Annotated in this window: 61 protein-coding genes, 1 tRNA gene and 2 pseudogenes (2 of these 64 cut by a window edge); 7 read left to right on the forward strand and 57 right to left on the reverse strand. The window is 41.8% G+C overall.

Annotation, left to right across the window (positions count from 1 at the left end; genetic code table 11):
- The 24 genes from map to rpsJ all read right to left on the reverse strand — a co-directional run.
- On the reverse strand, positions 1–312 hold the 5' end (the start) of the coding sequence (gene map, locus PGY05_RS11550; RefSeq protein WP_173685588.1) for a type I methionyl aminopeptidase. The gene continues 453 nt to the left of window position 1, outside the view; only the first 312 of its 765 coding nucleotides appear in the window; its start codon is at positions 310–312; its stop codon lies beyond the left edge, outside the window.
- Between the two features lie 3 nt (positions 313–315).
- Complete coding sequence (locus tag PGY05_RS11555) at positions 316–960, reverse strand: adenylate kinase (protein ID WP_022220188.1); 645 nt, start codon at positions 958–960, stop codon at positions 316–318.
- A gap of 86 nt (positions 961–1,046) precedes the next feature.
- Positions 1,047–2,399: a preprotein translocase subunit SecY gene (gene secY, locus PGY05_RS11560; RefSeq protein WP_022220189.1), complete on the reverse strand. Its 1,353-nt coding sequence runs from the start codon at positions 2,397–2,399 to the stop codon at positions 1,047–1,049.
- Positions 2,399–2,839, reverse strand: a complete 441-nt coding sequence (gene rplO, locus PGY05_RS11565) for a 50S ribosomal protein L15 (RefSeq protein WP_008372558.1) — start codon at positions 2,837–2,839, stop codon at positions 2,399–2,401. Before rplO ends, secY begins: the two co-directional genes overlap by 1 nt.
- A 22-nt stretch (positions 2,840–2,861) precedes the next feature.
- A complete protein-coding gene (rpmD, locus tag PGY05_RS11570) occupies positions 2,862–3,044 on the reverse strand; it encodes a 50S ribosomal protein L30 (RefSeq protein WP_008372557.1) in 183 nt (60 codons plus the stop codon).
- Between the two features lie 13 nt (positions 3,045–3,057).
- Complete coding sequence (rpsE, locus tag PGY05_RS11575) at positions 3,058–3,567, reverse strand: 30S ribosomal protein S5 (protein ID WP_008372554.1); 510 nt, start codon at positions 3,565–3,567, stop codon at positions 3,058–3,060.
- 15 nt (positions 3,568–3,582) lie between these two features.
- Positions 3,583–3,951, reverse strand: a complete 369-nt coding sequence (gene rplR / locus PGY05_RS11580) for a 50S ribosomal protein L18 (RefSeq protein WP_008372552.1) — start codon at positions 3,949–3,951, stop codon at positions 3,583–3,585.
- 19 nt (positions 3,952–3,970) lie between these two features.
- The gene (gene rplF / locus PGY05_RS11585) at positions 3,971–4,513 is read right to left on the reverse strand and encodes a 50S ribosomal protein L6 (protein ID WP_008372550.1); all 543 of its coding nucleotides are present in this window, start codon (positions 4,511–4,513) and stop codon (positions 3,971–3,973) included.
- A 133-nt stretch (positions 4,514–4,646) separates the two neighbouring features.
- On the reverse strand, positions 4,647–5,048 hold the full coding sequence (gene rpsH, locus PGY05_RS11590) for a 30S ribosomal protein S8 (RefSeq protein ID WP_008372548.1): 402 nt from the start codon (positions 5,046–5,048) through the stop codon (positions 4,647–4,649).
- Between the two features lie 19 nt (positions 5,049–5,067).
- Entirely contained in the window at positions 5,068–5,253 is a 186-nt protein-coding gene (locus PGY05_RS11595; protein ID WP_008372546.1) for a type Z 30S ribosomal protein S14, read from the reverse strand.
- Between the two features lie 13 nt (positions 5,254–5,266).
- The gene (gene rplE / locus PGY05_RS11600; RefSeq protein ID WP_008372545.1) at positions 5,267–5,806 is read right to left on the reverse strand and encodes a 50S ribosomal protein L5; all 540 of its coding nucleotides are present in this window, start codon (positions 5,804–5,806) and stop codon (positions 5,267–5,269) included.
- A 23-nt stretch (positions 5,807–5,829) separates the two neighbouring features.
- Complete coding sequence (gene rplX / locus PGY05_RS11605) at positions 5,830–6,141, reverse strand: 50S ribosomal protein L24 (RefSeq protein ID WP_022220190.1); 312 nt, start codon at positions 6,139–6,141, stop codon at positions 5,830–5,832.
- A 12-nt stretch (positions 6,142–6,153) separates the two neighbouring features.
- Complete coding sequence (rplN, locus tag PGY05_RS11610; protein WP_008372541.1) at positions 6,154–6,522, reverse strand: 50S ribosomal protein L14; 369 nt, start codon at positions 6,520–6,522, stop codon at positions 6,154–6,156.
- A 36-nt stretch (positions 6,523–6,558) separates the two neighbouring features.
- Positions 6,559–6,813: a 30S ribosomal protein S17 gene (rpsQ, locus tag PGY05_RS11615; protein ID WP_022220191.1), complete on the reverse strand. Its 255-nt coding sequence runs from the start codon at positions 6,811–6,813 to the stop codon at positions 6,559–6,561.
- Positions 6,814–6,842: 29 nt separating this feature from the next.
- The gene (gene rpmC / locus PGY05_RS11620) at positions 6,843–7,049 is read right to left on the reverse strand and encodes a 50S ribosomal protein L29 (protein WP_008372537.1); all 207 of its coding nucleotides are present in this window, start codon (positions 7,047–7,049) and stop codon (positions 6,843–6,845) included.
- Positions 7,039–7,476 (reverse strand): 50S ribosomal protein L16, encoded by a 438-nt coding sequence (rplP, locus tag PGY05_RS11625; RefSeq protein WP_008372535.1) that lies wholly within the window; start codon positions 7,474–7,476, stop codon positions 7,039–7,041. The genes rpmC and rplP overlap by 11 nt, the downstream gene beginning before the upstream one ends.
- The gene (rpsC, locus tag PGY05_RS11630) at positions 7,476–8,132 is read right to left on the reverse strand and encodes a 30S ribosomal protein S3 (protein WP_008372532.1); all 657 of its coding nucleotides are present in this window, start codon (positions 8,130–8,132) and stop codon (positions 7,476–7,478) included. Before rpsC ends, rplP begins: the two co-directional genes overlap by 1 nt.
- An 11-nt stretch (positions 8,133–8,143) precedes the next feature.
- On the reverse strand, positions 8,144–8,530 hold the full coding sequence (gene rplV, locus PGY05_RS11635; RefSeq protein ID WP_008372530.1) for a 50S ribosomal protein L22: 387 nt from the start codon (positions 8,528–8,530) through the stop codon (positions 8,144–8,146).
- 31 nt (positions 8,531–8,561) lie between these two features.
- Positions 8,562–8,843 carry a 30S ribosomal protein S19 gene (rpsS, locus tag PGY05_RS11640; protein WP_008372528.1) on the reverse strand — a complete coding sequence of 94 codons (282 nt, stop codon included), beginning with the start codon at positions 8,841–8,843 and terminating at the stop codon, positions 8,562–8,564.
- 25 nt (positions 8,844–8,868) lie between these two features.
- A complete protein-coding gene (gene rplB / locus PGY05_RS11645) occupies positions 8,869–9,711 on the reverse strand; it encodes a 50S ribosomal protein L2 (RefSeq protein WP_055157800.1) in 843 nt (280 codons plus the stop codon).
- Between the two features lie 69 nt (positions 9,712–9,780).
- Positions 9,781–10,086 carry a 50S ribosomal protein L23 gene (gene rplW, locus PGY05_RS11650; RefSeq protein WP_008372525.1) on the reverse strand — a complete coding sequence of 102 codons (306 nt, stop codon included), beginning with the start codon at positions 10,084–10,086 and terminating at the stop codon, positions 9,781–9,783.
- Positions 10,086–10,706 (reverse strand): 50S ribosomal protein L4, encoded by a 621-nt coding sequence (gene rplD, locus PGY05_RS11655; protein WP_008372524.1) that lies wholly within the window; start codon positions 10,704–10,706, stop codon positions 10,086–10,088. The genes rplW and rplD overlap by 1 nt, the downstream gene beginning before the upstream one ends.
- Positions 10,707–10,736: 30 nt before the next feature.
- Positions 10,737–11,417 carry a 50S ribosomal protein L3 gene (gene rplC / locus PGY05_RS11660; protein ID WP_055297549.1) on the reverse strand — a complete coding sequence of 227 codons (681 nt, stop codon included), beginning with the start codon at positions 11,415–11,417 and terminating at the stop codon, positions 10,737–10,739.
- A 90-nt stretch (positions 11,418–11,507) separates the two neighbouring features.
- Positions 11,508–11,825, reverse strand: coding sequence for a 30S ribosomal protein S10 (rpsJ, locus tag PGY05_RS11665; protein ID WP_008372521.1), 318 nt, complete (start codon positions 11,823–11,825; stop codon positions 11,508–11,510).
- Positions 11,826–12,296: 471 nt separating this feature from the next.
- Between rpsJ and PGY05_RS11670 the strand changes: the two genes are divergently transcribed.
- Together PGY05_RS11670 and PGY05_RS11675 are read left to right on the forward strand one after the other, a co-directional pair.
- On the forward strand, positions 12,297–12,839 hold the full coding sequence (locus PGY05_RS11670; RefSeq protein ID WP_270475960.1) for a nitroreductase family protein: 543 nt from the start codon (positions 12,297–12,299) through the stop codon (positions 12,837–12,839).
- Between the two features lie 425 nt (positions 12,840–13,264).
- Positions 13,265–13,456, forward strand: a complete 192-nt coding sequence (locus tag PGY05_RS11675) for a hypothetical protein (RefSeq protein ID WP_008372514.1) — start codon at positions 13,265–13,267, stop codon at positions 13,454–13,456.
- A 76-nt stretch (positions 13,457–13,532) separates the two neighbouring features.
- On the opposite strand, the gene PGY05_RS11680 is transcribed toward PGY05_RS11675, so the two are convergent.
- Entirely contained in the window at positions 13,533–15,794 is a 2,262-nt protein-coding gene (locus PGY05_RS11680) for a hypothetical protein (protein ID WP_195478956.1), read from the reverse strand.
- Positions 15,795–15,991: 197 nt separating this feature from the next.
- Between PGY05_RS11680 and PGY05_RS11685 the strand changes: the two genes are divergently transcribed.
- Positions 15,992–16,612, forward strand: a complete 621-nt coding sequence (locus PGY05_RS11685) for a TetR/AcrR family transcriptional regulator (protein WP_270475962.1) — start codon at positions 15,992–15,994, stop codon at positions 16,610–16,612.
- A 115-nt stretch (positions 16,613–16,727) separates the two neighbouring features.
- On the opposite strand, the gene PGY05_RS11690 is transcribed toward PGY05_RS11685, so the two are convergent.
- The 7 genes from PGY05_RS11690 to PGY05_RS11720 form a co-directional block, all read right to left on the reverse strand.
- Complete coding sequence (locus PGY05_RS11690; protein WP_195478954.1) at positions 16,728–17,201, reverse strand: glycine/sarcosine/betaine reductase component B subunit; 474 nt, start codon at positions 17,199–17,201, stop codon at positions 16,728–16,730.
- A gap of 11 nt (positions 17,202–17,212) precedes the next feature.
- Positions 17,213–17,977, reverse strand: a complete 765-nt coding sequence (gene prdD, locus PGY05_RS11695; RefSeq protein WP_117558506.1) for a proline reductase cluster protein PrdD — start codon at positions 17,975–17,977, stop codon at positions 17,213–17,215.
- A gap of 177 nt (positions 17,978–18,154) precedes the next feature.
- A complete protein-coding gene (prdB, locus tag PGY05_RS11700; RefSeq protein WP_082421153.1) occupies positions 18,155–18,880 on the reverse strand; it encodes a D-proline reductase (dithiol) protein PrdB in 726 nt (241 codons plus the stop codon).
- Positions 18,881–18,901: 21 nt separating this feature from the next.
- Positions 18,902–19,183 (reverse strand): CBO2463/CBO2479 domain-containing protein, encoded by a 282-nt coding sequence (locus PGY05_RS11705; RefSeq protein WP_022220196.1) that lies wholly within the window; start codon positions 19,181–19,183, stop codon positions 18,902–18,904.
- An 11-nt stretch (positions 19,184–19,194) separates the two neighbouring features.
- Positions 19,195–21,066, reverse strand: a complete 1,872-nt coding sequence (prdA, locus tag PGY05_RS11710) for a D-proline reductase (dithiol) proprotein PrdA (protein ID WP_270475963.1) — start codon at positions 21,064–21,066, stop codon at positions 19,195–19,197.
- Between the two features lie 77 nt (positions 21,067–21,143).
- Entirely contained in the window at positions 21,144–22,472 is a 1,329-nt protein-coding gene (gene prdC / locus PGY05_RS11715; protein WP_008372495.1) for a proline reductase-associated electron transfer protein PrdC, read from the reverse strand.
- Positions 22,473–22,893: 421 nt separating this feature from the next.
- Positions 22,894–22,991: transfer RNA gene (locus tag PGY05_RS11720), tRNA-Sec, on the reverse strand.
- A gap of 145 nt (positions 22,992–23,136) precedes the next feature.
- Between PGY05_RS11720 and PGY05_RS11725 the strand changes: the two genes are divergently transcribed.
- Entirely contained in the window at positions 23,137–24,168 is a 1,032-nt protein-coding gene (locus PGY05_RS11725) for a proline racemase family protein (protein ID WP_008372492.1), read from the forward strand.
- 136 nt (positions 24,169–24,304) lie between these two features.
- Positions 24,305–24,892 carry a TetR/AcrR family transcriptional regulator gene (locus PGY05_RS11730; protein WP_022220199.1) on the forward strand — a complete coding sequence of 196 codons (588 nt, stop codon included), beginning with the start codon at positions 24,305–24,307 and terminating at the stop codon, positions 24,890–24,892.
- Between the two features lie 273 nt (positions 24,893–25,165).
- On the opposite strand, the gene PGY05_RS11735 is transcribed toward PGY05_RS11730, so the two are convergent.
- The 19 genes from PGY05_RS11735 to yedF form a co-directional block, all read right to left on the reverse strand.
- Positions 25,166–26,368 (reverse strand): Wadjet anti-phage system protein JetD domain-containing protein, encoded by a 1,203-nt coding sequence (locus PGY05_RS11735; RefSeq protein ID WP_055158019.1) that lies wholly within the window; start codon positions 26,366–26,368, stop codon positions 25,166–25,168.
- A 6-nt stretch (positions 26,369–26,374) separates the two neighbouring features.
- On the reverse strand, positions 26,375–29,743 hold the full coding sequence (locus PGY05_RS11740) for an SbcC/MukB-like Walker B domain-containing protein (protein WP_330673006.1): 3,369 nt from the start codon (positions 29,741–29,743) through the stop codon (positions 26,375–26,377).
- Positions 29,727–30,353 (reverse strand): DUF4194 domain-containing protein, encoded by a 627-nt coding sequence (locus tag PGY05_RS11745; RefSeq protein WP_173687094.1) that lies wholly within the window; start codon positions 30,351–30,353, stop codon positions 29,727–29,729. Before PGY05_RS11745 ends, PGY05_RS11740 begins: the two co-directional genes overlap by 17 nt.
- A 28-nt stretch (positions 30,354–30,381) precedes the next feature.
- On the reverse strand, positions 30,382–31,740 hold the full coding sequence (locus PGY05_RS11750; RefSeq protein WP_270475964.1) for a Wadjet anti-phage system protein JetA family protein: 1,359 nt from the start codon (positions 31,738–31,740) through the stop codon (positions 30,382–30,384).
- A gap of 226 nt (positions 31,741–31,966) precedes the next feature.
- A complete protein-coding gene (ttdB, locus tag PGY05_RS11755) occupies positions 31,967–32,593 on the reverse strand; it encodes a L(+)-tartrate dehydratase subunit beta (RefSeq protein ID WP_008372475.1) in 627 nt (208 codons plus the stop codon).
- Entirely contained in the window at positions 32,593–33,492 is a 900-nt protein-coding gene (gene ttdA / locus PGY05_RS11760) for a L(+)-tartrate dehydratase subunit alpha (RefSeq protein WP_022220205.1), read from the reverse strand. The genes ttdB and ttdA overlap by 1 nt, the downstream gene beginning before the upstream one ends.
- Positions 33,493–33,548: 56 nt before the next feature.
- A complete protein-coding gene (locus PGY05_RS11765; protein ID WP_008372472.1) occupies positions 33,549–34,817 on the reverse strand; it encodes an SLC13 family permease in 1,269 nt (422 codons plus the stop codon).
- 312 nt (positions 34,818–35,129) lie between these two features.
- A complete protein-coding gene (locus PGY05_RS11770; protein WP_022220206.1) occupies positions 35,130–35,774 on the reverse strand; it encodes a GntR family transcriptional regulator in 645 nt (214 codons plus the stop codon).
- Positions 35,771–36,388, reverse strand: coding sequence for a GntR family transcriptional regulator (locus tag PGY05_RS11775; RefSeq protein ID WP_270475965.1), 618 nt, complete (start codon positions 36,386–36,388; stop codon positions 35,771–35,773). Before PGY05_RS11775 ends, PGY05_RS11770 begins: the two co-directional genes overlap by 4 nt.
- Positions 36,389–36,599: 211 nt before the next feature.
- Positions 36,600–36,836: a DUF3343 domain-containing protein gene (locus PGY05_RS11780; protein WP_008372464.1), complete on the reverse strand. Its 237-nt coding sequence runs from the start codon at positions 36,834–36,836 to the stop codon at positions 36,600–36,602.
- A complete protein-coding gene (locus tag PGY05_RS11785) occupies positions 36,836–37,039 on the reverse strand; it encodes a sulfurtransferase TusA family protein (RefSeq protein WP_022220208.1) in 204 nt (67 codons plus the stop codon). Before PGY05_RS11785 ends, PGY05_RS11780 begins: the two co-directional genes overlap by 1 nt.
- Positions 37,040–37,108: 69 nt before the next feature.
- Positions 37,109–38,206: a YedE family putative selenium transporter gene (gene yedE, locus PGY05_RS11790; protein WP_195367870.1), complete on the reverse strand. Its 1,098-nt coding sequence runs from the start codon at positions 38,204–38,206 to the stop codon at positions 37,109–37,111.
- 182 nt (positions 38,207–38,388) lie between these two features.
- On the reverse strand, positions 38,389–39,528 hold the full coding sequence (locus tag PGY05_RS11795; RefSeq protein WP_156330664.1) for an aminotransferase class V-fold PLP-dependent enzyme: 1,140 nt from the start codon (positions 39,526–39,528) through the stop codon (positions 38,389–38,391).
- A gap of 13 nt (positions 39,529–39,541) precedes the next feature.
- Positions 39,542–40,459 carry a selenium metabolism-associated LysR family transcriptional regulator gene (locus PGY05_RS11800; RefSeq protein WP_022220210.1) on the reverse strand — a complete coding sequence of 306 codons (918 nt, stop codon included), beginning with the start codon at positions 40,457–40,459 and terminating at the stop codon, positions 39,542–39,544.
- The gene (selB, locus tag PGY05_RS11805) at positions 40,456–42,372 is read right to left on the reverse strand and encodes a selenocysteine-specific translation elongation factor (protein ID WP_270475966.1); all 1,917 of its coding nucleotides are present in this window, start codon (positions 42,370–42,372) and stop codon (positions 40,456–40,458) included. Before selB ends, PGY05_RS11800 begins: the two co-directional genes overlap by 4 nt.
- Positions 42,369–43,763: an L-seryl-tRNA(Sec) selenium transferase gene (selA, locus tag PGY05_RS11810; protein ID WP_270475967.1), complete on the reverse strand. Its 1,395-nt coding sequence runs from the start codon at positions 43,761–43,763 to the stop codon at positions 42,369–42,371. Before selA ends, selB begins: the two co-directional genes overlap by 4 nt.
- Positions 43,764–43,787: 24 nt before the next feature.
- Complete coding sequence (gene selD, locus PGY05_RS11815; protein ID WP_082421154.1) at positions 43,788–44,831, reverse strand: selenide, water dikinase SelD; 1,044 nt, start codon at positions 44,829–44,831, stop codon at positions 43,788–43,790.
- An 86-nt stretch (positions 44,832–44,917) separates the two neighbouring features.
- Positions 44,918–45,838 (reverse strand): selenium metabolism-associated LysR family transcriptional regulator, encoded by a 921-nt coding sequence (locus tag PGY05_RS11820; RefSeq protein WP_270475968.1) that lies wholly within the window; start codon positions 45,836–45,838, stop codon positions 44,918–44,920.
- Between the two features lie 357 nt (positions 45,839–46,195).
- Positions 46,196–46,795 (reverse strand): sulfurtransferase-like selenium metabolism protein YedF, encoded by a 600-nt coding sequence (gene yedF, locus PGY05_RS11825; RefSeq protein ID WP_055261633.1) that lies wholly within the window; start codon positions 46,793–46,795, stop codon positions 46,196–46,198.
- 289 nt (positions 46,796–47,084) lie between these two features.
- Here yedF and PGY05_RS11830 point away from each other — a divergent pair, with 289 nt between their 5' ends.
- Positions 47,085–47,942, forward strand: a complete 858-nt coding sequence (locus PGY05_RS11830; protein WP_270475969.1) for a class I SAM-dependent methyltransferase — start codon at positions 47,085–47,087, stop codon at positions 47,940–47,942.
- Positions 47,943–48,175: 233 nt separating this feature from the next.
- Here PGY05_RS11830 and PGY05_RS11835 read toward each other — a convergent pair whose 3' ends face one another.
- Positions 48,176–48,637, reverse strand: coding sequence for a low molecular weight protein-tyrosine-phosphatase (locus PGY05_RS11835; RefSeq protein ID WP_055248925.1), 462 nt, complete (start codon positions 48,635–48,637; stop codon positions 48,176–48,178).
- Between the two features lie 58 nt (positions 48,638–48,695).
- Entirely contained in the window at positions 48,696–49,949 is a 1,254-nt protein-coding gene (locus PGY05_RS11840; protein ID WP_270475970.1) for an ATP-binding protein, read from the reverse strand.
- 503 nt (positions 49,950–50,452) lie between these two features.
- Here PGY05_RS11840 and PGY05_RS11845 point away from each other — a divergent pair.
- A pseudogene (locus tag PGY05_RS11845) lies at positions 50,453–51,942 on the forward strand (transposase); the annotation flags it as partial.
- A 91-nt stretch (positions 51,943–52,033) separates the two neighbouring features.
- Here PGY05_RS11845 and ltrA read toward each other — a convergent pair.
- The 4 genes and pseudogenes from ltrA to PGY05_RS11865 form a co-directional block, all read right to left on the reverse strand.
- Positions 52,034–53,329, reverse strand: coding sequence for a group II intron reverse transcriptase/maturase (gene ltrA, locus PGY05_RS11850; RefSeq protein WP_155177828.1), 1,296 nt, complete (start codon positions 53,327–53,329; stop codon positions 52,034–52,036).
- Positions 53,330–54,230: 901 nt separating this feature from the next.
- Positions 54,231–54,530, reverse strand: a pseudogene (gene mraW, locus PGY05_RS16695) (16S rRNA (cytosine(1402)-N(4))-methyltransferase); the annotation flags it as partial.
- A gap of 75 nt (positions 54,531–54,605) precedes the next feature.
- On the reverse strand, positions 54,606–55,595 hold the full coding sequence (locus PGY05_RS11860; RefSeq protein ID WP_172676508.1) for a LacI family DNA-binding transcriptional regulator: 990 nt from the start codon (positions 55,593–55,595) through the stop codon (positions 54,606–54,608).
- Positions 55,592–57,671, reverse strand: partial view of an alpha-L-rhamnosidase-related protein gene (locus PGY05_RS11865; protein WP_055248919.1) — the 3' portion only. 419 nt of this gene lie beyond the right edge of the window; the window shows 2,080 of its 2,499 coding nt (coding positions 420–2,499); its start codon lies beyond the right edge, outside the window; its stop codon occupies positions 55,592–55,594. The genes PGY05_RS11860 and PGY05_RS11865 overlap by 4 nt, the downstream gene beginning before the upstream one ends.

The raw sequence follows: 57,671 nt of genomic DNA on the forward strand, positions 1-57,671 counted from the left end.
ATAACCTTTGTAGATCACTCCTGCGTCCAGGCTCACAATATCACCTTCTTTTATGAGGTGCTTTGCTGACGGAATCCCATGAACGATTTCATCATTTACAGAAACACAGATAGACGCCGGATATCCATTGTAATTCAGAAAAGAAGGTTCGCAGCCATAGCTGCGAATAACTTCTTCACCTAATGCATCGATATCCAGTGTACTCATTCCTGGTTTTAATGCCTTCTCCAGTTCCTTATGTACGATCCCCAGAATCCTTCCGGCTTCTGTCATCAGTTCAATTTCTCTTTCTGATTTAATCGTAATCGGCATCTGTTACTCTCCTAATATAGAAACAATGGCTCCGAATACATCTTCCATATCCACTGTTCCATCAACGCTTTTCAGAATTCCCGCTTTTGTATAATAATCGATCAGCGGCTGTGTCTGATCATGATATACATGCAGCCTCTTTTCAACTGTCTCCGGTTTGTCATCATCACGAAGGATCAGCTCTCCTCCGCAGACATCACAGATTCCGTCTTTCTTCGGTGCAGCATATACAAGATGGTAAGTTGCGCCACATCCTACGCATGCGCGTCTTCCACCCATACGCTTTACAATATTCTCGTCCGGAACATCTACATCGATTGCATAGTCCATCTTCTGTCCCTTCGCTTCCAGTGCCTTATCAAGCGCCTCAGCCTGTGGAATTGTACGTGGGAAACCGTCCAGTACATATCCCTTCGTACAGTCATCCTGACTCACACGATCTACTACAAGATCTACGACCAATTCATCCGGAACAAGAAGTCCCTGATCCATATAAGTCTTCGCTTTCTTTCCAAGTTCAGTTCCGTTCTTAATATTTGCGCGGAAAATATCTCCTGTTGAAATATGAGGAATTCCGTACTTAGCGGCAATTTTTTTTGCCTGTGTACCTTTTCCTGCACCAGGAGCACCTAACATAATGATTTTCATTTTACTATTCCTCCTTCAAATGTCATAATGGCAAAAGAGCCCGTTGTCTTTGATTATACTCTAAAAGACAACGGGCTACAATTGTTTTAATATCCAAGAAAACTATTTTTCATAGATTTTCCTTTGACATTCAAAAATCCTGTGTAATTACGAACGAGCATCTGAGACTCAATCTGTTTGAGTGTCTCAAGAACAACACCGATGATAATGATCAGAGAAGTTCCACCGAATGATACATTCGCTCCAAACACACCATTGAACACAAACGGAATTACCTGTACAATTACAAGTCCGCATGCACCAATAAAGATAATATAATTTAATATCTTATTTAAGTAGTCCACAGTAGGTTTTCCAGGTCTGATACCTGGGATAAATCCACCGCTTTTTTTCATATTATTTGCAATTTCCAACGGGTTAAAAGTAATGCTCGTATAGAAATATGCAAAGAAAATCGTAAGTACGATATATACTATAAGTCCCCAGGAATAGTAAATCTTATTCGGATTACACCAGTTTCCTGAACTTAAGCCTCTGAGGATTTCACTTCCGATGCCTTTTCCGTTGCCCTTGCCCATAAATGAAGCAATTACAACCGGGAACTGCATAATAGATGAAGCGAAAATAACCGGAATTACTCCGGCGGTATTAACCTTCAGCGGAATGTTCGTTGACTGTCCACCTACTGATTTTCTCCCCTGTACTTTCTGCGAATACTGAACCGGAATTCGTCTCTCCGCATCCTGAAGTATTACCGTAAATACTACAAGTACGAGAATGATTGCAATGATGATGATTGCTGCAAGTCCTCCACTGGCAAGACCTTTGCCGCTGATGAACTTCTCATACAGTGAGGTCATATCACTTGGAATGCGTGATAAAATGTTAATGAGCAGGACAATAGAAATACCATTTCCCACTCCTTTTTCTGTAATTCGTTCCCCGATCCACATAAGGAATGCAGATCCTGCAGTTAATGTAAGAACTACAATTGTAGCATTTACAAAATTGAACTTTTCCAGAAGTCCCTGACGTCCAAATCCAACAGCCATAGCTGTAGATTCAATCAGAGCAAGCACAACTGTCACATAACGAGTTAATGCGGTAAGCTTCTTTCTTCCATCTTCCCCTTCTTTCTGCATTTCCTCAAGCTTTGGAATTGCAATTGTAAGAAGCTGGATGATAATGGAAGATGTGATATACGGGGTAATACTCAATGCAAAGATGGACATCGTCTCAAACGAACCGCCGGTGAAAGCGTTAAAAAAGTTAAACGAATCACCGGTCTGGTTCGCAAAGAAATTCTGAATATAGGTCGGATCAACTCCCGGTGTCGGAAGCTGAGATCCGAGTCTTACTACAAACAGCATTGCAAGGGTATACAATATTTTTCTCCGTATGTCTTCAATCTGAAATGCTTTACGGAATGTTTGTAGCATTAGATCACCTCTGCTTTTCCACCAACAGCTTCAATCTTTTCTACAGCACCTGCGCTGAATGCATTTGCCTGAACAGTAAGCTTTTTGGTTAACTCTCCATTTCCAAGAATTTTAACACCATCTCTGGCATGTTTTACGATTCCTGCTTCAATCAGAGTTTCAACAGAAACTACTGCATCGTTGTCAAATACTTCAAGAGCACTGACATTGATTCCAACGATTTCCTTAGAGTTTCTGCAAGTGAAACCTCTCTTAGGAATACGTCTGTATAATGGCATCTGTCCACCTTCGAAACCTGGTCTCGGAGCTCCAGAACGAGCTTTCTGACCTTTGTGTCCCTTACCAGCAGTCTTACCATTTCCTGAGCCGTGTCCACGACCTCTTCTGAAATTATCGCTATGTTTTGATCCGTCAGCCGGTCTTAAATTAGATAAGTCCATTGTGACACCTCCTATCTAAGATTTATGCTTCTTCTTCTACTTTTACCAGATGTCTTACCTGCTGAACCATTCCTCTGGTTGCAGCGTTATCCGGAAGGACAACTGTCTTATTAACCTTCTTAAGGCCTAATGCTTCTACTGTTCTTCTGTGTTTCGGAACAGCACCGATTGTTGATTTTACTAATGTGATTTTTAAATTTGCCATTGTAATCTCCTCCCTAGCCTAAGATCTCTTCTACAGTTTTACCGCGAAGTTTAGCTACGTCTTCTGGAGCTTTCAGCTGACTTAAACCTTCGATAGTAGCAAGTACTACGTTCTGTTTGTTGTTAGATCCGAGAGATTTTGTACGGATGTTCTTGATACCTGCAAGTTCGATTACGGCACGAGCCGGTCCACCTGCGATAACACCAGTACCTTCCGGAGCTTTTTTCAGAAGTACAGAAGCACTTCCGAATTTTCCAATATAATCATGTGTAATACTGTCGTTTTCATCTAAAGTAACTTTGATAAGTTTCTTCATAGCATCTTCTTTTCCTTTGCGGATTGCTTCCGGAATTTCAGCTGCTTTTCCTAAACCTGCACCAACATGGCCGTTTCCGTCGCCAACAACTACTAAAGCTGTGAATCTCATGTTACGACCACCCTTAACAACTTTGGTAACACGTTTGATTGATACTACTTTTTCGGTAAGTTCTAACTGATTAGCATCAATACGTTCCTGTTTCATGTGTCCGTCCTCCTTCTAGAAATTCAAACCAGCTTCTCTTGCTGCGTCTGCTAATGCTTTGATTTTTCCGTGATAGATAAATCCTCCTCTGTCAAATACAACAGAAGTGATACCTTTCTCGATTGCTTTTTTTGCAATTACTGTTCCAAGGTATGCTGCTGCTTCAACGTTGTTGGTTTTTTCCAGTTCTGCTTTCACATCTTTCTGAAGAGTGGAAGCGGAAACCAGAGTGTTTCCAACTGTATCGTCAATAATCTGAGCATACATATGATTATTACTTCTAAACACAGCGAGACGCGGTCTTTCAGCTGTACCACTGAAACGGTTACGCAGTTTTCTATGTTTATTTACACGAACTTCGCTTCTTGATTTCTTACTAACCATTTGTTCACACTCTCCTTACTTATTTTTTACCAGTTTTACCAACTTTACGTCTGATAACTTCATCAGCATATTTGATTCCCTTGCCCTTATAAGGTTCCGGTCTTCTCTTATCTCTGATTTCAGCTGCGTACTGGCCAACTTTTTCTTTACTGATTCCCTTAACGATGATTTTGTTCTGTCCGTCAAGAACAGTTTCGATTCCTTCCGGATCTTCCATCTCAACCGGGTGAGAGTATCCCAAATTCAATGTTAATTTGTTTCCTGATTTGGAAGCTCTGTAACCTACACCGTTTACTTCAAGAACTTTTTCATATCCTTCAGTAACACCGATTACCATGTTGTTGATCAGTGTTCTTGTAAGACCATGAAGAGATTTCATCTTCTTGAGATCGTTCGGTCTTGTTACGATAACTTCTTCGCCTTCTTTTTTGATTTCCATTTCAACTGGAAGTTCTCTTACGAGAGTTCCCTTAGGACCTTTAACAGTCACTACATTCTTCTCTGCGATTTCAACAGTTACGCCTGCCGGGATCGCTACTGGATGTCTTCCGATACGTGACATACCTTTTACCTCCTACACTTACATTTTCGGAACAGCACCTTATGGCTGCTCTGTTTTCAGTTGCAATTTATTGAGTATCGAATGAAATCACAGGAAATATGATTTCATTCGTTTTCTCCATTTTATCTGGTTATTACCATACGAAGCAAAGAACTTCTCCGCCTACGCCGAGCTTTCTGGCTTCTTTGTCTGTAATCACGCCCTGGTTTGTAGAGATGATTGCAGTTCCAAGTCCTCCAAGTACTCTCGGAAGTTCGTCTTTACCAGCGTAAACACGAAGACCTGGTTTAGAAATCTTTTTGATTCCAGAAATAACTTTTTCGTTCTTATCTGCACCATATTTTAATGTGATGCGGATTGTGTTGAAGTTTCCTTCTTCTACGATGTCATATTTTGTGATGTATCCTTCGTTAACGAGAATGTCAGCGATAGCGATCTTCATCTTTGAAGCCGGAACATCTACTGTATCATGTTTTGCAGTGTTTGCGTTACGGATTCTTGTAAGCATATCTGCAATTGGATCACTCATAGTCATTGTGGATTATCCTCCTTTTCTACCAACTTGCTTTCTTTACGCCCGGAATTTCACCTTTGTATGCCAGTTCACGGAAGCATACACGGCAGATTCCATATTTTCTTAAATATGCATGTGGACGTCCACAGATTCTGCAACGATTATATTCTCTTGTAGAGAATTTCTGTTTGCGCTGCTGTTTCAGTTTCATTGCTGTCTTTGCCATGAAAATTTCCTCCTTATTTTGTGAATGGCATGTTGAACTGTGTTAACAATTCACGTGCTTCTTCGTCTGTATTAGCAGTTGTTACGAAGATAACATCCATACCTCTAACCTTATCTACTTTATCATATTCGATTTCTGGGAAGATAAGCTGCTCCTTGATACCAAGAGCGTAGTTACCTCTTCCGTCGAATGCGTTCGGATTAACTCCTCTAAAGTCACGTACACGAGGCAGTGCAAGGTTGATGAGACGATCAACGAACTCATACATCTTTTCTCCTCTTAAAGTAACTTTGCATCCGATAGCCATTCCTTCACGGATTTTGAAGTTAGCTACTGAATTTTTAGCTCTGGTCAGAACTGCTTTCTGTCCAGTGATCTTTTCCATATCAGCTACAGCTGAGTCTAATGCTTTTGCATTGTCTTTTGCTTCGCCAACGCCCATGTTGATAACAACCTTGTCGAGCTTCGGCACTTCCATAATATTCTTATAACCAAATTTTTTGATCATTGCGTCAATGATCTCGTTCTGGTACTGTTCTTTAAGTCTACTCAAAGCCTTTGACCTCCTTCCTAGAACTAATCAATTACTTCGCCTGTTGATTTTGCAACACGTACTTTTTTGTCTCCATCAAGTTTGAAGCCTACTCTTGTAGCTTTTCCCTTGTGAACATACATTACGTTAGATGCATCGATCGGTCCTTCCTGATGAAGGATTCCGCCTTCCGGATTAGAAGCGCTTGGTTTAGCATGTTTTGTTCTCATGTTAACGCCTTCTACCAGGACTGTACCGTTTTTCTGATCTACTGCGATTACTTTGCCTTCTTTGTCTTTATCTTTTCCAGCGATAACTTTAACGGTATCGCCTTTTTTGATCTTCATTGTTGACATACTCGAACCTCCTTACAGTACTTCCGGAGCCAGTGAAACAATTTTCATAAACTGTTTCTCACGAAGTTCTCTGGCTACAGGTCCAAAAATACGAGTTCCTTTTGGGTTTTTGTCATCTTTAATAATAACAGCAGCATTTTCATCGAATCTGATGTATGATCCATCTTTACGACGAGTGCTGTTTACAGTACGAACAACTACAGCTTTAACGACATCACCTTTTTTAACAACGCCGCCTGGTGTTGCATCTTTAACCGAAGCAACGATTACATCACCGATAGCTGCATATCTTCTTGTAGAACCGCCTAATACACGGATACAGAGTAATTCTTTAGCACCTGTATTATCTGCTACTTTTAATCTGCTTTCTTGCTGTATCATGCAGGTAAACCTCCTTATACTTTTATCAAAGTCAAACTATTTAACTTTTTCTACGATTTCAACAAGTCTCCATCTCTTATCTTTAGATAACGGTCTTGTCTCCATAACTTTTACTCTATCACCAATATTGCATTCATTATTTTCATCATGCGCTTTCAGTTTGTAAGTTCTTTTTACGATCTTATTGTAAAGCGGATGTTTTACATGGTCTTCTACTGCAACGACGATTGTCTTGTCCATCTTGTTGCTTACAACCTTACCAACTCTCGTTTTTCTCAGGTTTCTTTCCACGGTTATACTCCTTTCTGAATATCACCTAATTAAGCATTCTGGCTTTTTTCTGTGATCACTGTCTGGATTCTTGCGATATTCTTTCTTACTTCTTTGATTCTGCTTGTATTATCTAACTGATTTGTTGCGTTCTGGAATCTCAGATTGAAGAGTTCCTTTTTAGCAGCTACTAATTCTTCATTTAATTCTGCAACAGATTTTGCTTTTAAATCTTCTACAAATGTCTTAATTTTCACTGTTATCACCGCCTTCTAAGTCTGCACGAGAAACGATTTTACATTTACATGGTAATTTGTGCATAGCAAGACGTAATGCTTCTTTCGCAACTTCTTCAGGTACTCCTGCAAGTTCGAACATTACACGTCCTGGCTTAACTACAGCTACCCAGTATTCAAGAGTTCCTTTTCCAGAACCCATACGTGTCTCAGCCGGTTTCGTTGTTACTGGTTTATCAGGGAAGATCTTGATCCAAACCTTACCACCACGTTTGATGTAACGTGTCATAGCGATACGGGCAGCTTCAATCTGGTTAGATCTGATCCAACATGGTTCCATTGCTACAAGACCATATTCACCGTTCGTGATCTTGTTTCCTCTTAATGCTTTACCTTTCATGGAGCCACGGAACTGTTTTCTACGTTTTACTCTTTTTGGCATTAACATTATTTATCGCTCCCTTCCTTACCTGCCTTTGTTGGAAGTACTTCGCCTTTGTAAATCCATACCTTAACACCAACTTTTCCGTAAGTTGTGTCTGCTTCAGCGAAGCCATAGTCAATGTCTGCTCTCAGTGTCTGAAGCGGAATAGTTCCTTCGCTGTAGAACTCTGTACGAGCCATATCAGCTCCGCCGAGACGTCCGGATACGGATGTCTTAACACCAAGTGCTCCTGATTTCATAGTTCTTGACATGCAAGATTTCATTGCACGACGGAAGGAAATACGATTTTCCAGCTGCTGTGCGATGTTTTCAGCAACGAGCTGAGCATCTTTGTCAGGTCTTTTTACTTCTTTGATGTCAACGATAACTTTCTTATCTGTCATTTTCTGAAGTTCAGCTTTTACTTTTTCGATCTCAGAACCGCCTTTACCGATTACAACACCCGGTTTAGCAGTATAAACGATGATCTTAACACGATCAGAAGCTCTTTCGATTTCAATCTTAGAAACTCCTGCGCTGTATAATTTATTCTTCAGAAATTTTCTGATTTTATGATCTTCTACTAAATAGTCAGCAAAATCTTTTTCTGCATACCATTTAGAGTCCCAGTCTTTGATAACACCGACTCTTAAGCCATGAGGATTAACTTTCTGTCCCATTATTGCCCTCCTTATCTTTCATTAAGCACAAGTGTAATATGACTCATTCTCTTTTCGATTCTGTAAGCTCTGCCCTGTGCTCTCGGTCTGATTCTCTTCATTGTTGGTCCTTTATTTGCGTAGCATTCCTCAATATAAAGGTTTTCAACACTCATACCGTTGTTATTCTCAGCATTTGCGATAGCTGATTCCAATAATTTCTTTATAATGCTTGAAGCGTATCTTGGATTGTATGTTAAAATACCAAGCGCTGTTGTTACATCCTTACCTCTGATGGCATCTAATACGAAGCATGCTTTCTGAACAGAAACTCTGGCGTAAGATAACTTAGCTGAAGGTCTGGTGTCCTTGTTTGCATTTCTTTCTCTCTTAATTTGACTTCTATGTCCTTTTGCCATGGGATGAAACCTCCTTTCAATACGTTAAATATTATCTAACTTTCGATTTCTTTTCGTCTTTTCCATGTCCTCTGTATGTTCTGGTTGCTACGAACTCTCCGAGTTTATGTCCAACCATATCTTCTGTTACATATACCGGAACATGTTTTCTTCCATCATGAACTGCGATTGTATGTCCAACCATAATCGGGAAGATTGTAGAACGACGAGACCATGTTTTGATAACACCCTTGTCTCCTGATGCGTTCATTGCTTCCACTTTCTTAAGCAGGCTTGCGTCTGCGAATGGTCCTTTTTTAAGTGAACGAGCCATAGGTTCTAACCTCCTTGAAAATTAACTATTTGATTCCTCTACCGTCTTTTCTTCTGATGATCAGCTTGTTAGACTGTTTGTTTTTCTTACGAGTCTTAAGACCAAGTGCCGGTTTACCCCAAGGAGTGCACGGACCCGGACGACCGATTCCAGTCTTACCTTCACCACCACCATGCGGATGATCATTCGGGTTCATAACGGAACCACGAACTGTAGGTCTGATACCCATGTGACGTTTACGTCCTGCTTTACCAATGTTTACAAGGTTGTGATCGCCATTTCCAACAACACCAACTGATGCGCGGCATTCGATCGGAACCATTCTCATTTCTCCTGAAGGAAGACGAAGTGTTGCATACTTTCCTTCTTTAGCCATGAGCTGTGCGCTGTTTCCTGCTGAACGAACCATCTGTCCGCCCTTTCCAGGATGAAGCTCAATGTTATGAACCTGTGTACCAACCGGGATAGCTGAAAGCGGCAGGCAGTTTCCTACTCTTACTTCTGCTTCTGGTCCGTTCATAACTTTCATTCCGTCTGTAAGTCCTTCTGGTGCGATGATGTAAGCTTTTTCTCCATCAGCGTAGCAGATAAGTGCGATGTTAGCACTTCTGTTCGGATCGTATTCGATTCCGATTACAGTTGCCGGAATTCCGTCTTTTTTACGTTTGAAGTCGATTACTCTATATTTTCTCTTAACTCCGCCTCCGCGGTGTCTAACAGTGATTTTACCCTGATTGTTACGTCCGGCAGTCTTGCTCAGAGAAACTACTAAAGATTTCTCCGGTGCTGTTTTTGTGATTTCTGAGAAATCAGAGCCGGTCATATGTCTTCTGGAAGGTGTATATGGGCGGTATGTTTTAATTCCCATTACTCTATCTCCTTTCGCATTTTGCTAGTTATTTTTGTCACGGATTTGCACCGTTTAGGTTCCAGTTTCTTACAGTCCCTGGAAGATTTCGATCTCTGCTGATTCTTCTGTCAGCTGAACGATTGCTTTCTTTGTCTTAGCTGTTTTTCCGAATGTCATGGTTCCGCGAACTCGTTTGTTCTTTCCGTCCATGTTGATTGTGTTAACGCCAGCAACTTTTGTTCCTGGGAACATTTTTTCTACAGCTTCTTTGATCTGAGTCTTATTAGCTTCTGTGTGTACAAGGAATGTGTATTTCTTGTCAGCCATAAGAGCCATTGTCTTTTCGGTTACTACCGGTTTAAGGATTACATCATAATACTGAATGTTTGCCATTATGCGTACACCTCCTCGATTGCCTGTACAGCAGCCTTAGTTGCGATTACTGTATTGTATTTCAGGATGTCATACACATTGATTGTGTTTGTCTTAGCAGTTTTAACATCAGCAATGTTTCTAGCTGAAAGTTCTGCATTCTTGTTTCCGTCTTCCAGAACTACGAGAGCTTTGGATACTGACAGGTTATTAAGAACATCCTGGAATTTCTTTGTCTTGATTTCATCAAAGTTGATTTCATCAACAACGATGAATTTCTTTTCTTCTACTCTTGATGTCAGAGCGGATTTGAGAGCTGCTCTTCTTTCTTTCTTGTTAAGTTTGAAAGAGTAATCTCTCGGTGTCGGAGCGAATACTACTCCACCGCCTGTCCACTGTGGAGCTCTTGTAGATCCCTGTCTTGCATGACCGGTGCCTTTCTGTCTCCATGGTTTTCTTCCGCCGCCGGAAACTTCTGAACGAGTTTTCGCTTTCTGTGTTCCCTGACGTTTATTTGCAAGCTGGCTTACAACTGCCATGTGTACAAGGTGTTCGTTTACTTCCACACCGAATACAGCATCATTTAAGTCGATTGTTCCAACTTCTTTACCTTCGATATTGTAAACAGATACGTTTGCCATCTGTATGTTCCTCCTTTCCTAGTGCCAATCTTAGATAGATTTTACAGATTCTTTAATCGTTACAAGAGATTTCTTTGGTCCCGGAACTGCGCCCTTAACCAGAAGAAGGTTGTTTTCAACGTCTACTCTTACGATTTCAAGGTTCTGAATTGTAATCTTCTTTGCTCCCATGTGTCCTGGCATCTTTTTGCCCTTAAATACTTTACTCGGGTCAGATGCAGCACCGTTGGAACCAGCATGACGATGGAACTTAGAACCGTGAGCCATAGGTCCTCTGTGCTGGTTGTGTCTCTTGATAGCACCCTGGAATCCTTTACCTTTGGAAATTGCTGTTGCGTCTACTTTGTCGCCAGCTTCAAAGATATCTGCTTTAATTTCCTGAGCTAACTGATATTCATCAGCGTTCTCGAATTTGAATTCTCTTACAAATCTCTTTCCTGTTACTCCAGCTTTATCAAAGTGTCCTTTTTCAGCCTTTGTAACACCGTGTCTGTGCACGATTTCTTTCTTTCCGTTCTTGTCAACGTTAACAATTTTGTCTTTCTTGTCAACGAATCCAACCTGAACTGCGCTGTATCCGTCATTTTCAACGGTTTTGATCTGTGTTACAACACATGGTCCAGCCTGAAGAACAGTTACCGGAGTAAGCACTCCATCTTCGTTGAAGATTTGAGTCATTCCGACTTTGGTAGCTAAGATAGCTTTCTTCATTTTATTTTACCTCCTGTGATTTACAGCGGAACGCCCTTATGGGTGTTCATCCTAAATATTAGGAACTACTGTGTTTTAATTTATTAGAACTTATTTGTTCTTCATTTTGATATCGATGTATACACCAGCTGGCATTTCCAGTCTTGACAGAGCATCTACAGTCTTCTGTGTCGGTGCAATGATATCGATCAGTCTCTTATGAGTTCTCTGTTCGAACTGTTCTCTGGAATCTTTGTATTTGTGAACCGCTCTTAAGATTGTTACAACTTCCTTCTTTGTCGGAAGCGGTACCGGTCCGCTAACCTTTGCTCCATTTTTCTTTACAGTTTCGATAATTTTCTTGGCAGATGCATCTACAAGCTGATGATCATATGCCTTCAATGTGATTCTCATTACTTGACTTGCCATAAAAAAAGTCGCCTCCTTTTCGTACTTAAACCTCAGTACGACAAGCGGTGACTGTACACTTCCCCGTGTGTGTCGTGAGAAACTCACACGTTGTTACTGCATCTCAGCAGCTGTTATGATTTCGTACAGTGACTTGTCGCCAGTTTCCTAACTTGACATTCGCTCCACGGAAAACCTGCCATTCTTCTCGGCAGCAACCTCGCGCTTCTTTGCTATCATGTCACAGCTTTTTTAGTATACCCGATGTTTCTGCATTTTGCAAGCATTTTATTTTATTTTTTGTACTTTTTTTCATACAAAATTTTCTTGAAAAATCTTCTCCTTTTGTGCTATTTTTCTTATTCCCTTTTTGCGGTATAATATTCTCATATTCAGCGGGGTACCAGATCCATAGGCTTCTTCGCTAAATGCAGCCTGTCTTTCGATCTTTTCCCACATCATCTTATATAAAATAGAAGGAGGACGCATATTATGCAGACATTAGATGCAATCAAAACAAGAAGAACGATCCGCAAATTTACAGAGGATCCTGTCTCACATGAAGTGATTGAGAAAATCGTAGGAGCAAGTGCCTACGCTCCATCCTGGAAGAATACGCAGACAGCAAGATACATTATAATAGAAGAAACAGCTCTCAAAGACAGGATTGCCAGAGAAGCTGTTATGGGATTTGAATGGAATACAGGCATCATTCTTGGTGCACCGGTACTGGTTGTTCTCGCTTCCGTTCCGGGGAAAAGCGGTTACGAAAAGGACGGAGCTTATTCCACCTCAAAAAAGGATAAATGGGAAATGTTTGATGCCGGTATCGCTGCGCAGACCTTCCAGCTCGCTGCTCATGAATGCGGAATCGGTTCGGTTGTCATGGGTATTTTCGATGAGGTAAAGGTAAAAGAACTACTTGGTCTTGACGATACTCTGAATGTATCTGCCCTGATTGCGATCGGTCATCCAGCCATCCAACCGACCGCACCAGCACGTAAACCTGTCCAGGAACTGATCCAGTACCGCTAATCTACAGTAGACTTACGCTTGACCGCTTTGTACAGATTTTAGTGCATAATTTATTCATAAATTTACCATTTTCTTGTTGACACTACCGTGATAAAGTGATATAGTGTAACCAACTTAATCAGAGAGCTAAACCAAGGGCGGTTTCCAACACAAGGATACCGCTTTTTAATAAAGACTTGATTAAGCTACAACATTGGTTGTTATTGCAGTTATATTGTTGCCGGTCGTTTCCCCCAAGAATGATCTTGCAATGATAAAACTCCAATTTATATATACATCCTCTTTGTAGGAGCATTCCCCAGCTTTGTATATAAGGCAAACTGCAATGCAACGAGGAAAAACCTCTCAATGACATACCAAAAAGAAAAGACATGACCTCGAGGGGTCATGTTTTTTCTTTCCAAAAGTAAAGGAGACGTGAAAATATGAGTAGTTCAAGACCGATAGATAACCCGAAAGATCCCCGTACAGACGAGAAACCCGTATTTTCAAAAGAGCTGGTGCAGGAAGATCTGAAAGATGAATTCAAAGCAGGCTCCAACTCCGAATGGGCCGCTGATTCCCAGGATGAACTCGAAGACTGGATTGAGGAGCAGGGGATTCAACTGAGATATTAATTCCATTCACAGGAATATTTTCAAAGAGCGGCTGGAAAATCGATTATATGATTTCCCAGCCGCTCTTTATTATACTTTATTTTTCACTCACGAAAATAAACTTCACGCTTCCATCCATTCCATCTGCAATTCCAGAGAAGTTCTTATATTCTTTAGATGCATCAAGAAGTTCATTTGCTTTATTAAGAAGTTCATCAATATCGCCATCAAATACGCTTACAAGCTTTTTAATTCCTTCTTCATTAAACTGAATCATACCACTGTTTAATTCGGCTGCGCCAGAATCAAGTTTCTCAACACCGGAAATCAATGGTGCTATGTTGCTCTGAAGAGTGTTAAGACCTGTCGAAAGTGCGGCAGCTCCGCTGTCAAGTTTAAGTGCACCTGCTGCAAGCTGACCAGATCCATTTGCAACAGTCTGTGCTCCGGCATTTGCTGTCTTCATATTCGTATTTAAAGTAGCACTTCCCGCACTTACTTGTGAAGCTCCGGCACTTAATGTTCCGAGTCCCGAATTCAGATCTTGTGTTCCTGCAAGTAAATTTCCACTTCCATCTAAGAGCTGTTTTGTTCCAGCTGTAAGCTGAGTCTTCATACTTCCAACACCGCCTTGAAGCTCTGTTGCTCCAGCTCCCAGAAGTTCCAGTGCCTCTTCTAACGAGCCGGCTCCTCCTTGTATATTTTGTAATCCTGCAGCAACCTGACTTGCTCCGGATCCGATGCTTTTGAGGTTATCAGATAAATTTTTCGCACCTGCTGCAAGTTCATTCGCACCTGCTGATGCCTGGGTAATTCCGCTGTTCACAGCTTGCTGCTGTGTTTGAAGTCCACTTATAACATTATTCAGTACAGCCTGCTGCTCCGGTGTTGCTGACTCAAGAAGACTTGTCAGTGCTGCAATCATTGCTGAATTATCATTCCCTGCCGCAATCTGATCAAGTGAACTTTTAAGATTTGCCGCTCCGTCCGCAAGTCCGCTGGCTCCTGTCTGTGCCTGTGTAATTCCACCACTTACACTTTGCGCACCTTCTGCAGCACTTGCAGCTCCATTTTTCAGATTTTCTGCTCCGGCTTTAGCCTGTTTAATTCCACCATTCAGTTGTTCTGCACCACTGCTCAAAGAATCCACACCTGCACCAACCTGGTTTTGCATTTGTGCAATTCCATTATTCAGATCTTTTGCTCCGCTTTCAAGTTTAGCTGCTCCCGCACTGGCATTTTGTGCTCCTGCCTCAACCTGTGCTGCCCCTGTTTTCAAACTTTCTGTACCATCTGCCAGTTGACTCGTTCCTTTTGCAAGACTCTTACTTCCATCGGCCAATGTGTTTGCCCCACTGACCAGACTTCCTGTTCCACTTGCCAGTTCCTTTCCGCCGCTTGCCAGCTGATCTACTCCACTTGCCAATGTTCCTGATGAAGAAAGCAGTGTATCCAGTCCTTCTTTCAGTTCTCCGGAGCCGCTGACAAGTTTGTTCGATGCATCTTGAAGTTCTGTCATAGAATCCTTCAGTTCATCCAGGCTGTCAAATTTATCGGCACCTACTTCATTGAACACTTCGTTTGTTGCAACTGTAACGGCTTCTACTTTTTCGTAATCTGTCACATCTGCTTCTACTGTAAAGGAATCCGGGATATCCAGGTCATCCACTTTGCTACTTACTGATGTAAGCTGTTCTTTCAACTGTGGAAGCCCCATTCCGATCACGATATCTCTGTCACCATCTGAGATTACTTTCCCATTGTCAACAGTTACATTTGAAAACTTCTCTCCATCCATCAGAAGTCCGGTTGCCATCAAAAATGGTGTGTATTTCCCGCTGTCAGCACTTGTATTCTGATATTCATAATGAATCTTTAAGTGTCCACTCTTTCCTTCCAGATCATCTGCGCTGACTTTCTTTCCGTCAAGTTCATAAGTAACCTTCATTCCTACAGGAATCTTCTTTGTGGTTGTTCCCTGATAGCAGATATCTTTCTTATCTCCCTGCCATACCAGTTTACCGTTATTTTCAGAAAAGGTTTCATCACCTTTTACATTCTTGATGTCTTTCAAATCTGATACATCATCAATGGTTCCAAGACTCGAAATATTTTTCAGCTGATCCGATACCGTAACATCTTTCTGGTTTCCCGCGTCATCTACTTTTACATATACAGTCTCATCTTTTGTAGGTGTTGCGCTGCTGCTTGTTTTTGTTTCGCTTGTTTTCTTTGTCTCTGTACTTTTATCTTTATTATCTGCCGCCTGCACATTTACAGATGTTCCTGCAATATTTCCAACTACAAGTGATGCCATAAGTGCAAGTGTAACTAATACTCTGTATTCCCTGTTCTTCATGTTTAAAAACCTCCTGTAAGCCTCTACTGACTTTCCTGTCGGTATGCTTTCTTCTTTTTTGACTACTGGTCATTTTCTAGCTCGCACTTACTATAACTCAAAAATGACCACAAGTCAATATTTTTCTACAAAAAAGTTGACGTTGAGTCATTTTGATTTTATAATAAAGATAATTCAAAGGAAAAGAGGAATGAATCATGGGAAAAATAGATGAAAACAAGCATCAGAAAATGGATGCTCTCTTTCAAAGCGCATACGATTTATTTCTGAATCAGGGAATTGAGAAAACATCAATCAGTGATATAGCAAAAAAAGCCGGAGTTGCGAAGGGAACATTCTATTTATATTTTGCAGACAAATACGAGATACGCGACCGGCTGATCGCACGGACAGCCAGCCGACTTTTCCAGAGAGCACACAAAGCTCTGGAGACAGCCGACATCCCCGAATTCGAAGATAAGATTATTTTTATTGTAGATTACGTTTTAAATGCCATGCAGAAAAATAAACTGATTCTGAGATTTATCTCTAAGAATCTCAGCTGGGGCATTTTCAGACAGGCTATCACCAATAATACGCAGGATGATGAGGGTGAAATTCTTGCATATTTTAGTAATATCCTTCTGGATCATCCGACAATCAAACTTCGTGCGCCGGAAACTATGCTGTTTCTGATCATAGAACTTGCAAGTTCTACTTCATACAGCACGATCCTGGACAACGATCCGATGTCGTTTGAAGAATTGAAGCCATATCTTAACGAAAGTATCCGCGCGATCATCCGTAACCATATTATCAAAGATACCGCAGAAAATTAAACAGCAAAAGTCCTGTCAGAATCTGAATATCAAATCCGGATTCTCAACAGGACTTTTCTATATCTTCTTTCCCTGTCAGCTTTACTTTTGACAGTTTTCTTCAAATTTCAAAACCTTAACGCTTCTCATTTTTCCGCATTTTCAGCTTCAGCATTGCAGTAACCTTTTTCGCATCCAGCTCCGTCACATTATTTTCTCCGAGTACATCTGTCTCAATGCCCTCTTCACTTTTATTGATATCCAGAATTTCTCCCAGATGATCATTTTCTACCACAAACTGGCCAACTGTACCACTGAATTTCAGCCCGGTTACCGGAATTCCTCTGATTTCTATCTGTTCAGCCGTATTTGCGAAATCTACGTCACTGTTTCCCCATCCATCGGACGACAGGATAACTCCGTCTGCCCGCATAGCTTCCGCCCATACTGCCGCACGGGTTCCAACAAGCAATTTATCTGTATTATCATCCGGCGTTCCAACAATTATGATTCCCATCAGATCCAGATCTTCATCCGATGATACCACATCAAGAAGAGGATCCCGGAAATGGTGCAGTGATGTTTCCTTTGTCGATGGTCCAATTCCCATAATCGCACCTCCTATTGCATAGAACGGATAATTCCGTCACGATATTCGTTTGGTGTAACGATCACCGGCATATTTCCCATATCAATGATCGAGCGACCGTTTTCAGTTCCCGAAGGCTCTTTTGCAAATAACGAAGTATCGTACATCGCACCCTGTCCGGCAACCTGTTTTACGATCAAAACACGTTTTTTTCCTGGGCGAACTACATCATGGTACTCATGTCTCTCTGTGCAGAGATCGCCCCTGAACTTCTTCATCTGTTCCCGGAAAATCTGGATAAACTCGTCACAGGCATGGTGAGCTGCAAGTACACCTTCTCTTTCCTGTCCCATTCCAGGTTTCAGAACAACATCAAATGACACAATATAATCATCATCCCCCGGAGTACCCGCACGGTTCAGATACAGCTTCTCTTTCAGATTGCCTTCACTGGACCCAAATTCGTGTGCCTGTTTTCCGTTTTCATCTACACCGGTAAGGATTACATAAACGCCGGTGAGCGTATGCGTAATCCCGTCCCCAATCTTTCCAAGTACTTTGGTCGATATCGGAATGATATCCATCATCGTATTGGTATAACGGTCATGTTCTCCAGGTCTTATAATCTGTACATCTAATTTGGAAAGCTGTGGATATTTCGGTAAAATTTCATCCAGTATTTTCTTCTCGATCGTCATCTTTCCAGATGCTGTCACTCTATTTTCTCCGCCTTCTTCCACCTCAGTAATATGGAAAGCTTTGATCACAAGCCGGCGCAGATCTATTTCTTTCTCCATATAATCATCCTCAATTCTAAATTGAACCCAAATGCGCCCTGGCACATTTGAGGCACGTAGCACCTTTTATCTAACAGGAAATTTTATCAAAATATCCAGTTAAATAAAAAGGACATCTCCGGCAAATCAGAGCTTTCGCCCCAATCCTGCCGGGGATGTCCCCTTTTTACTATTTGATTATACTTTCGCTACATATTCAAACGGCAGCGGAACAACTTTTCCTGGAGTATCCAGCTTCACGAGCTGTTCCAGAGTTGCTTTTACGATGCCTGTCTGCATCTCAACGTTGTGTGGTTCACCAGCGTTAGCTCCCATAGGAACACGCGGAGCAACCGCACGTGGGGTACCGGTCTGACGAACAACCGGCGGAAGCGCAGCAATAATAATTGTAGGAATTCCTGCGGCTTCAATCGCTCTCTGCACCAGAACTGCAGAGCGGTGGCAGGTACCTCAACCAGCGGTGAGGATAACTGCGTCTACGCCTTCCTCTACAAACATCTTTGCAATGGCAGGACCAGTTTCATGTTTGAATTTTTCCTGGTTTCCGCCACCACCCATGAATCCAGCATGTACCGGTGCACATGCTTTGATAAATCCTTCTTTAGCAAGCTCATGGATACGGTCAATCGGGAACATACAGTTGATGTCTTTGTTTACATCACTGTTGTCATATCCACCGTGAGATACCATTAATTCATCTGACGGCATTTTATCTGTTATTTTTCTCCAGGTAAAGTCACCGGCAAGGTTGAATCTCTTCTGATCCTTGTGGTGCACACCTGCTGCTGTGGCGAGGGCAATTGTCATATCCTTCAGTTCTTTTTTCACCGGAGCCCATACTGGCGGCGGAGTTACCGGAACAAAGATTTCTGACTGAAGTCCTTTAACAACGGTCAAACTCATGTCTATTTCCTCCTGATATAATTACACTTCATCATTCTTCTTATGAGACTTCATTTCTTCCTGACGTCTCTGATACGTCTGCAGGTTACTAACATATTTTTCATTGGCGTCCGGTCCAAGCTGTTCGACAAAACTCATATTCCATCCAACTTCCTGTCCTACCACTAATGGATAATCCGTAATCAGCATTCTCATCGGGATTTTCAGATAACCTAATCGTCCCTTCAAATCGATTCCAACACATCCATCATGGATCTCTACGATTACGCCTTCCATATAGATGATCTTATCGCCATATTTCATAGTCATTCACCTTAATCGTATTTTTCTTTTCTCTTCTGGCTCATCGGCAGTGACTGCTCGTTCTTAACCAATTCAATTGTTCTGTCCATAGTCTTTGAAATCAGTTCGATGTTATTTGCTTTTACATTCGGATTCCATTTTCTTTCTGCCTTCTTCACTTCTTCTCCAGCCATTCCAGCTTTCAGCATAGCAAGTGCACGGATTGCTTCTTCCTGGCAAAGCGTGTTGCAAGCAAGAACTTCGTTCTCGATTCCTGATTCAGATTTGTTGTTATCTACCATGTACTGCATGTATTTGTTTCCAACTACAAGTGCTCCCTGTACTGCGCAGAATGAAAGTCCAACAACCGGAATTCCTCTCATACCGATCTGTTCGATATGGCTCGCGAAATCGATGTGGTTGTTACCAAATCCTTCTGTTGTAACAAATGCGCCATCAACATCAAGAGCTTCTACCATCATACCAACACGTTTTGATACATAGAATTTCTCTGTATTGATCTGTGGGCTACCTACAAAGATAACACCGCAAAGGTCAACTTCTTCATCATGGAGAGTTTCAAGAACCAGTGGTTCTCTCCAGTAATGTCTTGACATTTCTTTTGATGCAGGTCCGATACAGGTAAGTGCATGGATACATCCGTCAAGTACTTCCAGTGGAGATGCCATGATCGGTACGTTTCCAAGGTCAACGTTTGGTCTTGCGCCAAGTACTCCGACTGGTTCCATAGGAAGAATCAGGTTGTCATGCATAGCACCCTGTCCCATGATTTCTTTTACGATAACGACTTTCTTCTTACCAGGTCTTCTTACCTGATTGAATGTCTCTGTATCTACTACAAGGCTTTCGTCTTCTACTTTCTTCAGAGCTTCACGGATTTCCTGTGTGATCACGTCTGTTGCAGAATGTGCAGCAAGCGGGCCAGGTCTTTCCATGTTGGTTCCTTCTTTGATGATAACTTCTGTCTTGATGAAGATCTCACCTTTATCAGGAGCTCCCGGACGTCCCCACATGATATTTTCATCCAGGTATCCTTCGGAAGAACCGAATTCACCAATCTGAACACCATTGTCGTCTGTTCCGGTAACCATCATGATAACGCCATCAAGTACTCTTGTTGTACCTGTACCGATTTCGTCTTCGCCCTCTTTTGTAGCGATCGGCTGTACGTCCATGATTGTATTAGAATAAGTATGGTACTGATCCGGTGTAATGATATCAATCTTTAACTGATGAACCAGTTCCTGTGAAGCAACTGCTTCTTCTTCAATTCCTTCTCGGATGTAAAGAGTTGTTCCTTCGATCTTTGTCTCCGGTCCACGCTTTACTTCTGTAATTTTATAATGCTTTCTGGTAACGCTTCTTACGACTTTCGGTTCCAGCTCTTTTGTCGGTGCTGCGCCTGAAACCACGCCTGCCGGTAATTCTACCTCTGCCGGTACTTCCGCTACTGCAACACCGTTATTAAAACCCATCGGCATTTCGATATCGATATCTTTGCCTTCTCCAATGTGGATTTTTAACACGCCGCCAACTTTCTGTACATTTGCTGTAGGATTTGCAGTAACTGCTGGTGCTTCTTCTTTCACTTCTTCTTTTGCTTCTTCAGCCGGTGCTTCCTCTGCTGCAGGTGCTTTTGCGCCTTCAACAAGATCAGCTGTAAGTGGTGTAAGAGAATCGCAGGTCTTAACAAGCTTTGCTCCAAGTACCTGTTCGATTGTAAGTGTTCCATCAAGTTTCAGAAGTCCTGAATCTACCAGATCATCAAAGATAGCCGGATCTTCAAGGTTTGCAGCCTGGATTGTAATGCCGCCTTCTGCTCTACAGCATAATACTGCAGGATCTTTTGCATGTTCTTTTGCGGTTTCCGCTGTAATTGACATAATAATTTCCTCCTTGTTAATTTAACAATAACTCAATTAACTATTTATACACTCACCGAAGTGAGGTATCAACTTATCTATTTACCTTCCGGTAACTGTTCTACCTGTTTTGAAACACGCAGATATCTGTAAAGTGGATGTCCGATTGTACGCATTACATGGTCTGTCTGGTGGAATACCTTAAGTCCCATCTTCGGTGCTGATCCCATTACTGTATTTGAACAGTCTGAGCAGTTACCAATAATAATGTACTCGCATCCATCCTTCTTGAACTGGATATTATTCTTAGCCTGTCCAGGACAGTTTCCAGGTCTTTCGCATTTAAGCGGAGCTCCCGGTTTGTTTTCAATTGCCTGTTTACATCTGGCTACTGATTTCACTACACCATTCATCTTCTGACAAATATCTCTCATACGTTCTTCGCTACCACCGCAGGCACATACCAAAAGACCTACACTTGCACCATGAAGATCCGGGAAATCAATTGTAACAATGATTCCACCAGTTGTCTTTGTGATCGGTGCATCCTCTGTAGTAGCATGTCCGGTAAATGGACCACCCATGATGATTTCCCCATATACACCATCAATACCGCCGGCACGTTCAATCATTTCCCCAACGCTTGTGCCGACCGGTACATCCATAAATACATGTGGCTCATTACCGCCATTGATCTTACCGATAACAGTAAGGTTCTTAGAAAAGCATGGCTTTCTCTCTTCAATTGCTTCCGCAACTCTTGCAAGAGTTTCTACATTACAGACAATTGCATTCGCTGCTGACGGAAGCTGTGTTGTATTCAGTTCGATTCCAAGACATTCTCTTACAACCGCACGTTCTTCTCCCATCGGATAAATATCCGGAAGTAAGTGGATCGTAATCGCCTCTTCATCTTTTAATGCCTCGCGCAGTGCCTTTACTGCTTTTTCATTTTTCTTCTTAATTGCAAAAATAGCTTTTGATGCATTGGAAATCTCCATGCAGTGTTTTACTCCGCGGATAACTTTCGCACAGTCATCTTCCAGCTGCTGAATGTTATGACGAAGTCCAGGCTCACACTCCGCTGCATTTACAAGGATATATCCTCCCTGCAGATCTGTTCCGAGTTTTACACCTGTCGGGAATCCGGCGCCACCCATTCCGACAACACCTGCCGCTTTTACCATATCAAGCTTGCTGCCTTCCGGAATCTTTACATATTCATCCTTCTGTTCTTCATCCGGCTTGATGATGATACGGTCTTCCAGTACGTCTTCTACCACACCATATGCACTTGAAAAAATATTAGCTCCAAGGCCTGTCGGTGTTGCAATCAGAGTCCCTTTTTCTACTCTGTCTCCGGCTTTTACAACCGGTGCACAAGGAGCTCCTACATGCTGACGCAGCAAAATCTGTAAGTTTGCCATGTCTCTTCTCTTCCTTTCTCCTCTACGTCGAAATCTATATCTTATCTTGTCCTACGCGTATTTGACTATAGTTTAACAAATAGATATATTTTTTTCAATAGCATTTATAGATTTTCACTTTTCATGTTGGACTCAATACTAGAATCTAGTCTAGTGATTGATCTGTACTATAGTCTATATGATTTTACTTGAAAATTCAATATCTTTTTTATATATAATCTATTTATTTTTTTCATCGGTTCTGTCCTATTTTTACAGATTGTCTATTTTTTCTCATTTTACTTATCCGCATTATCTATAAGTATTCTGGTCAAGAGGATTTACGTCAAAAAAGAAAAGCCACCGTACTGTTTCCCCACAAACAATACAGCAGCTTTTCTCTTTATCTTTTTAAGGCTTTTCGCCCAAAAACCTCTCTTTTTGGCGAGGGCATGTGGGAATCGAACCCACCCAGGACGCTCCTAACGCCCCACACTGGTTTTGAAGACCAGGAGACACACCAGTTATCCATCTACCCCCATATATTGATTATTCCAATCAAGCTTATTTATTATAGCAAATTACCATTGACTTTTCAAGTGTTTTCGTACATAATATTTTTAAAGAAAACTGAACTGCATACTAGACTCTGGTCTGGTCTTTCAACTAAGGAGGAATATTAAAAATGGAAATCAATCCAAAACTGAATCTTGACGCATTTGAGGCATCTTTCCATGCGATCGACACACATACAGTTGGGGAATTTACAAGAATCATTACATCAGGTTTCCCGAAGCTTGAAGGGGATACCATGATCGAACGTAAGAACTTTCTTGCAAAGCATTACGACAAATACCGTCAGGCTCTGATGTTTGAGCCACGTGGACATCATGATATGTTTGGTGCTCTTCTGACAGATCCGATCCACCCGGAAGCTGATTTTGGTGTGATCTTCATGGACACTGGAGAATATCTGAATATGTGCGGCCACGGAACAATCGGTTCGGTTACAGCAATCATCGAAACAGGACTTGTTCCTGCCGTAGAACCTTATACAGAAGTTGTTCTGGATGCTCCTGCAGGAATTATCCGTACCAAAGCAGAAGTCAAAAATGGAAAGGTACTTAATGTAACACTTACTAATGTACCGGCTTTCCTTTACAAAGAAAACCTCACCACAGAAGTTGATGGCAGAGAAGTTCACTATGATATTTCTTTCGGCGGAAGCTTCTTCGCACTTGTTGATATCGAACAGTTCGGATGGCACGTAGATCCACAGTCAATCCCACAGCTTACCGATTTCGGTATGAAGCTGATTGAAAAGGTCAATGCCGAAGTAGAGATCCAGCATCCGGAACTTGATATCACAACTGTCGACCTTGCAGAGCTTTACTGCTCTACCGATACTCCTGGATGTGACAAACGTAATGTCGTTATCTTCGGAGATCATATGGCCGACCGTTCTCCTTGCGGAACCGGAACCAGCGCAAAGCTCGCCACCCTTTACAAAAAAGGTGAAATCAAAGTCGGACAGCCTTTCGTATATGAAAGCTTTATCGGCTCTCAGTTCAAAGGCGTAATCTTAGACACTACAAAGGTTGCCGACTATGATGCCGTTATTCCGCAGATTACCGGAAGTGCTTATCTGACAGGGGAAGCTACTTATGTGATCGATCCAGATGATCCGTTAAAATATGGCTTCAAAGTAGGCCGTTAAGTCAAAATCTTTCAGGAGACAGAGCTATGTATATGGCTTTGTCTTCTTTTTTTGTAAACAAATTACTTTCTTGTTATTTCATGTCCATTCTGCTATAATAAAAAAAGATTACTATTTTCAAAGGAGGGGAATTTTCATGCCAAAGAAAAGAAGTTCCACCAAAAGCCGTATCATAAAAGCCGCGTGGAATCTATTCTACAAGCATGGTTATGAACAGACCACTGTTGATGAGATCATCTCGGCTTCTAAGACCTCAAAAGGAACCTTTTACCACTATTTTAAGGGAAAAGAAGCTCTTCTCAACACACTTTCTTATCTGTTTGACGAAAAGTATGAAGAGCTTGCAGGAATCGTAGATCCGGATCTTTCTGCTTATGACAAGCTGTTATTTTTTAACCATGAACTATTTCATATGATTGAGACCAGTGTCGATGTCGGGCTTTTAGCCTCCCTCTACTCGTCCCAACTGATCACAAAAGATAAGCGCTCCCTTCTTGAAAACGATCGTTACTATTTCGTGTGGCTCACTGAGACAATCAGCACTGCACTGAAAAATGGAGAATTCAACGGCACCAGTACTACCGATGAACTTCTGAAGATTTATGCAATGTACGAACGTGCTGTTCTTTATGACTGGGCATTATGCAAAGGCAAGTATTCTCTCACCGCATACAGTGACAAGCTTCTCCCACATGTACTTGACCAGTTTGTAGAAGGTTTTTAATTCTGTCATTTTTTCATTGACAGTATAGACACCCTTCTGCACATGGATCATCGCACTACAATCGAGTAGGCTGACTCCTACTCGATTCTTATACTTTGTACATCATCTCGCTTAACAGCTCGATGATGTACATTCGTCAAATGCAGATCCTTGTGCAAGCACAAATCTGCACTTGGCTCATCGTATACACAAAAAGACCAGAACCCGCCCCACTACCAGGGCATTCTGGTCTTTTTCTTTTCACTGCCACATTTTTTCCTTATGCACTGTACTCTATTCTTCAATCAGGAAGCTTTCCTGTTCGATTCCCTTTCCTGTTTCAAGAAGCTTTTCTTTTAACTCCTCCAAAAGTGGAACATTTACCTTTTCCAGCTTTTCCATCGTCTCTTTCGAGATTGTTTTCGCATATTCTTCGTATTTCTCGTAGGTCTCCACATCCATCTGCAATGGCTTTATTCCCGGGAAAATATGCTTCTGGATATATTCAAAAATCCGGATTCCACCGTAATCCATATCTCCGCTGTGGAATACTTCCACGTCTTTCCCTTCAATCACTCTCTGCAGCTTCTTCAGAAATTCTCTTTCAAGTGGTGAAAAATATCCATGACTGTAGATATAAAGGATCTCCGGATCATATTCCATCGCAAGGTAATTCGTCTTATTCTCGATCGTCACGATTTTTTTCAGTGCCGGCTGCTCTACCTCAACCATTGCATGCTTGACTGTCTGGCTGTTCAGCACAACTCCATATGTAAAATCGGAAAGATCCACTCTTTTTGCTTCTGATCCTTTCCAGATCTTCAGTTTAAGCGGTCCTTTAACTGCCAGTTCCTGGGAATTTTCTTCGATCAGCAGCTGCTCCAGAACCGTCTGGATATCCATATCTGCCGTAATCTCCGGGCAATATCTCCTTGCAGCCGTCACCACATTTCGTTCCATCTCCCGCTCGAAGATCTTGCTGTCCTTCAGATAGCGTTTACTGAAAATCCGCTTCATCATCGGTTCTTCCAGAGAGTCCAGTCCCCGGTAACAGTCCAGATATTTTTCCAGCTTCTCTATATTTTTCGGCAGATCACCTTCTGCGATCCGCTCTTTCAGCTTTTCCAGATAATTCTCGATCCATTCTTTCTGAAAGCCTTCCGAAAGCTCCTGGTCAATCATACGTATATAATAATTTACCTTCGCCTGCTTCGGCCAGTATTCTTCTCCACTTTCGCTGTCTGCAAGACGGTAAAAATCCGGAAGATGCTCTACCTGATATGCTACAAGCTCTACATCACTGTCTGGGACAACCCATTTTTTCACAGTCAGAAGTCCTGCTCTTTCCAGACGCTGCACCTCTTCGATCAGCTCTTCTTTCCCACAGGCATCATAATCCTCCTGTGTGATCCGAAGAGTCCTCCCTCCAGTCACTCCTTCCCGCCAGTCTCGGCTGCTGTTCTCACATCTTTCTATAATCCTGTCTACCAGATACATTTTCTATCACCCCTGTTCTTCCTCATCCGCAAGCTGTGCGAACTCGGTTTTTTCAAATTCCTGAATTGATATATGCCGTTTATTCGGGTTGGCATATACAAAGGTTTTATCAACATTTTCCAGATAATTCTGGATCTTATCATTTGTGGCACTGATGATCGCCTGGAAACCAAGTCCACGGATCAGCGCAATACAGCTTGCCACCTTCTCGGCATCCATTTTTGAAAATGCCTCATCCAGAACGACCAGTCTGAGTGTCGGATTCCTGTGGATTTTCGGGGAAAGATTGATCCTGTAAATCTGTGCAAAGCTTGCAAGAAGTGCAACATAAAGAGGATTTTGTCCTTCTCCTCCGGAATTCTTGCGGATCATCTTGCCAAGACCGATTTTCATATCTTCCTCACCCTGGACGATCTGCTGCATGTCGAACGAAAGATAAGTACGGTAATCCGCGTACTTGTCCATATTTTTCTTTGCCTCTTCCAGTTCCTCATGGGTAGCATTTTCCGGTGGGATAAATATGCCGATCAGTTCATTCATCATATCACCGTAGTTTTCTTCATGCTCCATCGTGAACAGATTCATCTGGTTCTCAATAGAACCTGAAAGCTGTGCCGGATTGATCTGCAGGGTATCATCCATAAACATCTTATAGTACTTTCCGTCTGCACCCTTATTCTTCGTGATCACAAACTGGTACTTATCTTTTCCGAAATCCAGCCGGCTGATGATCCGGTTCAGCTCATCTCTTCTCTGGTAGGCCTCGCGGATCGCACTGCGGATCTTGAAAACAAAGTCATCCTTGAAGTGCTCGACCGCTGCCTTTGCCTGTTCATTCGCTGCCTGCCGGTAGGTTTCCAGATTATCACACGACAGGCTTTCCAGAAGCTCCTGATAAACCTTATTATCTTCTTCTACCACTGAGAAATTACGCTGCGTATATTTTTTGGTATAAGCACTGCGGGCTGCCACCAACTCCTGATAGATCTCTTCTTTTTTCTTTCCAAGCTGCTGCAGCTGCCTTGCACTTGCCTCTTTTAAATAAATATAGTTTCTGTTTTTCTGTGCTTCCAGATACTCTTCAAACTGCTTTTCAAACCTTTCGTTTTCCTGAAATTCTTTCTGGATTCCAGAAAGTGCAAATTCCGACTCTGTAATACTGTTTCTGAATTTTTCGATTTCTTCCCCGTTTTTCCAGATTTCTTTCTCTGTCTTCGTGATCTCTTTCTGCTTTGCATCCCGTCTTTCCTGCACTTCTTTCATCTGTGCTTCCAGAGTATCGACTGATTCTGCACGCAGTTTCTGCAGCTTTTCAAGTAAATCTTTCTTACGGGTTTCTTTTCCCTTTATCGCCTTTGCATCCAGGATCTGGCTGATATAATCCTCTGTCGGAAGTGGCATTGCTTCCAGTTCCAGAAGTTTCTTTGCCTCTTCCACAAGTGCCGCAAGTGGAAGCCTCTTCTCCTGAAGCTCATCACAGTGCTTCTGAAGTTGCCGGATCCTCTGACGGAGACTAATCTCTCCGATATAAGCACGTCTCGTATAATTTTCCGGATTAATATGTTGCAGACGATAGCTTTGATACAGCATACAGTCCGGTGTCACACCAATCCTGCACTCCCTGAGTTCCTCAATGTTCTCACATTTCATAACATTACCAAGAAAGAAATTGATGTAAGACTGCACGTATTTTTCTTTTGCTTTTACTTCTTCTGCAAGAGCGCCCTGCCGGACAATGTGCTCTTCTTCCATAACCTTTTCCGTATCCAGAATTGCAGCACGAAAGAATTTCTTCTTATCCATCTCCTGATAAATATCCATTGCCGCTTTTGCGTATTTCGGCTCTACGATCAGCAGAAGTTTATTATTTCCCATATAACCTTCCACTGCATTGTGCCATCTTTCATCCCGGATTTCCAGAAGATCTGCGAGGATCTGCACGGAAACAAATTTTCCACAATTCTCCTGCAACCGGTTCTGTAGTTCCAGCCTTGCTTCTTCCAGCTCTTTTGGATATGCTTTTCTTCCCTGTTTCAGCTCTTTTAGCTCTTCTTTGGCTTCCCGTTCTTCTTTCTTGATCTGACGAAGTGTACTGTCCGTATCCCGACGTTCTTCTTCGATCTCCGCACGCATCTGTGCGATATTTTCTTTCAGCCTTGTAAGTTCGCCCTCCGAAATCGTACCGGCTTCAAATTTATCAATATCCCAGATGGTCTGGTTGGACGTAATCTCCTGTTCTTTCCATGCTGCAAGTCTCTGTGCTGTCTTTGTGAGACTCGCCCTGCTTTTTCCCAGATGTTCCAGAGACTCGTTAAGTCCTGCAAGTTCTGCTTCCAGTGCTTTATAACCACTGTTATTCAGACGAAGTAACAGCTCCTCATGCTCCTTTTGCAGTTCTCCACTCTGGCGCATCAGCTCGGCTTTCGTATGCTCCTGTACCTTGATACCTTCTTCTCTGGTTTTAATCTTATCATGGAGTCCCTGGATGTCCGCCTGCAGCCGGAGCATTTCCAGACGGGTAAGACGGTAGTCACATTCCCTGCTTTTTTCTCGCTTATCATCAAAATCCTGATAGATTCCATCGATCTTCTTCAGTTCCTCAATCTCTTCCATCGTTGACTCAATCTTGCTGCGCATCCTGCCATACTGCATGATACTTTCTTTCAGATCCTCAATCTGGATATCCTGTTCCATACAGATATATTCTTTTACAAATTCTTCCAGCTTGATATTCATCCGAAACGGGATTGCCCGCTTAAAAAGACGTGGGAACTTTTCTTTATCCAATCCGCCCAGATACACATCATAAAGCTGACGGCGGAAACGCTCATTGCTCGGTCCGCAGTAGAATGCCTCTTCACCAAAGGTACGCTGCAGATATTCTCTTATTTCCGCAGTAGAAAGACATCTCTTTTCTCCCCGGTAAGCATTCGCAAGTAGACCGCTTCTGTGCCAGAAAAACAGTCGGTTGATCTCATTTGTTTCTGTCTCCACGTCAAATACAACGCCCACGCACTGTTTCTCATGGGTTCTCGTCTGTTCCAGCTCGATCACGATCGTACTGGAAAAATTCTTATTTCGCAGATACTGGGACTCATTATTTTCACTGATGTTTACCATTCCGCGCAAATACTCGATCAAGGTACGGTCGGAATCATCTGCTGCCGCTTTATTAAAAAATCCACGTCCGTCCGTGTTAGCATAGAGCACAATCTGAATTGCATCGATAACCGTTGATTTTCCACTTCCGGAATGCCCGGTGAAAAAATTGATCCCTTCACTCAAAGTCAGTATTTTTCTGTCTATATAATGCCAGTTGTTCAGGCAGATTTTTGAAATCGCCCAGAACGGCTGCCTGTTATCCAATGTCTCCAAGAGTCTCCTCCTCTTCTTCCCGGCTGCTTCCAAATGATTCCAGAACTTTTCTCACCGCATCTCCCTGCAATACTGCATGGATACACGGATAGATCAGAAGTCTTGTACTTTCATTTAACTCTTCCAGTACATCCAATGGCTCGATCAGCTGGTATTTTTTCAGCATGGCAATAGTTCTTTTCATCTCGGTCGGTGACGGGATACTGCGAAGCACGCGAAAATCTCCTGCTTTTCCGTTGAGTGCCCCCAAGGTTGTCACAATCTGGCTGCTCGACGAAACCGATGCCATCTGCTCATCATAGATCAGTTTCAGCAATAATATATAAATAGTCGCAAGACGCGGAAGCTTTTCTCCCCAAACCATCTCATCCTGAATATAGATCAGACCCAGATGTACATTCTCGCATAACGTAATGCCGGCAATCTGGAAATACATTTTCAGAAAATCAATGTGCTTTTCGCAGATACGGTACTCTCTCTGATACTGGAGTCTGCCCGCACGCTTGTCAAACTTCCTCTCCAGAAGAAATGTCTGTCTATAGAGAAGCCTGATCACATCTGTCAGATCTTCCTGTTCTTCCTGCGTAAGCTGCTCAAAATATTCTATCATTCATTCTCTCCAATTTTGTCTTCTTTTTCTATAAATGTCTTCTTACAAACTTCAGTGCAGGATAACGGTATCCGTTCTTTTCAATCGTCTCCGCATCCTCTTCCAGCGTTTTATATTTGCTGTTCTTACGGGTACTTAAGTCATATGCCAGAATCAGCTTTTCAAAATCCTCCTCTGATGTAAGGGAAAGTTTTTCTGTATCCAGCACATCTTTCTCTATATGCTCTTCGATAAATTCTTCAATCTGCTTTTTGCTGAATCTGCGCTTGATCCGGTTCAATCTGAGCACATCTTCCCTGTCCAGATCATCCACTTCTTCTTCCGGTGCCATCTGACTTACAAAATCCTTCCGGTTTTTTCTTCGCTTATAAAGAGATTTTTCTGACAGGATTTCGACCAAAGACAGATTCATCTTCTCCCCCGTCTTTTGAATGACCTCTTCATAGTCATCCTCTGACATCCGGTTCAGGAGCTGAATAACCAATCCCTTCGTGTCGTTCTCTCCGCTCAGAAGATAATTCAGTCTTGTCACCGTCGCACGCACATATTTGCTGTGCTCCTTATCCATATTGGAAATGCGGTGCTCGATATCATCAAAGCCTCTCTCGATCATATCCAGAAGTTCCAGCACATCTTCTCCCGTATCTCCGGTTGCACGGGCGCGCTCACGGATCTTCTCGATCCATTCCTCATCATCCCGCATCTGACGCAGACATTCTTTGATATCTGTCTTATAGATATAAAAATTATCCGAAGTCTTCAGTATATGGTATTTTTTCCGGACAATCTCTTCCACATATCCGTCCAGATGCTCTTTCAGAAGATCCCCGTAAAACTGCTGTTCCAGAAGCCTTGCAAAAAATTTATCCATGTTATGCAGCATATCCTGCAGTGCTTTGTTGAGCCGTCTGGTATTGATAAGTGCTGTCCGGAGCATATTCAGATTCACCCTCGGATCATTTTTAAACGAGAACAATGTCGCATAGACATTCTGGATATAGATCTCTGTCTCCTCCAGGTCCTCCGTAGAAAGCCGCTCAAAGGCATCCACAAATATTGCTGCATAATCCGGAATTACGATATTCGTCACCAATGTATTATAATCTTCAATTTTCTTCAGCCATCCTTTTCGGATCAGCCAGTTCAGAATTCTTGCCGACGGAGTCTCCAACATATCAAACTCAGTCTCATCTTCTTCTCGTTTAAGTTCGATCTGTTTCTTCATATACAGATCCCGAAGCACCTGAATACAGACTTCCCTAGTCAGGAAATAATTGCTGTACTGGTATTCTTCATTGATCGCCATCAAAGCCTCAATGTATGTCTCTCTGTTCACAGAACGAAACAGACTCCAGAAAGCCTCCGGAATTTCAAAACGTAACTGCATGCCTTGCCTTTCTGTAAATTCATAAATTTTTCCATTATCTATAAGTATACCATATTCTAGTCTCTAAATGGAAAAAACATTGTAAAAAAGCATTACGAAAAAGTGCTGCAATACCGATCACTCTCATCGGCTTGCAGCACTTCTTCATAACGAGACCAAATATCTGGCAGAATATTTGATTATTATTTTAATTAAGCAAGTATGGGTTCCATATTTTTCAGTATGACTATTTGATAAATCCAACCTGTTTGCTGATTATCTCATACTGTTCGTCTTTTCTCTTATTGTAGATTACTTTTCTTTCTTCAAAGAGGTTGTTTCCTTCTGTATCGATGGATACAATCAGTGGTCCAAACTCTTTTACGCGGCAGTTCCAGAGCGTTTCCGGCATTCCGAGATCTCTCCACTCAGCTCTTACGATCTCTTCAACCTCTGTTGCTGCTACTACGGCATTACCAGCCGGGAATACGCAGTGGATTGCTCCGAACTCTTTACATGCACGTTCGGTGTTTTCTTTCATTCCACCTTTTCCGATGATCACACGTACACCAGATTTCTGTACAAATTCATACTCGAATTTTTCCATACGCATACTGGTTGTCGGTCCTACGGAAACCATCTCGAATTTGTCATTTTCCAATGGACGGATGATCGGTCCTGCATGGAAAATTGCGTTGTTTCTTACATCTACAGGAAGTTCTCTTCCTTCTTCTACCAGACGGCGATGAGCAACATCACGGCATGTTGTCATACTTCCGTTCAGGTAAATGATGTCTCCGATTTTAATGTCTTTTAAGTCCTCTGCTGAAATTGGTGTTGTTAAAATTTTCTTTCCGTCTTTTACTTCTACCATTATAATTCCACCCCCGAATGTGTTGTGATTGTGTAATTAAGGTCCTTGTCAAATACAATGTGTCCTCTTCTGTGACTCCAACATCCTACGTTTACGGCCACACCGATTGCAGATGGATGACGTGCTGTATTTTCGATGTTAACACCCATTACTGAGTATTTTCCGCCCATTCCCTGTGGTCCAAGGCCGATTGCGTTGATTCCGTCTTCCAGAAGGTTTTCCATCTTTGCAGCTCTTTCGTTATCATTGTGAGAGCCGATCGGACGCATCAGAGCTTTCTTGGAAAGCAGAGCTGCTGTTTCTACAGAAGTTGCTACACCTACACCTACAAGAAGCGGAGGACATGCATTCAGTCCGTAGCTTGTCATAACATCGAGAACGAATTTTGTTACACCTTCGTATCCTTCACCTGGCATCAGAACCATAGCTTTTCCCGGAAGTGTACATCCGCCACCTGCCATGTATGTGTAGATTTCACATTTGTCAGAGTTTGGAACGATATCCCAGAATACGGTCGGTGTTCCTTTTCCTACGTTCTTTCCTGTGTTATATTCATCGAATGTCTCAACGCTGTTGTGACGAAGCGGTGCTTCGAATGTAGCCTTTACTACTGCTTCTTTCAGTAATGCTTCCAGATCATCGATCAGTGGGAATTTTGTTCCACATTTTACCCAGAACTGAAGGACACCTGTATCCTGGCAGCTTGGTCTGTTAAGAGCTACTGCGAGTTCCTGGTTACGGAACATGGTATCGTAGATTACCTTAGACAGCGGGCTGTCCTCTTTCTCTCTGAGTTCCTGAAGTTTTGCGATGACATCATCTGGAAGTTTTTTGGCAACGTGTGCAATGAACTTTGCCATGTAATCTGTAAGCTGTGTTACCTGTTCTTCTCTAGACATTTTAAAATCCTCCTCTTTTTATATTGCATTTAATTTAATTACTTTGTTATCCCTTCTTACGGGAAGAATGGATAGAATATCGGAAGTAAGATCATACTTACTACGGTGGATACCAGAATCAGCGGCACACCTGCTTTTGCATAATCTTTAAATGTATATCCTCCGGCTGTGACAACCATTGTGTTTGCCGGCATTCCGATCGGTGTTGCGTATGCGCATGATCCTCCGATGACACATGCCATAAGTACTGCGCTTGGGTCTGCTCCCATTCCCTGTGCGATTGACACAGCGATTGGTGCCATAAGTGCTGTTGTTGCTGTATTCGACATAAAGTTGGTAAGTACACAGCACAGCATGAAAATTACAAATGTAAGTACATAAGGTGACGGGTTCTTTCCAAGAAGTCCGATTACTTTGTCAGCAATCAACTCTCCTGCCCCTGTCTGATCAAGCGCTGCTGCAAGGGAAAGTGTTCCACCGAACAGGAAGATCGTCTTCAGATCGATGGAAAGAAGTGCATCTTTCTCACTGATAACTCCTGTAAGGATCAGGGCAATTGCTCCGACGCAACCCGTTACACAAAGCTTGATTCCGATCTGTTCTTCAAAGATCATTCCGAGAAGTGTAAGAATCAGAATAACCAGGGAAAGTGTCTGTTTCCACTTTGGTACATTGCTGAAATCCTGTACCTCATCATAAATGCTGTCTCCAGATGCATCTGTCTTGTTCGGAAGAAATTTGTATCCGATCAGTGCGAAATAAATGATTCCGACGATCAGGATCGGTACACCTACTTTTGCATAATCGAAGAATCCAAATTTCAGTCCGATGCTTTCCATCTGTGACTGTGCGATCATGTTACCCGGAGCTCCGATCAGAGAAAGGTTACCTCCCATCGCTGCTGCGAATACAAGCGGCATCAGAAGTCTTGATCTTGAATATCCCGACTTTGCTGCGATACCGATGACTACCGGGATCAGAATTGCGGCTGTTCCTGTGTTGGAAAGGAAACCGCTCATCACGCCTACGATGACCATAATCGCAACGATCAGCTGCTTCTCTGTCTTGGCGAAATGTGTTACAACTCCCCCTATTTTGTTTGCCATTCCTGTTTCAAAAAGTGCGCCACCTACAATGAACATCGCAACAAACAGGATGACGTTGCTGTCAATGAATCCTGAAAATGCTGTCTTCCAGTCCAGAACTCCCGTGACTACCAGTCCCACACAGACAATCATGGATGTCAGTCCTAACGGAATTTTTTCCCACATGAACATCACGATCGCAAACAGCAGGAACAATAATGTGATAGTTACCTGACTCATTTTGCTACCTCCTCATTTCTCTTTTTAGTTTCTTTTCTTGATGTCTTTTACTTGATGTCTGATTTTTGATATCTGATTTTGTATCCAAATCTTGATTTTAATATAATTCATCGACACCAAAATGTCAATTACTTTTTATCATTTTGGCGGATAGCATAATTCTGCATATTCTATTTTGTATATTCTGACTAAGATTCTTCTGTCATATTGCACGAAATGAAATTTTTTGCAAATAAAAAAGACTTCAAGAAGTATCTATACTCTCAAAATCTTTTTATGTTCTGTGTATATCTTTTATTTTCTTACACTTATCTACTTGTAATACGTCAGCATATCATCGCGGCTTCGCATGATATGCGCATACATCTCTTTTTCTGCCGCTTCGACATTATGCTCCTGGAGTGCTTTCAGAATCCTTCCATGCTCTTTGATCGATACCTTCGCATAATCACCTTCTGAAACCATACTTCCCATAGAAAGTCCGTTCCAAAGTTCGGAGATCATTTTTTTCATCTTTCCATTACCTGCCGCACTCCAGATTTCATTGTGAAATGCACGGTTGAGATCCGTGTATTTCTGGGATTCCCCGTTTTCCAGTGCCTCACAAGATTCCTGATAGACATCTTCTATTTCCGCAATATCTGTTCCCGGTTCTGCTGCAAGCTTTGCTGCCGCACTCTCAAGGATCGCGCGGAGCTGATAATGTTCCCGGATATAGGTTTCCGTGATTCCAAGGACGACTGCCCCTTTATTCTTCCGAAGCTGGATCAGCCCGTCCCTTGCCAGAATCTGAAATGCTTCTCTTACCGGCATTGCCGACACATTTAGCTGAGATGCCACACTGTCGAGTGAAAGGATCTCTCCTTCTTTCATTTGCCTTGATAAAATTGCTTTTCTAAGCTCCGCAGCAACTTTTTCCTTCGCTGACGGCATCTTGATCGGTTTTAAACCATTCATCTATTCTTCCTTCTTTCTTCCTTCACCTGCTCTGCCAGAAGCAATACCCATCTGTCAATCTCACTATTGACCGCTTTTGCAAATGTTTTTGTATATTTTTCCGCACCATTTAATGCACCTGCTATCTTTTCGCAGATTGCCTTTTCTGTCTCTTTTTTTCCATCCGTCTCTTTACATTTTGTGGCAAACCGGATATAACACTCCGAAGCATTTTTCAGCAGATTCGTCAGATATCCATTCTCCATCTGTGCAAGAAGCAACTGGTCCGGTCTTGTTCCCGTCGAAAATACTTCCTTTTCCTCTGTTTGACTTTTCGTATTCAGGACATGCTGAACCGCTTTTTTGAGGATTTCCCCGATCATCTCAAAAATCAGTTCTATCTGCTCTTCATCCAGCTCAACCGTATAAATTCTTTTTGTTGCCAGCCTCACGATCAGCCCCTGACTCTCCAGAACCTGAAATGCTTCACGGATCGGGATTCTGGATGCTCCAAATACCTCAGCAAGCTCTTCCTGCTTTAACTGGCTTCCTCCTTCTATCCTGCCCGCCAGAATTTCATCCGCAATCTGTTCTGCCATATAATCGCTCAACCGCTTTTCTGATAATCCTTTCATCTTCCCCTCCACCATACCGCAGTTAATTAGTAGGATATACTAATAATGTATCCAAAATCAGTCTAAATGTAAAGAATTATTTTTCTTATTCCACGAATATTCTCAGTAAATGATTTTAGAAATATGTTTTCAGAATTTCCTGTTAAATAAAACAAAAAAGGAAACCGCAAAAATGATTCCTCATCTTGCGGTTTCCTCGTTTTACCTCTTCTTATACCATACACTCGTGGATTTCTTCTTCTTCAAGACCGATTCCCTGCATGACATTTTTCAGTTCTTCCCTGCATTCCAGTGGTGCGCACCAGGAAAGCCCGCATCCTGCTGAAATACTTCTCGGCACCGGAATCATACGTCCCTGTGCACCAACTTTTTTACATTCTTTTTCCATCGCCATCGCATCCGCTGTTGTATGGAATGTGATAACCAGCTTTAACTCTTTTTTTCTCATTATTCAATCACAATTTCAAATTCAGAGCCCTTCTCGGTAGAAGTTGCCTTCTTTCCTTTGTCCTTCGCAAACTTCTCGATATTAGTCTTCTGGTGAGGTTCGCTCACAAGAACCTTGATCGGTCCGTTTGCATTCTTCAGTGCCTCTGCAGTAAGCATCAGCGGTTCCGGACACGAAAGTCCTCTTGCATCTACTTCTTTCATATTTTTTACCTGCCTTCCTAGCATATCATATTTCTTATGGATTATCCATCTATATCTTGCAGTTTCTGACTATTTTGCCTGCTCTCTTTTGTTTGTAAATGCAATGATAAAGCATGCGATAATACAGATAATACAAGCAACTTTTCCATTCGGCGTTACGGCTCCTGCAACGAGTTCGCCTGTCTCTGCATTCATAGCTGTTCCGCTTGATGCAAGTCCGAAGTTATGGCAAAGTGCTGCTGCAAAGAACATGCCAAGTACAGTAACTGCTGAATCAGAAGAACCCTGTCCTGCAAGGATCAGCTGGCGAAGCGGGCATCCGCCGGCAAGAACTGCCGCGAATCCTACTGCATACATGCCAAGGATATTCCACAGATGGTTGGAATGTGCAATGATTCCAGGAGTGTTAAATCCAAGTACAAATCTTCCTGTTGCCAGATTGAAGATCAGCATTACTACAAAAAGACCTGCAATAATTGTAAGAAGATCAAAGTTCTTCATTAAGATCGCATCACGGATTCCGCCAGCGAAGCACATTCTTGATTTCTGAGCAAGTGCTCCGAAAATAAGTCCGCCGATCAGCGACATGATAATTGGTGCATGAAAGCTTCCAGGACCTGCTTCACTTGCTTTGAGAAGTGTTGAGCAGGTTGCAAGGATCAGAATACCAAGCATCAGTACCGGAAGCACTGCTCCACTTTCTTTGTTTGTCTCATGCGCACGTCCAAGGCTGAAACCATTTTTGAGTGCAAATGCTCCGGTTCCAACTCCAAGTACAAAACCGATCAGTGCTACCCATGCATTCAGGTCACCTGCTGACATACGGAGCACCATACGGAGCGGGCAGCCAAGGAAAATCAGGGAACCGATCATAATTACCATACCAAGGATAAAACGGATCATCGGTGAAGATCCTGCTGTTGAACGGTATTCTTTTGTTGCCACTGAAATAATAAATGCTCCGATCACAAGACCGATGATCTCCGGTCTTGCATACTGCACAACTTCGGCCTGGTGAAATCCCAGAGCTCCTGCCGTATCACGGATAAAGCAGGCAATACAGAATGCCATGTTTGCCGGATTACCAAAGTAAGCCAGACATGCAGCTACAAGCCCACACAGAACCCCCGCAAGTGCAAGCTTCTTCTTTGAATCTGATAAATTCATTTTTCTTCCTCCTTCGTCTTTCTCTCATTCGTCATTTTGACTATTAAAGACTTTTTTTGTTACCCTATAATTATATCTTTTGCACAACTTCTTGTCCAATTCATAATTAAAATAGACCGATATATATATTGATACTATCAATATTATATCGGTCTTCTATCAATCTCTGATCTTATAAAATTTTACTCTTCTTCTGCAAGCTCGCAGATTGCCCGGATTGCCGTATCCACTTCTTCCTCTGTGTTATAGTGGGAAAAACTGAATCTGACAGCCCCCTGCTCTACGGTTCCAAGTGCCTCATGCATCAGTGGTGCACAGTGTCCTCCTGAACGAGTAGAAATCCCATAATCTGTCAGAAGTGCATCGCTGACTTCTCCCGAGTCATAATCTCTGATATTCAGGCTCACTACCGCACAGCGGTCCATGCTGCTGAAATCCCCATAGATTTTGACTCCCGGGATTTCTTTTATCCCTTCATAAAACCGCTTCATCAATGCCTGTTCCTTTGCGCGGATCGTATCAATTCCTGTTTCTTCCAGATATCCGATCGCAGCATCCAGTCCGGCAATTCCGTGTCCGTTAAGTGTTCCTGCTTCCAGTGCTGTCGGCATCTCTTCCGGCTGTGTTTTACTATAGGTCTGCACACCGGTACCGCCTGAAAGAAGTGGCCGGACATGAACGCCTTTTCTCACATACATTCCACCAGTCCCCTGCGGTCCTAAAAGTCCCTTATGTCCGGTAAAACACAGAATATCAATATGCATCTTCTGCACATCGATCGGAAATACACCGGCAGTCTGTGATGCATCTACCACAAACAACAGATCGTGTTTTTTTGCAATTTCCCCGATCCGCTCCACATCCACTTTGTTTCCCGTCAGATTGGATCCATGGGTACAGACAATTGCTTTTGTATTCTCTTTGATTGCTTTATCAAAATCTGCGTAATCCAGAGTTCCTTTTTCATCACATCCAAGGAATGTCACTTCAACTCCCTTTTTCTCCATCTCATAAAGTGGTCGGAGAACAGAGTTATGTTCCAAAACCGTAGAGATCACATGGTCTCCCGGATTTAAAATTCCCTTGATCGCAATATTCAGGCTCTCCGTTGAGTTCATGGTAAATACGATCTGTCTTGCATCTTCCGCCCCGAAAAAACCTGCAAGCTTCTCTCTTGTGTCATATACGGTTCTTGCTGCTCCGAGAGATGCCTCATTGACGCCTCTTCCTGCATTCCCCATTGAGCACATTACTGCGGTGATCGCATCAATTACTTCTTGTGGTTTGCGCATTGTGGTTGCTGCATTATCTAAATATATCATATTGATCCTCTTTTCATTTCCCCATATGTGCATCTGGATAGAAATCCTTTACAATCCGGATCAGATGCTCTGCTGCTGCAGGCAGCTGATAGTTTTTATTGTATACAAGGTTCAGATAACGACTGCTTTCATCCTTCTGTAACGGGAATTCCAGAACCTGTCCGGTCCGGATCTCCTCTTCTGCTGCAAGTCTTGATATGATCGTGATTCCAAGCCCACTCTTTACTGACCTTTTTATCGCTTCCGGATTCTCAATGCATGCTACTATATTGAGGGTATCAGGCATAATTCCTGCTTTTCTCAATATTTTTTCTGTTTCCTTGCGGGTTCCCGATCCTTCTTCCCGCATAATGACCGGTTCATTCTTTATCCATGTTGCTGTCTTATAGCGCTTCTGTATTTCCTGATAAAACTCGGTATTCGGCATGATAACAACCAGTTCATCCTGATAAAAAGGCATATATCTGCAATGCTTTTTTTCAAGTACCGTACCTGTGAATCCAATATCTACCATATGCCCTGCTACCTGTTCAACAACACCGCAGCTGTCATTTTCTGAAATCCGGAACTGCTCATCCGGATAAGTCTCTCTGAATTTCGCCAGAATCGCCGGAAGAACATACTGTGCCGGAATCGTAGAGGTCGCAATTGTAATACATTTTTCCTCACGATGCGCATCCTTGGAAAATACCTGCTCGATTTCTTTTTCGAGTTCCACCATCTGGCGCGCATACTGGTATAATTGCTTTCCTTCTTCCGACAATTTTACTTCCTTTGTATTTCTGACAAAAAGCCGTGAGTCCAGTTCTTTCTCCAGAGAAGAGATATGTGCACTGACCGTTGGCTGCGTCAGGAACAAAAGCTTTGCCGCTTTTGAAAAACTTCCCGACTCAGTTACCTTAACAAATGCCTCCAGCTGCTTTAAATTCATAAGTATGCCACCCTCTCACTTTCTCCGCCTGTCTTCTTTGTCACCTTAATGCTGTCCATATATTCTAAAATCGGTTTCGCACTCTTTCTGCTTGTTGAGAACATATCTCTCACTTGTGCGATCGTGATCAGATTTTCTTCCTTCAGATGATTCTGAATTTTTTCCTTCGCTTCATCCATCAGGTGTTTCATCGTAAACATCTCTTCATTGATACGGAGTACTTTTCCTTCGTCAATCATCATGAGAACCACATCTTCCGCTGTCTGGCGCGGAATTTTTCCAAAATCAATCTCTGAAAATCTCACAAAATCATATCCTGCTTTTTCAAATGTATCTTCGATCAGCTTCTCTGTCTGAAGATACATCGCGTCCTTCGGAACTTCATATCCCGGAAGCGAAAGATATTCTTCCCTTCTTCCATAGACGTTTTCTCCCGTCATTCTTTCGATATACGCATCAAATATGTTTGGTTTGATCTTTTTCAGGAATGTGTTGTGAATTTCGGCTTTCTTCATTCCATATCGGTATGGATGCTCACTGTGATATTTCTGCAATGTCTCCGCTATCTTCTGACGTACTGCAAATTCGCTGTCTCTGTGCCACAAATATGTGTCCTTCTTCATTGGGAATACAAAGATTGTGCCCGATTCTTCCAGTTCTTCAAGATACTCCTTCAGTTCATCTACGGAATGTGCCATCACCTTTGCAAGCTCAGCAAGTGTGATCATCGTGTCGCCGTGTTCTTTGATCTGAAGCTCCATAACATCGCCAAGTGAACCGGATTCTTTTTTCTTCAGTTCTTCGATTGCCTGCGCATCAAAACGTTTCTTACGCACCGGATTCGGTTCCAGAACGATCCCGCCTCCGATAGTCTCCATCGGAGAATAGAAACGTACTACAAAACGGTCGCCTCGTTTGACCGCAATCTCTTCTTCCAGTCTGAGCTGTACCAGCCCCTCTTCTCCCGGTCCGATCTGCTCCTTATCCAGCAGAACAGCACGGCAGAGGATCTCACTCGTACCCGTGTATAAATGCAATCTCTCATGATTTGTAAGGATACGCATGGAGTCTTCCAGAACTTTCAGCTTCACATCCAGAAGATCTGTATTTTTCATACTGTTCTTCGGCGCAAGCACACACCCTCTGCGAATCTCCTTTTTCTTCACATTTGACAGATTGATCGCCACTCTCTGTCCGGCATAGCATTTGTCCTGATTCTGCCCATGTACCTGAATATTACGGATCTTGCACTCTTTTCCGATCGGATACATTTCCAGAACGTCTTCCCTGGTGATCGTACCGGATATAAGTGTCCCTGTGATAATTGTCCCAAAGCCTGACAGGGTAAATGCCCGGTCAATCGGAAGTCTTGGAATAGTCTGTGTATCCTTTGCAACCACCTCATCCGACATCAGTTGCTGAATCGTATCCGTCAGTTCATCAAGCCCCTGCCCGGTTGCAGCCGATACTTTAACAACCGGTGCACCTTCCAAAAAAGTACCTTCCAGTTCTTCCTGGATTTCTTCCTCAACGAGTTCCAGCCATTCTTCATCGACCAGATCACACTTGTTGATCACCAGAATGCTCTTCTTGATCCCAAGGAGTCCCAGAATGTCCATGTGTTCTCTTGTCTGCGGCATGATACCTTCATCCGCTGCCACAACCAAAAGTACCAGATCCATTCCGACAACTCCCGCAACCATGTTGTTGATAAATTTTTCATGTCCCGGAACATCAATGATCCCTACACGGTCTCCATTTTTCAAATCAAAATAAGTAAACCCGAGGTCAATGGTGATCCCTCTTCTCTGTTCTTCTTCCCACCGGTCCGTGTTACGTCCGGTAAGTGCTTTTATCAGTGTCGTTTTCCCATGGTCAATGTGACCTGCGGTTCCTACGATAATGTTTTTCATAATAATTCTCCCAGCATCTCTGCTATCTTCTTAAAGTAGCAGGATTCAATTGTCCGCACATCCAGATAAATCGTGTCGTTGGCTGTACGCGGAATGATTGGCATAGAAAGATGCCGCATCTCTTCTTCCAGCTTCGGTACACTGATATTCTCCGGCTTAATCGTAACTGCCATACTCGGAATGCGTTCAAGTGGAAGAGAGCCTCCACCGATCTGTGATTCACACGGTTCCATCCCGATCGTTGCAGCAAGCTGTGCATTCTGCAGAATCCGCTTCAGAGATCTTGCACGCTTTTCCACATCCGCTTTGGACTCTGTGATCATACGCAGTACCGGAAGATTCTGGATTGCCTTTTCTTCTGATAAATATTCCTGTAATACCAGTTCCAGTGCTGCTGCTGTAAATTTATCAATTCGCAGTGCACGTGTCAGCTGATTCTTCTTCATCTGGTCAATATATTTCTTCTTACCGATGATGATTCCAGCCTGCGGACCACCGAGCAGCTTGTCTCCGCTGAAGCATACAACGTCCGCTCCCTTGCGGATGGAATCCTGAACCGTCGGTTCATAGGTCAGTCCGTATTTACTCAGGTCGATCAGCACGCCACTTCCAAGATCTTCAATGATCGGGATATCGTGTTCCTGCGCAATCGGAATCAGTTCATCGATCGTAACCGTCTCTGTAAATCCAACAATACGGTAATTGCTTGTATGAACTTTAAGGAGTGCTTTTGTCTCCTCTGTGATCGCTTCTTCATAATCAGAATAATGTGTCTTATTCGTCGTTCCGACTTCCACAAGTGAAGCTCCGCTCTGCTCCATTACATCCGGAATCCGGAATTTGCCACCGATCTCAACCAGCTCTCCGCGGGATACTACAACTTCCCCGCCTTTTGCCATTGAACTTAAAATCAGCATAACAGCCGCAGCATTGTTGTTAACCGCCATCGCAGCCTCTGCCCCGGTCAGTTTGCAAAGCAGTTTTTCAAAATGAGAGTATCTCTCTCCACGTGCTCCTGCTTCCAGATTGTATTCCAGATTGGAGTAACCACTCACAATTCCTGCCAGTCTCTCAACATGCTCCTTACTGATCGGTGCACGGCCGAGATTGGTGTGGAGAACTGTTCCTGTTCCGTTGATCACCATTTTCATATTCGGCTCATGCAGCTTTCCGGCATGCCGTTTTATATTCTGCGTAAGCATCCCGATCTGCGCTTTCGCTTTCTCTTCTTCCGCGCACTTTCCGATAAATGTTCTGAGCGCATCCATCTCTTCACGGATCACATCCATCACAAATTCACGTCCATATACATCAATCAAATCCTGTATCTCCTGTTCTTCAAGCAGAATATCTACTTTCGGAATACTGCGAAATAATAAATTTTTATTCATTTTCTCCTCTACCTCTTTGAATTCCTAGTGCAGACGAATCAGTTTATCGCTCTTTTCTGTTACGGTTCCGATCAGGGATACCTTGGTATCCAGTCTCTTCTTCTCGAATGCTTCCATCACGGCTTCCGCATACTGCGCTTCCACGCTGATGAGCAGTCCACCTGATGTCTGCGGATCATATAACAGATCGATAAAATGATCTTCTACATTTCTGAAATCTACTTTCTGATAAGAATATCCCTTGTTCTTGTAAGCCCCCGCCGGAACAAGGCCCATTTTTGCATAGCTGATTGCTTCATCAAGATATGCAATATCGTGAACATTCAGTTCAAATGTCACATTACTTGCCTCTGCCATTTCAACGCAGTGACCTAAAAGACCAAATCCTGTAATATCTGTACATGCATTTACAGGGAAATGCTCCACAACTTCTTTTGCTTTTTTATTTAAAGAAGACATGACAATCTCAGCTTCCCTGATTGCGGCTGCAGATGCCATTTCTCCTTTGATTGCTGTATTAACAATTCCTGTTCCGACCTGTTTGGTAAGGATCAGCACATCCCCCGGTTTACATCCGTAATTCTTAAAAATCTTCTTTGGATGTACAAATCCGGACACACAAAGTCCGTACTTCGGCTCATCATCCTGTACTGTATGTCCACCAACCAGAACAGCTCCTGCCTCTTTTACCTTATCGGCTCCACCGGCAAGAATATCTCCTAAGATCTGTGGATCAAGACAATTCGGAAATCCTACGATATTAAGTGCTACCTTCGGCTCTCCTCCCATTGCGTAAACATCACTGAGCGAGTTTGCTGCTGCAATCTGGCCAAACATATACGGATCATCCACGATCGGCGTAAAAAAATCCACGGTCTGGATCATCGCAATATCATCTGTAACCTTATAAATCGCAGCATCATCTGATGTCTCGATTCCGACGATCAAATTTTCATCTTCAAATTTCGGTAACTTACCCAGAACCTGGGCAAGGGTCTCCGGACCTACTTTAGCGGCTCACCCGGAAGTTTTTGCATACTGTGTCAGTCTTACTTTTTCTTTATTCATTGTTTATCCCCAACTTATACTTTGCATTTAACATGTTACCTGCCGCAAAAAATGCGCACATAGATGAATTCTATCATTCATACTTTCTATTGTAAAGACTGCTTTTGCAATTCATATTTTTCTATGATCAATTCTCTCACATGTTCAGCCGCTGCCGGAAGTTTGTAGTTCTTATTATATACAAGATTCAGGTTTCGACCGCTGCCATCCTGTGAAAACGGGAATTCCAAAACTTCTCCTGCCTGGATCTCATCTGCGGTCGCAAGTCTTGAAATAATTGTAATGCCAAGACCACTTTTGACAGATCTCTTGATCGCTTCCGGATTCTCAATTGTCGCAACAATATTCAGATCATCCAAAGAGATTCCCATCTTTTTTAATTGCTTCTCTGCTTCTTTTCTGGTACCGGATCCCTCCTCACGCATAATCAGAGGTTCTCCTTCCAGCCATTTTAAATCCTTCTGCTCTTTTATGATTTTCTGATATTCTTTCGTATTCGGCATAATAACAACCAGATCATCCTGGTAAAACGGTATGTATTTACAATTTGCTTTTTCGATTACTGTACCGGAAAATCCAATATCAACCAGATGCGATGCTACCTGTTCAATGACAGTACTGCTGTCACTTTCCACGATTCTGAACTGTTCTTTCGGAAATCTCTCTCGGAATTTCACCAGAATATCCGGCAGAATATACTGCGCCGGTATCGTAGAGGTTGCGATCGTAATACATCTTTCTTTCTGCTCTGCTGCTTTTGAAAACATTGACTGGATTTCCTGTTCCAGTTCGATCATCTGACGTGCATACTGATAAAGTGTCTTTCCGTCCTCAGATAATTTGACAGTCTTGGTATTACGCACAAACAATCTCACTTTCAGTTCTTTTTCAAGTGTCTGTATATGCGCACTTACTGTTGGCTGTGTCAGATACAGTTCCTGTGCTGCTTTTGAAAAGCTCTTTGAATCGGATACTTTAATAAATGCTTCCAGCTGCCTTAAATTCATAATTATTCCCTCTTTCTATTCGATCAAATTCGTATAAATACACCCTCACCGGATTCCGTTATTTCCTTTGATCAAATTGCGCAGCCACATCTATCTTCTACCATCCGATATCAAATACCAGAGAGCAAAGTGCATCTGCCCGAACAAACAAATTCTTTTTATCCAGGAGGTTACCATCTTCAGTTTTTAACAACTTGTCCAGAGCCTGAACAAGGGTCCTTCGACCTGCTTTGACGCCTCAACATGATGTCCTTATACACTGTGTCTCTCTGATATCTTTATTCATACTTAATTTCTCAACTTTTCTTAAATATTCTCTGTCCGTTATACGAACTTCTTTGTTATATAGTTCTCAAACTATGGTCTGATGATCTTTCCTGCTTCAGCCATAGATTCAACAATACTGTACATATTGGTTACACCACCAACAACAAGTTTGTCTTTTAAATGATAGTAGTCAAGACATGTACCACATGTAAGAATCTCTACTCCCTGTGCCTCCAGAGACTTCAGATCTTCAATGGAATCTGATCCTTCTGTTGTAAGAGTAGCTCCTCCATTGTAGAAAAGCATCTTCTTCGGAAGTGTATCAAGCTGTGTAACTGCATAAATAAATCCCTTAATCAGGACTTTACCAAGTTCATCATTACCTGTTCCCATGCGGTCAGAAGATACCACTACGATAAGGTCTCCCTTCTGATCCGGTGTACATACAACTTCTGCATCTACTGCCGGTACTCCCTGCATCTTGATCGTTACTTTGTATTCTTTTTCTCCAAGCTTTTCAGAGCTTACTTCTCCGCCCTGTTCTTTTGCCAGCTTTGTAACATTCTGTACAGCAATCTCATTATCTACTAATACTTCAATTGTCTCCGGTCCTGTAAGAGCCTGCATTGCTTTTTTTGTTTTGATTACCGGAATCGGGCAGTTGTCTCCCATTGCATTAACTGTTACCATAATATTCATTTCCACCTTTCTTTTACGTGAATCATTTCACTTATAGATACATTCTATCACCCTTCGTCCCTTATGTAAACAGATAGTCCCGTTATTTTTACCAAAAACCATTTGTTATCGCGATAGCTTTTTGTATATTATTGCGATATTTTACATTCGCTTCTTGCAGTATCCTTTCTTCTATAATAAAATAGAAAAGTAAAACAGTATGTCTATAAATATGCATTGAACAAGACTATAGAAAACTGGAAATTTATCAAAAAGCACTTCAGAAAGGATTTAATAATATATGTGGTTAGCAGATGGTTGGAAAGATTATGAAGTAATTGACTCCTCAGACGGAGAAAAGCTGGAACGCTGGGGGCAGTACATCCTGGTTCGTCCGGATCCGCAGGTGATCTGGGATACACCTCGCACAGACAAACGCTGGAAACATCCGAACGCACACTATCACCGCAGTAAAAAAGGCGGCGGTGAATGGGAATTCTTCGATCTCCCGGAACAGTGGCAAATCAGTTATAAGAATCTTACCTTTAACTTAAAACCGTTTAATTTTAAACATACCGGACTTTTCCCGGAACAGGCAACCAACTGGGACTGGTTCTCTGAAAAGATTCGCAATGCCGGGCGCCCGGTAAAAGTACTGAACTTATTCGCCTATACCGGTGGTGCATCACTTGCAGCAGCTGCTGCCGGCGCACACGTAACTCATGTAGACGCTTCCAAGGGAATGGTTACATGGGCAAAAGAAAATGCTGTTTCTTCCGGACTCGGCGATGCACCGATCCGCTGGCTGGTTGATGACTGTGTCAAATTCGTAGAGCGCGAAATCCGCCGCGGTAATCATTACGATGCAATCATCATGGATCCACCTTCCTACGGTCGTGGACCAAAGGGCGAGATCTGGAAAATTGAAGACGCAATTCATCCACTGGTAAAACTCTGTACGAAGATTTTATCCGATGATCCACTGTTCTTCCTGATCAATTCTTATACGACAGGACTTGCCCCAGCAGTACTGACTTATATGATCGCGACTGAGCTTAAGAAATACGGTGGACATGTGGATTCACAAGAGATTGGACTTCCAGTATCTTCAAATGGACTGGTACTTCCTTGTGGGGCCAGTGGACGATGGGAGAGATAAGATTGCGGATTTGTGATTGATACGTTTGTGGCTTCTCAATAATACAACGTTTTTCCGAATAGCAGAATCTCAATTTGTGCAATCATAAAAGATCTAAAATAAAAGAGAAGTGATCCGGTATGAAATGGATTTCTCCTACTATAAAGCTTGTGCTTTAACGAAAATCCTTTTCTAAACTCAGATTACTTCTCTTCTTTATTTTCCATTCTCCTTTGGGTTCCCCATCTGAAAATTTATTGCAGATGCTCCATCAGATAGCTAAGAAACGCCTGGCAACCTTCCATCACATCATCAAATGTCTCATCAAAATTTCCTGTATACCATGGATCTGCAATGTCTCTCGGACGATTTGTGTAATCCAGAAGTCTCTGTACCTTGTGCTCCGGGTCATTTCCGATGATTCTCATAATGTTCTGTATATTGTATCGCTCCATGCAGATGATGTAGTCGAATGCGGCATATTCTTCTCTACACATCTTGCGTGCACGGTGATTGCCACACGGGATTCCTTCCTTGCGGAGCTTCTTTTGTGTGCCGCGGTGAACTGGGTTCCCATGTTCTTCATTGCTTGTACCGGCGGAATCGATGAAGAAATCGGACTCTATGCCGGATTGTTTAACTAAATGTTTCATAACGTATTCTGCCATGGTGGAGCGGCAGATATTGCCGTGGCAGATAAAAAGTACTTTTATCATATGATTTTCTCCTTGTGTTATTGAAAGATTGTGTAATTTGAACCCTCTATGTTCTCAATCACTTAATGATATATTTTGTTCCTCTGCCTTTTCCTTCAACTGCAATCACACCCTTTTTCTCCATAGCTTTCAGTAATTGTGTTGTTTTTGATTTGCCAAATGGGACATATGGTGCAATTTCACTTATTGGTTTCAGCATTGTCTTACTTAAAAATTTGTAAATCACTTTTTCGTCTTCGGTTAAATTGACATTCGTTTCAAATATCGGTAATACAATTTTTATAGCATTTTCTGACACTTCAAATTCTGGTTTTATCAAACTCTCTGCATACAGTTGTTTGATTCGTGTAATTCCTGTTCCAAATATCTCTACCAATCCCAGTCTGTAAAATACATTTGCAAGATTTCTATTTCTTAAAATAGATAGTTTACCTGATAAATATTCTTCTGCCGTTATTCCAGCCGGCAATCCACCAGGAGACACTACTTCTATTCTATCATCAAACATAGAAACTCTGATGTGTGAATTAATATCCCATACCCTATGAATCAAAGCATTTGCAATTGCTTCTCTGAAAGCTGCTTCCGGTATTTTCTCTACCATCTTTCTGTCAGCTCCCTGTATTACTTCATATTGGTAATAATCTCTAAATACAGCAAGTGCTTTTTCATATATTTCTAAAACCGATATATGTTCAAACGTTACTCTTTTTTGAATAATACTGATATTCTCACCGAACTTAACAATATCAATTCCTGAAAAATGATTTTTATCTGCCAAAAGTCCCGCTGCATTATTATAACCATTTATATTGTCATACAGGTTCAATGTCTTTAAAGTATCTTGATTGAAAGTTTCAATGTAAATATTTTCTTTCAGTTTACACTGTAAAATTTCAAAAGATAGCTCCTGATCTTTACAAGGTAATTCTTCGAAGCTAATATTTTTTCCATCTAATACAAGCCTTGAAAATTCCAATGTATCTACCTCTATCGTTGCTGTATCATTTCGTTTGTATGCTTTTGATTTATATAAATACGGTTTTTGAAGACCACTTTTTACAGTAAGTTTTATCGTCTGGTCATTGTTCTGTATTTCAAGTGTATAGTTTGGTTGAGGTAATATACTGTCATTGATTTTATTTTCGATATCCAGACAGGCCTGTTTTACATCTGGCAATCCTTTCACATTTCCATTATCCTCAACCCCAAAAAGAATTGTTCCACCATTGTAATTCGAAAAGGCACTAACTGTTTTCAAAAAAGTATTCGTAATCGTTTCCTTGAATTCTAATATTCTTGTTTCACGCATAGTAATCGTTCCCTTTCCAACCATAATGATTATATTATATGCAAAAATGCGCAAAAAATCAATCGTATTTTTTTACGATTGATTTTTTAATTGATTTTGAGTGTAATATTATTTTTTGACCAACTGAATTATGACAACTTTTTTAATTATTCCGATTCGGTCTTCCAAAGGTATAAATAAGGTGTAAATTATTTGTTTCTATCTAGAAAATCCTACAAAATCTAGTTTTTCTCGCCATACTTTAAATGTTGCCGTGGCATATAAATAATATTTTGACCATTTTTTTATCTCCTTTCGTGCCAACGGATTTGAGGCGATAAGCCTTTATTTTTCAACATTTTTGCACATTTTTATATTTAATTGTTTTTCATTTCTCCTCATTTATGATGGTATTTTCTCTATAACTTTATGCGTTAGAAAGGGGCTGTGAAATAAGTCCCTAAAAGAAATAGGACCATTCGTTCATGCGAAAGGTCCTATTTTTGTGGTAAAATTAACTTGCGATGAAAACTTTACACAATAATTATTGTAATTCAAAACAAGGATATTTACCACTGTTTCTTTCAGATTGTTTGGATCTGCTGGATCCTGTTTTAACATTTGACAGATTGATGGGAGGAATCGATTTAAACAAGTATCTGACGGATATTCCGGAGTACACAACCGGACGACTCAGATATAATCCAGTCAACATGTTAAAAAAGTACTTTTCGGATTTATGACTAGCGGCTACTGCTCTCTGAGAGAACTGGAAGACAACTGCAAAGTTAATATCAGGTTCATGTATCTCATGGATCATCAGACTCCGTCATACAGAACCTTTGGATATTTCATCAATGAAATACTTCAAGATAAGATTGAAAACATTTTTAACGACATCAATCATGCTATCTTTAACGATGAGCATGTAGATCTGCAACATCTCTACATCGACGGCTCCAAGTTTGAAGCAAACGCAAACAAGTATACCTGGGTATGGAAGAAGGCTACCGAAAAGTTCCGTTACAAGCTTTACGAAAAAATCACTGCGGAGATTGAGGAAATTAATGCAGAAATCGCATGGAGCGGGGTGCAGATCACAACAAATCCGGAGTATGTACCGGATTATCTGAATGAAATCGTTGAGCAGCTAGTACTTTTATGGGAACTGGATAAAAGTACATTTGTTTACGGAAGTGGAAAGCGAAAATCCAAAGAACAGCGACATTATGAACACTTGACTACTTTCTGTCAGAAACTTCAAGAATACATGCAAAAAATTGAAATCTGTGGTCCCAATCGAAACAGTTACTCTAAAACAGATAACTCAGCTACCTTTATGCGTATCAAAACGGATTACATGGGCAATGATCAGCTTCTGCCAGCATATAATGTACAGATTGGTGTAGCAGATGAATATATTGCAGTTGTTGACGTGAACCATTATCGTTCGGATATGGATTGTTTCGTTCCTTTGATGGAGCACTTCAAACAAACTTATGGATTCTATCCCAAATATCCTGTGGCAGATGCCGGATATGGCTCATACAACAATTATATTTTCTGTGAACAGAACGGAATTGAAAAGTATATGAAATTTCCAATGTTTAAAAAGGAAACTAAGGATCGGAAATATCATGAAGATCCATTTCGTGCAGTTAACTTCAGAATTGATGAGCAAGGTGTCATGAGATGTCCTAACGATAAAGCATTCCATTTTTTATACAGAAAAAATGTGAGGGGAAATCAATACGGACGTAAGGAAGAACTGTATGAATGCGAAGACTGTAGTGGATGTCCATATGCAGAGAAATGTAAGAAAACAGATAAGAATCGAACCGTTCGGATCAATCAGGAATTAACTTCCATGCATCAGGAGGTAATCGAAAACCTAGAAAGTATCCACGGTGCGTTATTACGAATGAACCGTTCGATACAAGCAGAAGGCACTTTCGGAATAATGAAAAACGACCGTTGGTACAAGAGAATTGTCCGAAGAGGCATTCATTCAGTCAGTCGAGTAGACTAAGACCTCTCAATCTTAGCCCCTCACAGATCCGTACGTGCGGCTTTCCCGCATACGGCTCCTCATAGTAACATTCGCTTCAATATAAACAATAGTACGTTTTAGGTTTTGCTAACGGGTAATACTTGAGCATTTCCACAAATCCATTCCATGTGTATGCCCGTCTACAACCTCTCCGATTCATGGCTTTGAATAGAAACTGCTGTACTCTATGCAGGAATGTTGTTATCTTCCGAAAATTCCATGTAACACCATAATACCGATAGTGTCCAATTAGTTTTACGTTCAACTCTTTAATTATTTCTCGCATTGGTCGATTTCGATTATCGTAAATCCAGTTCTTGTATGCTCTAACCTTTTGCTCAAACTTCTTCCTTGAAGTCTGTACCTTTGGCACGAAACCTCCCTTTCGGGTTTTGCTACAGTAGAAGGTAAATCCCAGAAAATCAAATGTTTCAGGCTTACATTCTCCTCTTGCTCTACGATTCTGCTCTGCAAATCTCCCAAATTCAATCAGTCTGCTTTTACTACTTTCCAGCTCCAGTCCAAACTTTTCCATTCGTTCCTTTAACTCTTTATAGTATCTTTCAGCTTCTGACTTATATTGAAATCCTGCAACAAAATCATCCGCAAAGTTGACGAGAAAACACTCTCCCTGCATTTCCCTTTGCACCACCAGCTTAAACCACAGCGTCAGCACATGATGCATGTATATATTTGCAAGCATCGGACTCATTACTGAGCCTTGTGCCGAACCTTCCTCTGTTGGCTCGAATTTTCCTTGCTCCATTATTCCTGCTTTAAGGTATTTACGTATTAGCCACAATAAGTTCTTATCCTGTATATTCCATTCAAGAAACTTCATCATCCAATCATGGTCGATATGGTCAAAGAAACCTTTGATATCGGCATCTACAATATAGCTGATTTTTCCATAGCTTATCCGTTGGTATACTTCTTTTATTGCTTCGTGACACCCCCTATTCGGTCTGAATCCATACATGCAGTTTAGGAATCTCGGTTCATAAATAGCTCCCAGTATTTTCTTCACTGCCATTTGTACAATCTTATCTTCATAGGAAGCAATCCCTAATGGTCGTTTCTTTCCATTTCCTTTAGGTATATATACCCTCAGTGACGGAAGTGGCTTAAAGGATTTGTTTTTCAACCTCTGTACCAGTTCCTTGATATTTCTATCAAGGTTCTTCCCATACTCATCCTTAGTTACCTTGTCAATTCCGACTGCTTTGTTCCCATCTAATTCCTTATGACATTGCTTTAGCATATCTTCATTTATCAAGTGGTACACTGATGTAAATATAGGATGTTTTGATGTTGCCGATATCTCAGCTATTCTTACTAATTTCGTTTCCATTATTTCCTCCGTCCCTGAGTACGGATAATGTGTCCTCAGTAAGACCTTTACTATGCAATCCCCTTCCCTCCATCGGCATTGCCCGATTTCTACAGTACTATGGGATTGTCCGACCACCTACCATTCATTTGAAATCCTCCGTTTTCAGTTGCAACTTCATACTCTTCTTCGAGAAATGGCAGGTTCTCCCCAGTTGATGTGTATTCATAATGTAAAACATGATTGGTTCTCTGACTCCGCAGTGCCACATAACACTCGCCATATCGCATTATATGATATTGTCTTCCGCACCAGTTAAGACGTCGACCGACTGAAGTTAACGTTTCGAAGCTCAATCACTATTCAACCCTGCCTTCTTGCTGTCTACGCTTGTCAGATGCCGTTACCGGCATCATCCTAAGACTCGCTATTATCTGGTTGGCTAAACCTTGGATAAACCGGAATCCCACCGGCTTGACTACACACCCTTAGCTGGGCGCACAACTGGAAGTTTTACTCGTGGCGATAGGCCATAATCTATATAAATATCAGAAAAAAAAGATGAGAAACAGAACTGCCGCATAGATTCAAAAAAAGAATTTCTATGGGGTAGGGGAAGTGCGCTTTCTTTGCGCATGATTTCAGTCATTTATACACAACAGGTACAAAAAGGGAGATGCGAAAAAACTCAATCGAGTTTTTTCACATCCCCGAAAAATTTATATTTTTTCAATTGTCTACTTGACGGGGAGCAGTTCATTTATCTACTGTAACAGCCTCGTTTAACATATCTTTATGATAGGCTTATTGTAATAATTCTTTGTTTTACTGTCAATACTTTTGATTCGCTTCACAGAATCTTCATTTTTAGCATATAGGACGGACGCATGCCTTAACCGCCAGCACATTTTTGTGGATCTGGCTCTGCCGCGCTGATTCCCTTTTCCTGATTCAGGCGAAGATCAAGCGGTCCGTCTGCACGGAAAGAAAAACCACGCTTCAGATTGTCGATCTGCATGAACGATCCCCCGAAATCTGCAAGAATAAAATCAAATCCACCGGCTTCTTTTGCAATCTCATCGATTGTACAGAAATTCTGAAGTTTGACCGTCAGAATGTCCTCTCCAAAGCTCTGCTCTGCCAGACGCTTACGAGGCTATGCAGATTCCTCCTGATCCACATCTGTTGCATACATATGACCTTCACCATGCAGGCATTCCAGCCGGAGTATTTCCCTTATATCGTGCTCTTCGTTTGTGTGGTGTCTGTGTTTCCTGTTCCATTTCGTTCTCCCTGCCTATTTTTTATAAAAATCATTAGAGTCATATTCGCATGTCAGCGTTTTAACAGGAATTTTTCTATTTTTATCTTCGATTTTTTCTACAATCATCTCTCCGGCAAGTTTTCCCATTTCTTTCATTGGCTCATATACCACTGGAATCCTGTGCATGAAGCGATTTGCAAAATCAGAATCCACAAAACCACCTACTGCAATTTCCTCGCCGAGTTTCAGATTTCTATCCTCCACATAGTTCAGTACACTGTGAGTCATTGCCGTATTTGTGGCTATAATTGCCGTACATCCGGCCTCTACCAATTCGCCAGCTACATCATAGGTGTCTTTTTTTCGGTCAATATATCGAACATACTGTTCTGTCTCCGGTATCTCATATTGTTTCAAAATCTGCTGGTATACTTTTACCCTTTCATAAGTCGGACTAATCTGTGGCAATCCAACCAGAAAACCAATCTTTCTGAAACCATTTTGGATCATTTCTTCCAGCATCTTTGCAGTTGCCTCCTGACAGTCAAGAATAACACTGTCATAATTTCTGTCCGGGAGCACCCGATCCATAAATATCATTGGGAATTTGTCCGGTATCTGCCTCTTTATTGTCTGAAAATCTTCTGATGTAGAAGCAATTACAATCCCATCTACGACCCCCGAAGCCAGATTTCTCAGTGCCTGTTTTTCCATCTTGAGGCAGTCCCTTGTATTGGAAATGACCAGATTGTATCCCTGCTTTGATATCACATCATCTACATCTTCAATAAGTGCAGCAAAAACAGAGTTTGTAATATCCGGTACAACAAGTCCTATCATCATTTTTTTTCCGGTACGAAAAGTCCTGCCAGACGCATCTGGCGAATACCCCAATTCTTCTACTGCATCCATGACTTTTTTTCTGGTCTCTTCGGATACAAAACGTGTATGATTCAACACGTGCGACACTGTAGATATGGAAACATTGGCTTTTTGAGCCACATCTGTAATCTTTGCTTTCATATACATTCACTCTCTGTTTCTGTTAATTTTATATGGACTATATGATTTCCTGTCAGACTATATGGTATAAAATCAACCTTTTCATCATCCAGTATAACACATTCGACAGTTCCAGTTCCACTTATTTTAACAGTTAATTTTGCCGATTGATAATTCAGATTCTGTATTTCAATCTCTTTAAATATTTCTGGAACACACGGATTAAATCTCATGCCCTGTTCATCATAACTAATTCCGAAAACACCATATAAAATCTGAGCTGCAAACCCGCAAGCATGCCAAAGTTGTCCGGGCCATCTCCAGGATTTTCCTGTATCCGCTTCAAGAACTTCATGGAAATTTTTATGCAAAACAGCTGTTCTCATCTGCTGTGCAATCATAGTCAGCAATAATTCTTTATTCTGCGATTCAGCCGCAGCAGAAGCAAATCCTGATTCCCACACCGGCCAGACTGGTCCTACAAAATGATTATGCTCTTTGCGATGAGGAAACAAACGTATTCCATATGGAGTCATTGCAGTATGTATTCCACTGTTCAGGATTTCTCTTTTCTGCTCCGGTGTTGCAATATGGAACTTATCCCACAGAGCGGCTTCCTCACCGGAAGTCTCCCATATCTGATTTTCATATGCTTCACTGCCTTTTGGACCACTTGTAAAGTATCCTGCCTCATCATTCCAGTATTCTTCACGGATTTTTTCACATAATTGTTCGGAAATCTTACTCCATTTTTTGGATTTTTCATTTTCTCCATGCAAAAGCTTTTCTATTTTGGCCATAGAATCATATGCTTTCATATAATAACATTCACTGCCAAGTGAATATCCTGCATTTTCCGGTTCAGGGAACGCATCATTAGAAGTAGACTGTTCTGCACGTACAAGACCTTTTTCCTCATTATATCTGTTTTCAATTTCTGTCATTGTTTCTAACAGTGTTTCATATCCCTCTTCAAGTGCACTTCTGTCACCTGTAGCCAGATAATAATCCCACAATCCAACAGCCCCCATTGCCGGTCCGTCACTTCCATTGTCAAATCCTTTTTTTACAGCATACAAGAGTGAGCGTCCTGCTGTTTCCGGATCGATCAGGTTTCCGCCACGCATTGCTATATGTACAGAGTCTCTGAGCCAGACTCCAAACCCTTCACCTTTGCACTGAAAGAGTCCTGCCTGCCACAGATGCTCCTGCCCAGGGAGTGCATAGCCACCATTCGTACAACGATCGAAGACTGTCATCGCCAGATTCCATGTTGCTGAAAGAATATCTGAAGCAGATTTCAGTGTCGGATATTTTTTCAGTGACAGATCTGCGGTCCACTTATCAGTTCTCCATGACTTTCTTGTCATGTCGCCCCATTTCGTTTTTCTCCACTGAAATTCTTCAAGAATCCTGTCTGCTGACACAATTTCCTCCGGACTGATGATATAAGCATCTGGTCTACCATAACAGCTGTCTTCAACATGGTTATCGAAAACTTTGAATTTATCATTTGCGAAAATAAGCCTGTCCTCTTTCTTTTTTCTTCGCAATGCTTCTGTCGCATCTTTACTGTATGCCAGTCCTCTGAGTCCATATACAACAATCTCAGTCTCTGTATCTTTATCCGTTTCTACTTGAATATGTGGATCATTGTCTTCGCCTACTCGGATTTTCCCAAGATTTCCACTAATATCAATAACACTGATTTCTTTTGCTTTATTAGTCAGATTATTTAGCAGTACCAATACTTTGTTATCTGCGATTATTTCCGTCAGATACTGATCAAATATAGTGACAAAAGACAGTTTCTTATCGCATTTTATTTCCATCTGATACTTTCCACATGTAAGCACTTTTTTCTCAGAATTCCAGCAAAGTTTTTGATATGGAAGTTGAATTTCAACCTGTTTTTCACTGTTTATTTCCATGTTAAATATGGCTTCATAAGCATGTGCAAAAATATCATCGGGAGACATGTCTGCCTCTTTGATTTTTATATTCGGCCATGTATCCGGTGCTATACGAAATCTCAGTGCACAATCCAAATTTGATGTTTTTTCGCTAAATTCACGCTTCCAGATCCTGTGAGAAGAA

This window comes from Coprococcus sp. AF51-11b1, from assembly GCF_027682785.1.
In the GTDB taxonomy this organism is placed as follows: Bacteria; Bacillota; Clostridia; order Lachnospirales; family Lachnospiraceae; genus Allocoprococcus; species Allocoprococcus comes.

What these genes read in the sequence shown, in the direction of transcription:
- PGY05_RS11555 (WP_022220188.1), bottom strand. Translation starts at nt 960, where the DNA reads ATGAAAATCATTATGTTAGGTGCTCCTGGTGCAGGAAAAGGTACACAG.
- secY (WP_022220189.1), bottom strand. Translation starts at nt 2,399, where the DNA reads ATGCTACAAACATTCCGTAAAGCATTTCAGATTGAAGACATACGGAGA.
- rplO (WP_008372558.1), bottom strand. Translation starts at nt 2,839, where the DNA reads ATGGACTTATCTAATTTAAGACCGGCTGACGGATCAAAACATAGCGAT.
- rpmD (WP_008372557.1), bottom strand. Translation starts at nt 3,044, where the DNA reads ATGGCAAATTTAAAAATCACATTAGTAAAATCAACAATCGGTGCTGTT.
- rpsE (WP_008372554.1), bottom strand. Translation starts at nt 3,567, where the DNA reads ATGAAACAGGAACGTATTGATGCTAATCAGTTAGAACTTACCGAAAAA.
- rplR (WP_008372552.1), bottom strand. Translation starts at nt 3,951, where the DNA reads ATGGTTAGTAAGAAATCAAGAAGCGAAGTTCGTGTAAATAAACATAGA.
- rplF (WP_008372550.1), bottom strand. Translation starts at nt 4,513, where the DNA reads ATGTCACGTATCGGAAGACATCCAGTAGCGATCCCGGCAGGCGTAACT.
- rpsH (WP_008372548.1), bottom strand. Translation starts at nt 5,048, where the DNA reads ATGACTATGAGTGATCCAATTGCAGATATGCTTACAAGAATCCGTAAC.
- PGY05_RS11595 (WP_008372546.1), bottom strand. Translation starts at nt 5,253, where the DNA reads ATGGCAAAGACAGCAATGAAACTGAAACAGCAGCGCAAACAGAAATTC.
- rplX (WP_022220190.1), bottom strand. Translation starts at nt 6,141, where the DNA reads ATGTCAACAATGAAGATCAAAAAAGGCGATACCGTTAAAGTTATCGCT.
- rplN (WP_008372541.1), bottom strand. Translation starts at nt 6,522, where the DNA reads ATGATACAGCAAGAAAGCAGATTAAAAGTAGCAGATAATACAGGTGCT.
- rplP (WP_008372535.1), bottom strand. Translation starts at nt 7,476, where the DNA reads ATGTTAATGCCAAAAAGAGTAAAACGTAGAAAACAGTTCCGTGGCTCC.
- rpsC (WP_008372532.1), bottom strand. Translation starts at nt 8,132, where the DNA reads ATGGGACAGAAAGTTAATCCTCATGGCTTAAGAGTCGGTGTTATCAAA.
- rplV (WP_008372530.1), bottom strand. Translation starts at nt 8,530, where the DNA reads ATGGCAAAAGGACATAGAAGTCAAATTAAGAGAGAAAGAAATGCAAAC.
- rpsS (WP_008372528.1), bottom strand. Translation starts at nt 8,843, where the DNA reads ATGGCTCGTTCACTTAAAAAAGGACCATTCGCAGACGCAAGCCTGCTT.
- rplB (WP_055157800.1), bottom strand. Translation starts at nt 9,711, where the DNA reads ATGGGAATTAAAACATACCGCCCATATACACCTTCCAGAAGACATATG.
- rplW (WP_008372525.1), bottom strand. Translation starts at nt 10,086, where the DNA reads ATGGCAAACATTCAGTATTATGATGTAATCCTTAAACCGGTAGTAACC.
- rplD (WP_008372524.1), bottom strand. Translation starts at nt 10,706, where the DNA reads ATGGCAAACGTATCTGTTTACAATATCGAAGGTAAAGAAGTTGGAACA.
- rplC (WP_055297549.1), bottom strand. Translation starts at nt 11,417, where the DNA reads ATGAAGAAAGCTATCTTAGCTACCAAAGTCGGAATGACTCAAATCTTC.
- rpsJ (WP_008372521.1), bottom strand. Translation starts at nt 11,825, where the DNA reads ATGGCAAGTCAAGTAATGAGAATCACATTGAAGGCATATGATCATCAG.
- PGY05_RS11670 (WP_270475960.1), top strand. Translation starts at nt 12,297, where the DNA reads ATGCAGACATTAGATGCAATCAAAACAAGAAGAACGATCCGCAAATTT.
- PGY05_RS11675 (WP_008372514.1), top strand. Translation starts at nt 13,265, where the DNA reads ATGAGTAGTTCAAGACCGATAGATAACCCGAAAGATCCCCGTACAGAC.
- PGY05_RS11680 (WP_195478956.1), bottom strand. Translation starts at nt 15,794, where the DNA reads ATGAAGAACAGGGAATACAGAGTATTAGTTACACTTGCACTTATGGCA.
- PGY05_RS11685 (WP_270475962.1), top strand. Translation starts at nt 15,992, where the DNA reads ATGGGAAAAATAGATGAAAACAAGCATCAGAAAATGGATGCTCTCTTT.
- PGY05_RS11690 (WP_195478954.1), bottom strand. Translation starts at nt 17,201, where the DNA reads ATGGGAATTGGACCATCGACAAAGGAAACATCACTGCACCATTTCCGG.
- prdD (WP_117558506.1), bottom strand. Translation starts at nt 17,977, where the DNA reads ATGGAGAAAGAAATAGATCTGCGCCGGCTTGTGATCAAAGCTTTCCAT.
- PGY05_RS11705 (WP_022220196.1), bottom strand. Translation starts at nt 19,183, where the DNA reads ATGAAATATGGCGATAAGATCATCTATATGGAAGGCGTAATCGTAGAG.
- prdA (WP_270475963.1), bottom strand. Translation starts at nt 21,066, where the DNA reads ATGTCAATTACAGCGGAAACCGCAAAAGAACATGCAAAAGATCCTGCA.
- prdC (WP_008372495.1), bottom strand. Translation starts at nt 22,472, where the DNA reads ATGGCAAACTTACAGATTTTGCTGCGTCAGCATGTAGGAGCTCCTTGT.
- PGY05_RS11725 (WP_008372492.1), top strand. Translation starts at nt 23,137, where the DNA reads ATGGAAATCAATCCAAAACTGAATCTTGACGCATTTGAGGCATCTTTC.
- PGY05_RS11730 (WP_022220199.1), top strand. Translation starts at nt 24,305, where the DNA reads ATGCCAAAGAAAAGAAGTTCCACCAAAAGCCGTATCATAAAAGCCGCG.
- PGY05_RS11735 (WP_055158019.1), bottom strand. Translation starts at nt 26,368, where the DNA reads ATGTATCTGGTAGACAGGATTATAGAAAGATGTGAGAACAGCAGCCGA.
- PGY05_RS11745 (WP_173687094.1), bottom strand. Translation starts at nt 30,353, where the DNA reads ATGATAGAATATTTTGAGCAGCTTACGCAGGAAGAACAGGAAGATCTG.
- PGY05_RS11750 (WP_270475964.1), bottom strand. Translation starts at nt 31,740, where the DNA reads ATGCAGTTACGTTTTGAAATTCCGGAGGCTTTCTGGAGTCTGTTTCGT.
- ttdB (WP_008372475.1), bottom strand. Translation starts at nt 32,593, where the DNA reads ATGGTAGAAGTAAAAGACGGAAAGAAAATTTTAACAACACCAATTTCA.
- ttdA (WP_022220205.1), bottom strand. Translation starts at nt 33,492, where the DNA reads ATGTCTAGAGAAGAACAGGTAACACAGCTTACAGATTACATGGCAAAG.
- PGY05_RS11765 (WP_008372472.1), bottom strand. Translation starts at nt 34,817, where the DNA reads ATGAGTCAGGTAACTATCACATTATTGTTCCTGCTGTTTGCGATCGTG.
- PGY05_RS11770 (WP_022220206.1), bottom strand. Translation starts at nt 35,774, where the DNA reads ATGAATGGTTTAAAACCGATCAAGATGCCGTCAGCGAAGGAAAAAGTT.
- PGY05_RS11775 (WP_270475965.1), bottom strand. Translation starts at nt 36,388, where the DNA reads ATGAAAGGATTATCAGAAAAGCGGTTGAGCGATTATATGGCAGAACAG.
- PGY05_RS11780 (WP_008372464.1), bottom strand. Translation starts at nt 36,836, where the DNA reads ATGAGAAAAAAAGAGTTAAAGCTGGTTATCACATTCCATACAACAGCG.
- PGY05_RS11785 (WP_022220208.1), bottom strand. Translation starts at nt 37,039, where the DNA reads ATGAAAGAAGTAGATGCAAGAGGACTTTCGTGTCCGGAACCGCTGATG.
- yedE (WP_195367870.1), bottom strand. Translation starts at nt 38,206, where the DNA reads ATGAATTTATCAGATTCAAAGAAGAAGCTTGCACTTGCGGGGGTTCTG.
- PGY05_RS11795 (WP_156330664.1), bottom strand. Translation starts at nt 39,528, where the DNA reads ATGATATATTTAGATAATGCAGCAACCACAATGCGCAAACCACAAGAA.
- PGY05_RS11800 (WP_022220210.1), bottom strand. Translation starts at nt 40,459, where the DNA reads ATGAATTTAAAGCAGCTGGAGGCATTTGTTAAGGTAACTGAGTCGGGA.
- selB (WP_270475966.1), bottom strand. Translation starts at nt 42,372, where the DNA reads ATGAAAAACATTATCGTAGGAACCGCAGGTCACATTGACCATGGGAAA.
- selA (WP_270475967.1), bottom strand. Translation starts at nt 43,763, where the DNA reads ATGAATAAAAATTTATTATTTCGCAGTATTCCGAAAGTAGATATTCTG.
- PGY05_RS11820 (WP_270475968.1), bottom strand. Translation starts at nt 45,838, where the DNA reads ATGAATTTAAGGCAGCTGGAAGCATTTATTAAAGTATCCGATTCAAAG.
- yedF (WP_055261633.1), bottom strand. Translation starts at nt 46,795, where the DNA reads ATGGTAACAGTTAATGCAATGGGAGACAACTGCCCGATTCCGGTAATC.
- PGY05_RS11830 (WP_270475969.1), top strand. Translation starts at nt 47,085, where the DNA reads ATGTGGTTAGCAGATGGTTGGAAAGATTATGAAGTAATTGACTCCTCA.
- PGY05_RS11835 (WP_055248925.1), bottom strand. Translation starts at nt 48,637, where the DNA reads ATGATAAAAGTACTTTTTATCTGCCACGGCAATATCTGCCGCTCCACC.
- PGY05_RS11840 (WP_270475970.1), bottom strand. Translation starts at nt 49,949, where the DNA reads ATGCGTGAAACAAGAATATTAGAATTCAAGGAAACGATTACGAATACT.
- ltrA (WP_155177828.1), bottom strand. Translation starts at nt 53,329, where the DNA reads ATGGAAACGAAATTAGTAAGAATAGCTGAGATATCGGCAACATCAAAA.
- PGY05_RS11860 (WP_172676508.1), bottom strand. Translation starts at nt 55,595, where the DNA reads ATGAAAGCAAAGATTACAGATGTGGCTCAAAAAGCCAATGTTTCCATA.